This window comes from Pantoea sp. BR_17 (assembly GCF_041955125.1).
Lineage (GTDB): Bacteria > Pseudomonadota > Gammaproteobacteria > Enterobacterales > Enterobacteriaceae > Pantoea > Pantoea stewartii.
This window is the reverse complement of sequence record NZ_JAVAXT010000007.1, coordinates 114,262-168,889: the sequence shown is the minus strand read 5'-3', so window position 1 is coordinate 168,889 and position 54,628 is coordinate 114,262. Positions and strand designations below refer to the sequence as shown.

62 protein-coding genes and 1 pseudogene (2 of these 63 running past the window's edge) are annotated in these 54,628 nt (G+C 53.9%); 42 read left to right on the top strand and 21 right to left on the bottom strand.

The genetic code is table 11. The features are described 5' to 3' along the window. Both dhaL and dhaM read left to right on the top strand, forming a co-directional pair. Positions 1–136 carry the 3' end of a dihydroxyacetone kinase subunit DhaL gene (gene dhaL / locus RAC60_RS12980; RefSeq protein ID WP_006118067.1) on the top strand. 497 nt of this gene lie to the left of the window's left edge, so 136 of the gene's 633 nt are visible here — the last part of the coding sequence; the start codon falls outside the window, past its left edge; it ends in the stop codon at positions 134–136. A 10-nt stretch (positions 137–146) separates the two neighbouring features. Further along, positions 147–1,568, top strand: coding sequence for a dihydroxyacetone kinase phosphoryl donor subunit DhaM (gene dhaM / locus RAC60_RS12975; protein WP_058708257.1), 1,422 nt, complete (start codon positions 147–149; stop codon positions 1,566–1,568). Positions 1,569–2,074: 506 nt separating this feature from the next. On the opposite strand, the gene RAC60_RS12970 is transcribed toward dhaM, so the two are convergent. Beyond that, positions 2,075–2,281 carry a hypothetical protein gene (locus tag RAC60_RS12970; protein ID WP_375093886.1) on the bottom strand — a complete coding sequence of 69 codons (207 nt, stop codon included), beginning with the start codon at positions 2,279–2,281 and terminating at the stop codon, positions 2,075–2,077. 70 nt (positions 2,282–2,351) lie between these two features. Then, positions 2,352–2,453 (bottom strand): annotated as a pseudogene (locus RAC60_RS12965) (RstR family transcriptional regulator); the annotation flags it as partial. Positions 2,454–2,491: 38 nt separating this feature from the next. Between RAC60_RS12965 and RAC60_RS12960 the strand changes: the two are divergent. The 10 genes from RAC60_RS12960 to RAC60_RS12915 all read left to right on the top strand — a co-directional run bounded on the left by RAC60_RS12960 (position 2,492) and on the right by RAC60_RS12915 (position 7,729). After that, positions 2,492–3,097, top strand: coding sequence for a VENN motif pre-toxin domain-containing protein (locus RAC60_RS12960; RefSeq protein WP_324028970.1), 606 nt, complete (start codon positions 2,492–2,494; stop codon positions 3,095–3,097). A gap of 12 nt (positions 3,098–3,109) precedes the next feature. Further along, on the top strand, positions 3,110–3,523 hold the full coding sequence (locus RAC60_RS12955; protein WP_324028968.1) for a hypothetical protein: 414 nt from the start codon (positions 3,110–3,112) through the stop codon (positions 3,521–3,523). After that, positions 3,524–3,652, top strand: coding sequence for a hypothetical protein (locus tag RAC60_RS12950; protein ID WP_269751055.1), 129 nt, complete (start codon positions 3,524–3,526; stop codon positions 3,650–3,652). A 14-nt stretch (positions 3,653–3,666) separates the two neighbouring features. Next, a complete protein-coding gene (locus tag RAC60_RS12945; RefSeq protein ID WP_375093885.1) occupies positions 3,667–3,993 on the top strand; it encodes a zinc ABC transporter substrate-binding protein in 327 nt (108 codons plus the stop codon). A 304-nt stretch (positions 3,994–4,297) separates the two neighbouring features. Beyond that, positions 4,298–4,678, top strand: coding sequence for a hypothetical protein (locus tag RAC60_RS12940; RefSeq protein ID WP_375093884.1), 381 nt, complete (start codon positions 4,298–4,300; stop codon positions 4,676–4,678). A gap of 407 nt (positions 4,679–5,085) precedes the next feature. Then, positions 5,086–5,277: a hypothetical protein gene (locus RAC60_RS12935; RefSeq protein ID WP_324028962.1), complete on the top strand. Its 192-nt coding sequence runs from the start codon at positions 5,086–5,088 to the stop codon at positions 5,275–5,277. A gap of 10 nt (positions 5,278–5,287) precedes the next feature. Further along, positions 5,288–5,635, top strand: coding sequence for an immunity 8 family protein (locus RAC60_RS12930; protein ID WP_255421331.1), 348 nt, complete (start codon positions 5,288–5,290; stop codon positions 5,633–5,635). A 470-nt stretch (positions 5,636–6,105) separates the two neighbouring features. After that, entirely contained in the window at positions 6,106–6,735 is a 630-nt protein-coding gene (locus RAC60_RS12925) for a hypothetical protein (protein WP_324028960.1), read from the top strand. Positions 6,736–6,806: 71 nt separating this feature from the next. Next, positions 6,807–7,169: a hypothetical protein gene (locus RAC60_RS12920; protein ID WP_172913476.1), complete on the top strand. Its 363-nt coding sequence runs from the start codon at positions 6,807–6,809 to the stop codon at positions 7,167–7,169. 227 nt (positions 7,170–7,396) lie between these two features. Beyond that, positions 7,397–7,729, top strand: coding sequence for a DUF6572 domain-containing protein (locus tag RAC60_RS12915; protein ID WP_172913475.1), 333 nt, complete (start codon positions 7,397–7,399; stop codon positions 7,727–7,729). Positions 7,730–8,109: 380 nt separating this feature from the next. On the opposite strand, the gene RAC60_RS12910 is transcribed toward RAC60_RS12915, so the two are convergent. Next, positions 8,110–9,024, bottom strand: coding sequence for a LysR family transcriptional regulator (locus RAC60_RS12910; RefSeq protein WP_324028958.1), 915 nt, complete (start codon positions 9,022–9,024; stop codon positions 8,110–8,112). Between the two features lie 100 nt (positions 9,025–9,124). On the opposite strand from RAC60_RS12910, the gene RAC60_RS12905 reads away from it, so the two are divergent. From RAC60_RS12905 to RAC60_RS12895, 3 genes are all read left to right on the top strand, one after another. Next, a complete protein-coding gene (locus RAC60_RS12905) occupies positions 9,125–9,907 on the top strand; it encodes an NAD(P)H-dependent oxidoreductase (RefSeq protein ID WP_324028957.1) in 783 nt (260 codons plus the stop codon). A gap of 265 nt (positions 9,908–10,172) precedes the next feature. Further along, on the top strand, positions 10,173–10,385 hold the full coding sequence (gene cspA / locus RAC60_RS12900; RefSeq protein WP_006118073.1) for an RNA chaperone/antiterminator CspA: 213 nt from the start codon (positions 10,173–10,175) through the stop codon (positions 10,383–10,385). A gap of 3 nt (positions 10,386–10,388) precedes the next feature. Further along, the gene (locus RAC60_RS12895) at positions 10,389–10,562 is read left to right on the top strand and encodes a cold-shock protein (RefSeq protein ID WP_110268586.1); all 174 of its coding nucleotides are present in this window, start codon (positions 10,389–10,391) and stop codon (positions 10,560–10,562) included. Positions 10,563–10,676: 114 nt separating this feature from the next. Here the strand turns inward: RAC60_RS12895 and RAC60_RS12890 are convergent, their stop codons facing one another. Beyond that, positions 10,677–10,811 (bottom strand): hypothetical protein, encoded by a 135-nt coding sequence (locus tag RAC60_RS12890; protein WP_255421330.1) that lies wholly within the window; start codon positions 10,809–10,811, stop codon positions 10,677–10,679. A gap of 58 nt (positions 10,812–10,869) precedes the next feature. Then, positions 10,870–11,832 carry a chemotaxis protein gene (locus tag RAC60_RS12885; RefSeq protein ID WP_006118075.1) on the bottom strand — a complete coding sequence of 321 codons (963 nt, stop codon included), beginning with the start codon at positions 11,830–11,832 and terminating at the stop codon, positions 10,870–10,872. Between the two features lie 161 nt (positions 11,833–11,993). On the opposite strand from RAC60_RS12885, the gene RAC60_RS12880 reads away from it, so the two are divergent. Further along, the gene (locus RAC60_RS12880) at positions 11,994–12,386 is read left to right on the top strand and encodes a YgiW/YdeI family stress tolerance OB fold protein (RefSeq protein ID WP_006118076.1); all 393 of its coding nucleotides are present in this window, start codon (positions 11,994–11,996) and stop codon (positions 12,384–12,386) included. A 33-nt stretch (positions 12,387–12,419) separates the two neighbouring features. On the opposite strand, the gene dbpA is transcribed toward RAC60_RS12880, so the two are convergent. Both dbpA and RAC60_RS12870 read right to left on the bottom strand, forming a co-directional pair. After that, entirely contained in the window at positions 12,420–13,799 is a 1,380-nt protein-coding gene (gene dbpA, locus RAC60_RS12875) for an ATP-dependent RNA helicase DbpA (protein WP_058701180.1), read from the bottom strand. 734 nt (positions 13,800–14,533) lie between these two features. Then, positions 14,534–15,394 carry a LysR family transcriptional regulator gene (locus RAC60_RS12870; protein WP_324030662.1) on the bottom strand — a complete coding sequence of 287 codons (861 nt, stop codon included), beginning with the start codon at positions 15,392–15,394 and terminating at the stop codon, positions 14,534–14,536. Between the two features lie 86 nt (positions 15,395–15,480). Between RAC60_RS12870 and RAC60_RS12865 the strand changes: the two genes are divergently transcribed. The 5 genes from RAC60_RS12865 to RAC60_RS12845 all read left to right on the top strand — a co-directional run bounded on the left by RAC60_RS12865 (position 15,481) and on the right by RAC60_RS12845 (position 20,947). Further along, positions 15,481–16,644, top strand: a complete 1,164-nt coding sequence (locus RAC60_RS12865) for a cyanate transporter (protein ID WP_375093883.1) — start codon at positions 15,481–15,483, stop codon at positions 16,642–16,644. A 219-nt stretch (positions 16,645–16,863) separates the two neighbouring features. Continuing rightward, positions 16,864–18,519, top strand: coding sequence for an L-lactate permease (gene lldP, locus RAC60_RS12860; protein WP_375093901.1), 1,656 nt, complete (start codon positions 16,864–16,866; stop codon positions 18,517–18,519). After that, positions 18,516–19,286: a transcriptional regulator LldR gene (gene lldR / locus RAC60_RS12855; protein ID WP_033738599.1), complete on the top strand. Its 771-nt coding sequence runs from the start codon at positions 18,516–18,518 to the stop codon at positions 19,284–19,286. The genes lldP and lldR overlap by 4 nt, the downstream gene beginning before the upstream one ends. Continuing rightward, a complete protein-coding gene (gene lldD, locus RAC60_RS12850; protein WP_006118082.1) occupies positions 19,286–20,473 on the top strand; it encodes an FMN-dependent L-lactate dehydrogenase LldD in 1,188 nt (395 codons plus the stop codon). Before lldR ends, lldD begins: the two co-directional genes overlap by 1 nt. A gap of 45 nt (positions 20,474–20,518) precedes the next feature. Further along, on the top strand, positions 20,519–20,947 hold the full coding sequence (locus RAC60_RS12845) for an OsmC family protein (RefSeq protein ID WP_006118083.1): 429 nt from the start codon (positions 20,519–20,521) through the stop codon (positions 20,945–20,947). Positions 20,948–21,251: 304 nt separating this feature from the next. Here the strand turns inward: RAC60_RS12845 and RAC60_RS12840 are convergent, their stop codons facing one another. Further along, on the bottom strand, positions 21,252–21,482 hold the full coding sequence (locus RAC60_RS12840; protein WP_006118085.1) for a hypothetical protein: 231 nt from the start codon (positions 21,480–21,482) through the stop codon (positions 21,252–21,254). Positions 21,483–21,589: 107 nt separating this feature from the next. Further along, positions 21,590–21,760 carry a hypothetical protein gene (locus RAC60_RS12835; RefSeq protein ID WP_006118086.1) on the bottom strand — a complete coding sequence of 57 codons (171 nt, stop codon included), beginning with the start codon at positions 21,758–21,760 and terminating at the stop codon, positions 21,590–21,592. A gap of 401 nt (positions 21,761–22,161) precedes the next feature. Between RAC60_RS12835 and RAC60_RS12830 the strand changes: the two genes are divergently transcribed. The 4 genes from RAC60_RS12830 (at position 22,162) to RAC60_RS12815 (ending at position 25,627) form a co-directional block, all read left to right on the top strand. Beyond that, a complete protein-coding gene (locus tag RAC60_RS12830; protein ID WP_006118087.1) occupies positions 22,162–22,470 on the top strand; it encodes a PTS sugar transporter subunit IIB in 309 nt (102 codons plus the stop codon). 85 nt (positions 22,471–22,555) lie between these two features. Then, positions 22,556–23,866 (top strand): PTS sugar transporter subunit IIC, encoded by a 1,311-nt coding sequence (locus tag RAC60_RS12825; RefSeq protein WP_033738601.1) that lies wholly within the window; start codon positions 22,556–22,558, stop codon positions 23,864–23,866. Between the two features lie 3 nt (positions 23,867–23,869). Then, complete coding sequence (locus RAC60_RS12820) at positions 23,870–24,184, top strand: PTS lactose/cellobiose transporter subunit IIA (protein WP_006118134.1); 315 nt, start codon at positions 23,870–23,872, stop codon at positions 24,182–24,184. A 12-nt stretch (positions 24,185–24,196) separates the two neighbouring features. After that, a complete protein-coding gene (locus RAC60_RS12815; protein ID WP_033738603.1) occupies positions 24,197–25,627 on the top strand; it encodes a glycoside hydrolase family 1 protein in 1,431 nt (476 codons plus the stop codon). 25 nt (positions 25,628–25,652) lie between these two features. Here the strand turns inward: RAC60_RS12815 and RAC60_RS12810 are convergent, their stop codons facing one another. Further along, positions 25,653–26,666: a LacI family DNA-binding transcriptional regulator gene (locus RAC60_RS12810; protein ID WP_033738604.1), complete on the bottom strand. Its 1,014-nt coding sequence runs from the start codon at positions 26,664–26,666 to the stop codon at positions 25,653–25,655. A 90-nt stretch (positions 26,667–26,756) separates the two neighbouring features. Beyond that, positions 26,757–27,404: a CPBP family intramembrane glutamic endopeptidase gene (locus tag RAC60_RS12805; protein ID WP_033738779.1), complete on the bottom strand. Its 648-nt coding sequence runs from the start codon at positions 27,402–27,404 to the stop codon at positions 26,757–26,759. Positions 27,405–27,885: 481 nt separating this feature from the next. Between RAC60_RS12805 and RAC60_RS12800 the strand changes: the two genes are divergently transcribed. Together RAC60_RS12800 and RAC60_RS12795 are read left to right on the top strand one after the other, a co-directional pair. Then, on the top strand, positions 27,886–28,182 hold the full coding sequence (locus RAC60_RS12800) for an I78 family peptidase inhibitor (protein WP_058701165.1): 297 nt from the start codon (positions 27,886–27,888) through the stop codon (positions 28,180–28,182). Positions 28,183–28,390: 208 nt separating this feature from the next. Then, positions 28,391–28,711: a hypothetical protein gene (locus RAC60_RS12795; RefSeq protein ID WP_006118139.1), complete on the top strand. Its 321-nt coding sequence runs from the start codon at positions 28,391–28,393 to the stop codon at positions 28,709–28,711. Positions 28,712–28,723: 12 nt separating this feature from the next. On the opposite strand, the gene RAC60_RS12790 is transcribed toward RAC60_RS12795, so the two are convergent. Beyond that, the gene (locus RAC60_RS12790; protein WP_006118140.1) at positions 28,724–28,975 is read right to left on the bottom strand and encodes a biofilm development regulator YmgB/AriR family protein; all 252 of its coding nucleotides are present in this window, start codon (positions 28,973–28,975) and stop codon (positions 28,724–28,726) included. A gap of 700 nt (positions 28,976–29,675) precedes the next feature. Here RAC60_RS12790 and iraP point away from each other — a divergent pair. The 3 genes from iraP to RAC60_RS12775 all read left to right on the top strand — a co-directional run bounded on the left by iraP (position 29,676) and on the right by RAC60_RS12775 (position 32,104). Beyond that, positions 29,676–29,930: an anti-adapter protein IraP gene (gene iraP, locus RAC60_RS12785; protein ID WP_054634421.1), complete on the top strand. Its 255-nt coding sequence runs from the start codon at positions 29,676–29,678 to the stop codon at positions 29,928–29,930. A 115-nt stretch (positions 29,931–30,045) separates the two neighbouring features. Further along, positions 30,046–30,348: a PsiF family protein gene (locus RAC60_RS12780; RefSeq protein WP_006117589.1), complete on the top strand. Its 303-nt coding sequence runs from the start codon at positions 30,046–30,048 to the stop codon at positions 30,346–30,348. A 223-nt stretch (positions 30,349–30,571) separates the two neighbouring features. Then, on the top strand, positions 30,572–32,104 hold the full coding sequence (locus RAC60_RS12775) for an FAD-dependent oxidoreductase (protein WP_324028953.1): 1,533 nt from the start codon (positions 30,572–30,574) through the stop codon (positions 32,102–32,104). A gap of 47 nt (positions 32,105–32,151) precedes the next feature. On the opposite strand, the gene proC is transcribed toward RAC60_RS12775, so the two are convergent. Then, the gene (proC, locus tag RAC60_RS12770) at positions 32,152–32,964 is read right to left on the bottom strand and encodes a pyrroline-5-carboxylate reductase (RefSeq protein WP_033738612.1); all 813 of its coding nucleotides are present in this window, start codon (positions 32,962–32,964) and stop codon (positions 32,152–32,154) included. Between the two features lie 280 nt (positions 32,965–33,244). Between proC and RAC60_RS12765 the strand changes: the two genes are divergently transcribed. After that, on the top strand, positions 33,245–33,694 hold the full coding sequence (locus tag RAC60_RS12765; protein ID WP_006117586.1) for a YaiI/YqxD family protein: 450 nt from the start codon (positions 33,245–33,247) through the stop codon (positions 33,692–33,694). A gap of 1 nt (position 33,695) precedes the next feature. Here RAC60_RS12765 and RAC60_RS12760 read toward each other — a convergent pair whose 3' ends face one another. Next, the gene (locus RAC60_RS12760; RefSeq protein ID WP_006117585.1) at positions 33,696–34,403 is read right to left on the bottom strand and encodes a DUF2076 domain-containing protein; all 708 of its coding nucleotides are present in this window, start codon (positions 34,401–34,403) and stop codon (positions 33,696–33,698) included. A 282-nt stretch (positions 34,404–34,685) separates the two neighbouring features. Here RAC60_RS12760 and aroL point away from each other — a divergent pair, with 282 nt between their 5' ends. From aroL to ppnP, 3 genes are all read left to right on the top strand, one after another. Then, complete coding sequence (gene aroL, locus RAC60_RS12755) at positions 34,686–35,210, top strand: shikimate kinase AroL (protein ID WP_006117584.1); 525 nt, start codon at positions 34,686–34,688, stop codon at positions 35,208–35,210. Positions 35,211–35,321: 111 nt separating this feature from the next. Next, a complete protein-coding gene (locus RAC60_RS12750) occupies positions 35,322–35,513 on the top strand; it encodes a YaiA family protein (protein ID WP_006117583.1) in 192 nt (63 codons plus the stop codon). A gap of 154 nt (positions 35,514–35,667) precedes the next feature. Further along, complete coding sequence (gene ppnP, locus RAC60_RS12745) at positions 35,668–35,958, top strand: pyrimidine/purine nucleoside phosphorylase (RefSeq protein ID WP_006117582.1); 291 nt, start codon at positions 35,668–35,670, stop codon at positions 35,956–35,958. Positions 35,959–35,991: 33 nt separating this feature from the next. On the opposite strand, the gene rdgC is transcribed toward ppnP, so the two are convergent. After that, positions 35,992–36,903: a recombination-associated protein RdgC gene (gene rdgC / locus RAC60_RS12740; RefSeq protein WP_033738615.1), complete on the bottom strand. Its 912-nt coding sequence runs from the start codon at positions 36,901–36,903 to the stop codon at positions 35,992–35,994. 143 nt (positions 36,904–37,046) lie between these two features. On the opposite strand from rdgC, the gene mak reads away from it, so the two are divergent. Then, positions 37,047–37,952 (top strand): fructokinase, encoded by a 906-nt coding sequence (gene mak / locus RAC60_RS12735; RefSeq protein WP_006117580.1) that lies wholly within the window; start codon positions 37,047–37,049, stop codon positions 37,950–37,952. A gap of 132 nt (positions 37,953–38,084) precedes the next feature. Here mak and RAC60_RS12730 read toward each other — a convergent pair whose 3' ends face one another. From RAC60_RS12730 to sbcD, 3 genes are read right to left on the bottom strand one after another with little or no spacing between them, the layout of a single operon-like run. Further along, entirely contained in the window at positions 38,085–38,450 is a 366-nt protein-coding gene (locus tag RAC60_RS12730; protein ID WP_277281403.1) for a cell envelope integrity protein TolA, read from the bottom strand. 10 nt (positions 38,451–38,460) lie between these two features. After that, on the bottom strand, positions 38,461–42,135 hold the full coding sequence (locus RAC60_RS12725; protein WP_375093882.1) for an AAA family ATPase: 3,675 nt from the start codon (positions 42,133–42,135) through the stop codon (positions 38,461–38,463). After that, complete coding sequence (gene sbcD, locus RAC60_RS12720) at positions 42,132–43,328, bottom strand: exonuclease subunit SbcD (protein ID WP_039338511.1); 1,197 nt, start codon at positions 43,326–43,328, stop codon at positions 42,132–42,134. Before sbcD ends, RAC60_RS12725 begins: the two co-directional genes overlap by 4 nt. 197 nt (positions 43,329–43,525) lie before the next feature. Between sbcD and phoB the strand changes: the two genes are divergently transcribed. From phoB to proY, 6 genes are all read left to right on the top strand, one after another. Continuing rightward, complete coding sequence (phoB, locus tag RAC60_RS12715) at positions 43,526–44,215, top strand: phosphate response regulator transcription factor PhoB (protein WP_014606457.1); 690 nt, start codon at positions 43,526–43,528, stop codon at positions 44,213–44,215. Positions 44,216–44,229: 14 nt separating this feature from the next. Further along, positions 44,230–45,549, top strand: a complete 1,320-nt coding sequence (gene phoR, locus RAC60_RS12710; protein ID WP_033738623.1) for a phosphate regulon sensor histidine kinase PhoR — start codon at positions 44,230–44,232, stop codon at positions 45,547–45,549. A 13-nt stretch (positions 45,550–45,562) separates the two neighbouring features. After that, positions 45,563–46,483 carry a PstS family phosphate ABC transporter substrate-binding protein gene (locus RAC60_RS12705; protein WP_058701179.1) on the top strand — a complete coding sequence of 307 codons (921 nt, stop codon included), beginning with the start codon at positions 45,563–45,565 and terminating at the stop codon, positions 46,481–46,483. A 279-nt stretch (positions 46,484–46,762) separates the two neighbouring features. Then, a complete protein-coding gene (locus tag RAC60_RS12700) occupies positions 46,763–47,866 on the top strand; it encodes a cobalamin-independent methionine synthase II family protein (RefSeq protein WP_039338488.1) in 1,104 nt (367 codons plus the stop codon). 390 nt (positions 47,867–48,256) lie between these two features. Continuing rightward, on the top strand, positions 48,257–49,576 hold the full coding sequence (gene brnQ, locus RAC60_RS12695; RefSeq protein WP_006117572.1) for a branched-chain amino acid transport system II carrier protein: 1,320 nt from the start codon (positions 48,257–48,259) through the stop codon (positions 49,574–49,576). 70 nt (positions 49,577–49,646) lie between these two features. After that, positions 49,647–50,999: a proline-specific permease ProY gene (gene proY, locus RAC60_RS12690; RefSeq protein WP_006117571.1), complete on the top strand. Its 1,353-nt coding sequence runs from the start codon at positions 49,647–49,649 to the stop codon at positions 50,997–50,999. A 167-nt stretch (positions 51,000–51,166) separates the two neighbouring features. Here the strand turns inward: proY and RAC60_RS12685 are convergent, their stop codons facing one another. The 3 genes from RAC60_RS12685 to RAC60_RS12675 all read right to left on the bottom strand — a co-directional run bounded on the left by RAC60_RS12685 (position 51,167) and on the right by RAC60_RS12675 (position 54,052). Next, complete coding sequence (locus tag RAC60_RS12685; RefSeq protein ID WP_375093881.1) at positions 51,167–52,453, bottom strand: histidine-type phosphatase; 1,287 nt, start codon at positions 52,451–52,453, stop codon at positions 51,167–51,169. Then, on the bottom strand, positions 52,453–53,268 hold the full coding sequence (locus tag RAC60_RS12680) for an inositol monophosphatase (protein ID WP_006117569.1): 816 nt from the start codon (positions 53,266–53,268) through the stop codon (positions 52,453–52,455). Before RAC60_RS12680 ends, RAC60_RS12685 begins: the two co-directional genes overlap by 1 nt. 202 nt (positions 53,269–53,470) lie before the next feature. Further along, the gene (locus RAC60_RS12675) at positions 53,471–54,052 is read right to left on the bottom strand and encodes an ACP phosphodiesterase (protein WP_006117568.1); all 582 of its coding nucleotides are present in this window, start codon (positions 54,050–54,052) and stop codon (positions 53,471–53,473) included. A gap of 101 nt (positions 54,053–54,153) precedes the next feature. Between RAC60_RS12675 and queA the strand changes: the two genes are divergently transcribed. Further along, positions 54,154–54,628, top strand: partial view of a tRNA preQ1(34) S-adenosylmethionine ribosyltransferase-isomerase QueA gene (gene queA / locus RAC60_RS12670; protein ID WP_006117567.1) — the beginning only. Its footprint extends 596 nt past the window's final position; only the first 475 of its 1,071 coding nucleotides appear in the window; its start codon is at positions 54,154–54,156; the stop codon falls past the right edge of the window.

Here is a 54,628-nt window from a genome sequence, read left to right as displayed (position 1 = left end):
TCACGCCACCATTACAATGCAGGCTCGCAAAGGCCGCGCCAGTTACCTGGGAGAGCGCAGTATTGGTCATCAGGATCCGGGGGCAACATCGGTGATGTTTATGATGCAGATGCTGGCTGCCGCCGCCAAAGCTTAAGGAGAAGCACATGGTAAATTTGGTGATCGTGTCACACAGTGCGTTGCTGGGTAACGGCGTGGAGATGCTGGCGCGACAAATGTTAACCGGCGATCGCTGCAAGCTGGCGGTCGCTGCCGGCATTGACGATCCTGATCATCCCATTGGCACGGATCCCGTGAAAGTGATGGCGGCGATCGAATCGGTGGCAGATGCGGATCATGTTCTGGTCATGATGGATATGGGAAGTGCGCTGTTAAGTGCAGAAACGGCGCTTGAGCTGCTTGATCCTGCCATTGCGGCCAAAGTGCGTTTGTGTGCCGCACCGCTGGTGGAAGGTACGCTGGCGGCAACCGTCAGTGCGGCGGCGGGTGCCGATATCGAAAAGGTGATGACGGTGGCCATGAAGGCGCTGGAGGCGAAGCAGGCACAACTGGGTATTGCACCTGATAGTGCCGTTGCCAGCGTCGCCACCGTTAACCCACACGAGGACGCACAATCGGTCACGGTGACCGTAAAAAATCACCATGGCCTGCACGTCCGTCCTGCTTCACGGCTTGTGGCCACGCTGGCTGGCTTTGATGCGGAGTTGGTACTGAAAAAAGATAACCAGTGTGTCACGCCAGACAGTCTCAACCAGATTGCTCTGCTGCAGGTGCGCTGTAACGATCAGATTACCTTGTCGGCACGTGGCCCCGAAGCGGGCGCTGCGCTGGAAGCGTTCACCTCTCTGGCAGCGGAAAATTTTGGCGAGCAACCTGAAACGATGTCGCTCAGGACAACGGTACCGGACACGGGACAGGTGCAGGGTAAAGCGGTGTTTTATCCCTTGCCGCTGGCGCAGCCTGACCGGCGTCCATGTGCCGATGAGCAGCAGGAATGCCGACGGCTGAAGCAGGCAATCGCTGACACTCTCTGTGATCTGGATGCGCTGCATAAACGGGCAGAAGCGAATTATGGCGAGGCGGTAGCCGCTATTTTCGCCGGGCATCACACGTTGCTGGATGATGCAGATATGTTTGATGAAGCCTGCGAGAAGATTCGTGCGGCGCGGTGCTGTGCCGAATCCGCCTGGTATGAGGTACTCATGGCGCTGAGTCAGCAATACCGGCAACTGGATGATGCTTACCTGCAGGCGAGATTTATCGATATTCAAGACATCCTGCACCGCACCCTGTGTCACCTTAGCGGTCGTGAGATTACGCTTCCAACACCGGATGTCCCCGCGATTCTGATTGCCGATGACATCTTTCCCTCTGCGGTCGCCAGTCTGGATGTGAAGCAGATAAAAGGCATTTGCCTGCGGGAGGGCAGTGCGCTCTCTCACGCTGCCATTATTGCCCGCGAAGCCGGTGTTGCCTTTCTCTGTCAGCAGGGTGATATGCTGGATATCATTCAGCCAGAGGACAGGCTGATGATAGATGTCGCCGGGCAACAGATCAGAAGTCTTTAGCGCTTTTCATTCGCCCCTGATGAGGTCTTCGGGGGCTTTATTTCCCTTAAAAGACCGCAATTGTACGTTGATTTTAATATCAATTTCTTATTAACAGGGCGGTGGTTGCGGCTCAGTAGGTCAGTCAAAGGGGCAATAGGAGTTTGGCTGCCAATCAGGTGATGAACGCCGTTTTAACTGGTGTACAGATCTGTCAGCCAGTGAGGGACAGGATGATCCAGCCAACGTCGTTGGCATCAGCATTTCATTCTCAATACAGCAACACAACTCAGAACCAACTTTGCAATCTCATTTAGTCAGCGGCTCAATTAATAACTGAGGCCGGAATCGGATTATCAACGCCACCTGAAAAAGTCATGGGCCCTGCCAACGGAGGCTTAGTTAATTACGGCAGTCAGCTGAAAGGGCGTGGCGATTTAGCATTACCTACGGTAAATAAAATCGCTCTGTCAGGCGCGACATGAAAGAGTCCAGTTATGGCTCATGCGGCAGCTTCACTTTTGTCTCTATAACAAGGTCCGGTTAAATCTCAGGCCGGGGCGGATAAAAACCGTCTGGATACGGGAACGCTGGGTTTTACCGATCTGCATAACGCGGCCGACTACAAAACGGAACATCAGGGCATCGGTATGAGCTCGGGTGCCAGCATGGCGGGCCAGTTCGCCGGGAATATGGCTAACACCATGCTGGCAGGCGCTGACGGAAAAGGGCATGCTGAAGGAACTACCCGGTCAGCGGGTTGTTGGTGTAGCTGCATCTTTAGTCTGCGCTAAATAACGTCTTCTACCCTTCTTTAACCGCCTTCCTTGCAAAGTTCCAGCGGCGGTACTGATACTTACTAATCAGGCTCTCCAGCACTTCACGTACTATCGCCTGCACAGCCTCGACGTGCAAACAGAAGAAAATATGGCACAGGCTTCATAATGCAGATTGCTGCGCAGGCAGTCAGCGGCGTATTCTCAGCGCTTGCAGGTGGAAATGCCAGCGGTGCAGTCGCTGCAGGTGCGGCACCGCTACTTGCTCAAATGTTTAAGCAGGCATCCGGTGACAATGATGCCATGCGCATCCTGCTTCGTACACTGGCCTCCGGTCTTATCGCAGGGCTCAGGGCGGTAGCGTGGCTGGCGCAGCGGCGGGGGGATTCACCGCTGCCGCTCTCTGGGCACCAAGATGTGCTAAGCAGGCTGTTTTTCGGTAAAGAAGCCGCTCTCCTTACAGCCGATGAAAAACATCTGATTGCCAATATCGCTACGCTGGCACGTGCTGAAGTGGGCGGGGCTGTGAGCGGTGGCATGGGGGCAGCAAGCGGTGGCTCGGCGGCGCGGACTGAGGTTGAGAATAACTCGCTGAGTCCTGATCAGTCACTGACGTTCGATAAAGAGCTGTCGAACTGTCGAAAATCCGGTGGTGACTGCCAGGCTGTTATCGAGAAGTGGAAACAGATTAGCGATAAACAGAGTACTGAAACTGAGCAGAAGCTGAAAGATAATCCGCTGGAAGCCCAAGTTGTTGATAAGGAAATCGCTTAGGGCGGCTATGATATGGCAGATCGTCCCGGCTGGTTGAGTGGTGTCGGTGCCGATGTCATGACCAGTGAGGAAGCCAAAGCTTACGTCCACCAGTGGAATGGTCAGGATCTGGCGAAGATAGATCAAAGTAGCCCTGCCTGGACAAAGTTTGCGGCGTTTGTATCTGATCCAGAAAATCAGGCAGCACTAGCTTCCTTCGCGAACACGGGGAAAGACGTAATTCAATTAGCAAAAGCTGCGATAACTTCTCAGTTTTATCCTGTTACGATTAAAAGTTTACAGGTAGGGTTGAGGAACCCTGATTATGTCGATAAGCGCAAAAAAGATATGTTAAATGGTGATTTTAAATTCTCTGCTCCTAAAGGGAAAATAGCTGGTTACATTGATAGTCAGGGACGTTCTTATATAACTGAAGGAAACCATTGAATGGTAGCTGCTCAAGATATATATATACAGACGGGTGATGAAAAATATATTGATCAGTTATTAAAAAATGGTGTTTGGACTCAAGTTAAAAGTGCTCCTGCCGGAACAGTATCTATGCCTAAGCGCTGATAAGGTTGATCATAATGACAAAAACAGAAATATACATCCAGATGCTTAATCTTGTCTTACCTTATGTAAGAAGTATTCAGTCAAAAAATGCTTGGGTAAAGGCAAGAGATATCTCCTGCTATTTTGAAACTGAACTTATACATAACTTACCTAAAAGTATTGCGGAGCGAGATATGATAGAGCATGATGTATGGTTCCTGAATAATCAGGCTAAAAGTTATTTTGAAAAATGTAGAGAAGATATATCACCTAATTATAATCAGCACACCGAATATATTAAGTTATTGTTTAAAATGGTGCCTGATAATTTAAAGCCTAAACTACAATGGCAAGGTCCTTGATAGGATCCCGGCCCCCTGAGTCGGGATCGTTTTACGTTTTAACAGTTCTTACGCAAAATGCCCGTTTCCGCGTCTGTACATTGGCAGATCGCCGGTATCATTAATCGCCCCCGGAAACCCTTCCAGCCAAAGTTTCATCTTAAAATAATTGAGGCAGACTGTATTGGTAGTGGATTAAAACCAGATCCAACTCATAGAGGTGCCAGTTATCTGAGCCGCGAGCAATTAATGGAAGGAAAGGTTTTTACCATTAAGGGTGGTGATGGTATAGAAAGGAAATTGCTACAAGCCGAAGGTTCATTTAATGATAAGACAGGTATATTTGAATATACATGTGATAATACAGGCCGGGAAGGTTACGGTTGAGAATAATTACCTGAGCAGCACGGAGAAGAGCCGCCAGACGGATTTGAACCACAAGCAGAGCCTGACGCCGCAGGAGCAGAAAGAGAAAGACATGCTTAACCGCAAGGATGCGGAAACCAGTAAGGCGGTGGTTGATGCTTGTATGAGTGGCAGCGCAGAGGCCTGTAGCGCCGCCCGGCAGGATATGCTGGAGAAGCAGGGGCACCTATCAGAATCTGGGTCACCAGAATCAGAAGGAAGCGCAGGAAGGCTATCAGTAGATACAGCAGTTGCTGAATGGCATCAGTGCGGAGGCGAAGCAGACGCAGGTGCTATTTAACGGCATGGTGGCGGCGTACATACGCACTGGTATGAGTGAAGAGGCGGCCCGGGCTGCGGTGGGCTACCAGCTTGGAGCCATGTATATTGCCTGAGGGATAGCGGGTATTGGTGTTGGTAAAGCTGTTGATGAAGGGCTAACGCCGGGAGTGAAACCCTCGACAACGTCGGCGAAGCCCGGAGCCGGTGGTACTCAGGCAGAAAGTAAGCCATCAAGTGGAGCAGAGAACGCCGCGTCTTCCCCGAAACTAAAAGTCGACCTGGTACAACAGAATCTGACTAATATAGCGAAGCAGGATCCGAGGCTGGAAATAGCTATTAAAGGTGATGGGTCTGGTAAAAAAGATTTTTCAATGGGCTATGGTACTCGTACCGAAGCCGATAGGTTAGGGATGATCTGGGTTGGTGATGGAGCAAGGCAAACCAGTAAAGGCGGATGGATTAGTGCTGATAGTACTAGGGGGGGACAGACCTGCATCTGAAAAACCTAATAGTCCTTATGCAACGACTGGTACTCAATCTAATTTTGAAACATATCCCATTAATTCAAAAGGCGAATCTTTGAAAATCGGAAACGGTCATTTGAATATCACAGATTAGGATGGTGATGGTGAAAGCGATATTAAAAGGTATTGATTGTATGCATAAAGATCCTCGTACCTATGCAGGCGAAGATGATGGAACCATTGCAATTACACTTTCCTTATCTATCGGCTCTGAGCAAGAAAAAGGGAGTGATTATTTTGATGTGTTTATCTGCACCCCGGAATGGCTCTGTAAGCACCACTGGCTGCCAGAGCTGATGCGGCATACGCTTCTGGTACGTAAATACGATCTGGATGAGATCAAAAAGACCATCACCGATTATATCAATCAGTGCGAAGGTAAAGACTGGATGGAGATAGCGCAAAAACTCTCCCGCGTTTTTGCCTGGGAATTTGAAGACTACCAGCCATAAGCGATAAACCCCGTCTTTTATGGGGTCAGTTCAAGCTGTCGGGATCTTTACCCTGATTTCTTCACAACCAGGCAGACAAGATGTGTTTTTGGAGTACCGCCTTACGGCAGGCCTCTAAAACACCCAAGTCAGGGCGATGCCCCGACACCCCAGGGAAGGGATTAGCAGTAAACTATGATTTTTCGTGCGCACGAAAAAAATGCTCCGTAATGTGTTGCTGTAAAAGTTCCAGTCAGGGCAACCACTGACAGAAGGCCAGAAGCAAGAGCGGGCTGGATTACTTAACCAGTATGGTTATGAACTTCAGTCTCTGTACGGATACATCCTGCAACGAGCGGCTGACGCTATTCAGTCTCTGCCTGTAGGCAAGGCGTTTGTTGCCTCAACAGGAGATAGCAAAGCATAAAACGAGGCGCTGAGTTATCTGAAAGGGTATAGCGTGCAATCCGGCCCGGCTGGACTAGGAACCGATGCTTTACTCGCTTTGCCGGGTGCTCCGGGGATTAATTATTGCACCTTCAACGCTGGCAGTTGGTGGGGGCTGTCAAGCCGGTACTGGGGTCGGCCAGGTCATTGATGGTAATTATAGCAACGGGGCATTAAACATAGGTCTCGGTACTGCTGCTATATTTGGTGGTATGGTTGCGCAAAGTGCCATATCTAAGCCGGGCGGAACAATTTTTACTTCTGATGATACGAGATTATCGCGGAAAAGCACTATTGGTAATGCTGAAGCTGATGTTGATAATGTTGGAAATGCTACAACCGGTTCTTTAAGTGGTCAGCCAACTAAGCTACCGCCGAATGCATCAGCAGAAAATATACGTTCACTCCAACGAGAAAACGAGGGAGCTGTGATCCTGTCTCAAAATGGTTATCATGTTGAGCAGAATCCCGTAACTGCAGGGGTTAAAAACCCAGACTATAAAGTTAATGGTGAGGTGTTCGATAATATCGTCCCTAAAACTAACTCGGTTCGCAATATCTATGACCGGGTTTTAGAAAAAGTGAACAGTGGTCAAACAAACAATGTTGTTATCAACTTGGCCGATACAAAAGCAAGCGTTAGTGATTTGCAAAAAAAATTAGTGATTGGCTAATAAAAGGGTTGGATAAGGTTATTGTGATCGACCAGTCAGGAAATCCAATACGAATTAAGTAAGGCGGGTATATGTCAATTGATATAGCGTGTTACACATCAATAAGTATTGATGAGCTGAGGGAAAGATTAAGTGTGGTGAAGGAAAAGTACGACCATCTCTTTGATGGCCCATATCTTCTTTTTGAACCACATATAATCTTAAGTGGCCAGCAGCTTGCGTTGCTTGATGATCGTGTTAAGAAGTACAATCATGAGACTAAGTTATCAATTGCTAAAGAGTTTGGACTAAAAGAGCCAAAATCTTATTTTATGATTGCAGTGAATGACAAATCCTTTCCTGAGTTGAATACTTCTGGAATAGCAGACGTGTTCAGGCAAGAGTTAGGGCAAGGAAATATCATTGTGCTTTTAAATGGTGAAGATCTAATCTAGACCTTGTTGTAAGCACAGCCGTTTTAGCTCCAGGTGCTTTTTGAGGTTTTCGGGGAATGACCTTTCCCCAAAATCAATGCAGTGATAAATCAGAGCTCTTCGCCATTCTGACCCAAAGAAAATGGTTTTATTATAGTAGCGGTAGGCAAACCCGGCTTTGAGAGAGGCACTAAAATTCCGCCAACCCAAGTGATTATTATTAGGCCGGAAAGTAAAAGGGAGTAACTATGTCAATTGAAGAAGTAAATAAGGTCGATTTTATCAATGCATCGGATGAAGATGATGAGCTTGTACTTTTGGGTATTACAGATCATTTATCATGGGAGGATGATATTAATGGGCATTTGCTTTTGCTTCAAGATAAAGTAAATGCTTACTTAAACTTCATTCTTAGTGATCAAATGAGAGAGTTATCTCCCGCTTTATGTGGGAAAAGTAAATTCTGCATTCAGGTTTTTTTTAAATTTTTACCGCCGAAAGAAGTTGATGATTTTGTTTCTAAATTTCAAGTGGCATTAAAAGAGTACAATATTGATTTGATTAGTCACCATGTTGGTTGATTTTTAAAAAAAGATTTTTATAAAATTGCATGCTATAGTTTTTATTTGAAGCTATGGGGTATTAAACCATCTTATAATTTTTTTTGATGCTTAAGTTGAGTTTTTTGATGGAAATGATTAAGAGATTAAAGAGACTTGCTTGCTTTTTAGAATGTTTGTCTGCTTGGCGAATTGATAGCTTTCAGATGTTTTGGATGAAAATATACATAATTATATTTTTTGAATGTTGATTTTGTTATGAATATAATTGTACAGAAGATTTTATATATTTAAGTTGAAATTTTTAGCGACAGAGCAATCTGTTACGTCTTTTATATGCGCCTTTACGAAAGAATGGCAAAGCGGCTTTTTTTAAAGTTCAACACTATATAGGTTCAGCATTATTGCATAACCTCACCATTCCAACGCCCATCCTGAAACCTCCCCACCACCCGCTCCCTTAACCACCTGTGCCCCAAATCCCGGTGCGATCGCGCATGCCACAGCATCACCAGCTCAAAGCCTGGAATCGCCATCGGCGGTAGCACGGTCATTAATCCCGGCATCATCGCCGCCACTCTCTCCGGCATCAACGCCACTAAATCGCTGGTGCTCAGCACGCTGCCCATCAGCAAAAAGTGGGGTACAGAGAGTACCACTTTCCGGCTCAATCCTCTGGCTTCCAGCACCGTATCCGTCACCCCACGAAAGCCGCCGCCGTCTGGCGACACCACCACATGCTCCAGCGCGCAGAGCGCTTCGGCGGTGATAGCAGAATGCAGGGCGGGATGACCCTGACGGCCTGCTACCACATAGCGCTCCTGAAACAGTGGGCGGACATGCAGCCCGTCAGGCACGCCGTCACGCAGATGAAGCACCAGATCGACCGTGCCTTTTTCTAACTGCTGTGCAATCAACGCAGGTTTCATATCCAGAATGGCAAGCCGGGTGCCCGGTGCTTCCTGACGTAAGGTATTCATCAACGGCATCAGCGCGGTCTGCGCACCATAATCCGTGGCGGCAATACGCCAGGTGATGTCTGCCTCGGCGGGCACAAAGGGGCCCGGCTCGGCTACGACTTCATCGATCCTGGCAACCAGTTCTTCAAGCGAAAGACGTAATCCTTCGGCCCGCGCCGTGGGACGCATACCATGGGAAACCGGAATCAGTAGCGGATCGTTAAATAAAGTACGCAGGCGTTCCAGCCGGGCACTGACGGAAGGCTGGGAAAGGTTTAACCGTTCAGCGGCACGGCTGACGCTGTTTTCCTGTAGCAGGACGTTTAACGTGATCAACAAATTCAGATCGGGCTTCATGGTATCAGTCCTGTCTATAGCGACTATCCGTTCCTTTACTTTTACTGATAGCACAATCAGGCGCAGGCTACCTGTCTCTTTTATCAACACGGGATAGTTTATGAATGTGTTAATCGTTGTTGCTCACCCTGAACCCCGCTCGCTTAACGGTGCGCTGGCGCGTTTTTCCGTCAGTCATCTGGAACGGCTGGGCCATCAGGTGCGCGTTTCCGATCTCTATGCCATGAACTGGGAGGCACGCGTATCGCCTGCCGACACACAACATCGCCAACATGTCGAACGGTTTACTCCCTCACTGGAGTCCACTCAGGCTTTTGAAGGCGGTTTTCAAAGCGAAGACATCCAGCAGGAACAGGAAAAACTACGGTGGGCCGATGCGGTGATTTTGCAGTTCCCGTTATGGTGGTTTTCGATGCCCGCCATCTTGAAAGGCTGGATCGATCGTGTTTATGCCTGCGGGTTTGCCTACGGCGTAGGCGAACATTCAGATACGCACTGGGGCGATCGCTACGGTGAAGGTACGCTGGCAGGGAAGCGCGCCATGCTGGTGGTCACGATGGGCGGATGGGCGTCGCATTACGGTCCTCGCGGCATCAATGGGCATATTGATGACATTTTGTTTCCCATTCAGCATGGCATTCTGTTTTACCCCGGCTTTGACGTGCTGCCGCCGTTCACGGTTTACCGTACCGGCCGGATCGATAGCGTACGTTTTGATGCGCTGTGTCAGGAACTGAGTAAGCGGCTCGATAACCTGTTTATTACTTCACCTGTTGGCTATTATCGGCAAAACGGCGGGGATTACGCGATCCCCGAGTTAACCTTGCGTGACGATCTGGCAGCCGGTGAGCAGGGCCACAGAATCCACATTCGCCAAGGCTGAAGGCAGAACAGGGCAGAGGCACGTCGTCTGGCTTATCTGCCCTGTTTGCATCGATTTCAAAATAACCCTTGCATGCAACGCGAGGATGTGACCTAATGAATCGTCGGTTTGATTAACAGACGCTATCAAAGTAAGTATCTACAGCAGTTCTCATCTCTAAGCCTGTCGCGAGACATTCCTTCTTTTTGAGTCTTCTCTTACGTTCTGATTGAAATCTGTTCTCAGGCCATTACGCCGGAAGGCTCAATTATTTAAGGAATTAAACATGTCTAACAAAATCCGCGGTACCGTTAAATGGTTCAACGCTGAGAAAGGCTTCGGTTTCATCTCTCCTCAGGACGGCAGCAAAGATGTATTCGTACACTTCTCTGCAATCCAGGGTACTGATTTCCGTACTTTAGATGAAGGTCAACAAGTTGAATTTACAGTAGAAAATGGTGCTAAAGGCCCAGCTGCTGCAAACGTTGTTGGTCTCTAAGGACTGAAAATTACGCGTTTCAAGTGTCCTCACTGTAATGGCTCGCAGTACCGTACATCACATTTCGATGTGACAAGAGCCAACCCGCATGGAGCAAAATGCATTTTTTGCAAAACGGTCGTTGTTCAGATTAACGCGACAAGGATTGCAACTCAGAGTCAGCCACAGGCGCTCTGAAAAGGCTAAAGAGCGTTATAGCGTTGTGCATTTACCGTAATCAAAAAGGCTGCCAGTGGCAGCCTTTTTTCATTCCCTTTTCGCGAAATGTAGAAGCCGGTTTCCAGGCTGCGCTTATACCATCAGCACAAGAACGCCGGCCCAGAACGCCAGACAGGCTATCACCATTGCAATCCAGCTCAGCTGACGTAAACGCCCGCGGAACAGGGGTTTACGTACGACAGGAAGCGCTTCACTCTGCATTTTCATAGTCTCATGTATTGAACGTTAGGTGACAGCAGGGCAGGGTTGTGCTGCCCGCTACGTTTTAGCTTGCGGCTTCCAGCGCTTTGAAAATGACATCCGACAGTTCGTTTAATTCGAACTTGGCAACATAGCCATCAGCCCCGACTTTGCGAACGTGATCTTCGTTAGCACTGCCCGAAAGTGAGGAGTGGATCACGACGGGAATATGACGCAACGTGGTGTCGCGCTTGATATTGCGCGTGAGCGTAAAGCCGTCCATTTCCGGCATTTCCAGGTCGGTTAACACCAGCGCGATCTTGTCGTGAATGGATTCACCCTGCGACTGAGCCTGCTGGTGGATCGCTTTGATTTTTTCCCACGCTTCCAGGCCGGTGTTACACATGACGGCAGGAATGCCCATGCTCTTCAGGCCCTGCTCCAGCAACTGGCGGGCAACTTTGGAGTCTTCAGCCACAATCGCGACGGAACCGGGCTTCATTTTATACTGACGCTCTTTCGGCGCTTCAGGCTCCACGCCACGAACGGACGGGATGATGTCATAGAGAATCTGTTCGACATCCAGCACCATGGCCAGATTGCTTTTTTGTTCGTCGTCATCCAGGCACGCGATACTGGTGATGTTACGTCCACCGATACCAGCTTCAGCGGTATGAACCTGGCTCCAGTTAAGACGCACGATGTTTTCAACGGATTCGACGGCAAACGCCTGCGTGTTACGCGCGTATTCGGTCACCAGCAGCAGGTTCAGTCCCGTTTCAGGCACGCAACCGGCTACCGCAGGCAGGTCAATAACAGGAATGAACTGTCCGCGAATGCTCGCCATGCCCAGCAACGGCGAACGCATACCCGCAGCTTTCGTAATCGGCGGCATCGGAACAATTTCACGCAGTTTAAATACGTTTATCCCAAACAGCTCTGATTTACCTTTTAACTGGTCAGAGCCAAGGCGAAACAGCAGCAGCTCAAACTTATTCGATAAGGCGAGATTCGCTCTCTCATCGATCTCTTTCTGAAAATTATCCATCGTTGCCTCAGCGTCAGCGCAGCAGGTGAAAAAGGGTGTGATGAAGTTATCGGCAGCCTTCGGAAAAAGGTGAGAGGGGAAAACGCACGTTAAGAGATTATTGTGCCAGGCTTAACAGTGAGAACGCAGCATGGATACTTTTCCCTATAAAGGAGTAAGCGATGAAAAAATTAGTACTGGCGACCTTACTGGCGGTAGCGACCACAGGGGCTTACGCGGAAGAAGGTGGCTTCAAGGCAGGTGATACGCCGCCGCCACAGCATAAACAGGATGCAGGCTACAAAGGGTCAGAAGACACAGGACAGACGCACATCGATCAGATTCGTGACTTTCGGCAGGGCGGTTACGTCACGCTGGAAGGTTATATCGTAAAAAAAGTCGCGGACAATAATTATCAGTTTCGTGACAGCACCGGCACTTTAACCATTATTGCGCCGAAGAAAACGTTCGATGGCAAAACCTATTCCGCTGACGACAAAGTTCGCGTCAGCGGTAAAGTGCACGGGAAAGGTGACAAAACCACGCTGCACGTTATGCGGATCGATGAGCCATAATCGGCAGGGCGAGAATGACTCTCGCCCTTTCTTTTAGTCTTTCAGCAGTACAGCCCGGCAGGTTTTGCCTTTGATTTTGCCCTGCTTAAGTTTGACCAGCGCAGATTTTGCCTGAGCCGCTTCAATCGCTACATAAGCGTGCGTCGGGGTGAGATCAATCTTACCGATCTGATCGGCGCGATAGCCTGCTTCTCCTGTCAGCGCACCCAGAATATCGCCGGGCCGAATCTTGGCCTTACGCCCACCATCAATGCAAATCGTCATCATGGCTGCCGGCAACGGCTTACTACTTTTCCTGAGCGCACTGGCGGCAACCCATGGCAGCTTCTGCTGAAGGAAATCTTCTAACGCATGCGCGCGCGCCATTTCATCGGCCGCGACAAAACTCACGGCAGCGCCTTCTTCGCCCGCCCGCGCGGTACGGCCGATACGATGCAGATGCACTTCGGGATCCCACGCCAGCTGGTAGTTCACCACCAGCGACAGCGACTTGATGTCCAGGCCGCGGGCCGCGACGTCCGTCGCCACCAGCACGCGACCACTGCCGTTAGCAAACCGGATCAGCACGCGTTCGCGATCGCGTTGTTCCAGATCGCCATGCAAGGGCAGGGCGCTGATATCGCGGGCGTTAAGCGCGGCGGCAATATCATCACATTCGCGTTTGGTGTTGCAGAACACCACACAGGACGATGGCTGGCGTTCGCTGAGCAGGCTAATCAGCAGCGACAATTTTTCGCTGTGCGCCGCTTCAATAAATTGTTGTTCGATTGCCGGCAGTTCGCTGACCTCTTCCGTCACGACGCTCAGCGCATCACGTTGAAAGCGCTGGCTCAGTGTTGCAATGCCGTCTGGCCAGGTGGCAGAGAACAGCAGCGTCTGACGCGCGGCGGGCGTGGCGGCGATAATGGTTTCCATATCGTCACGAAAGCCCATTTCCAGCATCCGATCGGCTTCGTCCAGCACCAGCGTGCGCAGACTGTCGAGCTGCAGCGTTTCGCGCTTGAGATGGTCAAGAATACGGCCCGGCGTACCGACCACAATCTGCGGCGGATGCACCAGCGAATCGCGCTGCGCACTCATGGGCTGGCCGCCGCATAAGGTCAGGATTTTGATATTGCGCGTGAAGCGCGCTAACTGCCGCAGAACGTTGCTGACCTGATCGGCCAGTTCTCGCGTCGGACATAAAATCAGCGCCTGAGTCTGAAAACGCGCACTGTCGATATGATGCAACAGGCCAATACCAAATGCGGCCGTTTTGCCGCTGCCGGTTTTTGCCTGCGCACGAACGTCGCGTCCGGCTAAGATAGCGGGCAGCGAAGCGGCCTGGACCGGCGTCATGCGGGTATAGCCCATCTCGCGCAGGTTATCGAGCTGACTATCGGGAAGAGAATTAAGCGAGGAAAAAGCGGTCACGGGTGCGGCCTCTGCGGCTGTAAGTTGGGGCATCATTGCGAGCGCAAGTCTGTCAGAAAGCGTACACAACAGCAATGTTAACCTGCAAACCCTGCGCCGGGCGGCGCTTTTATCTAAGAATAAACTGAAGATGAAAAAGATTAGTTGGGAAATTTTAATCAATTAAAACGTCAGATGTGAAACCGCTTACATGGACTAAGCCATTAAGATTAAGAATGTTTTTTCTAATATTTTCTTTGTAATACACAATTTAAAGTTAATCAGATTATTCCGCATTTGCGACGGAATTAACGCATTAATAATGCAAAAGTATCGCCAGAAGAGAAGATGAAAACGACTTGTAAACGCCTTTATATTGAGGAGGATACATCGATATCACTACTGGCAGAGGATTTTTTCATTGAATAATATCCCGCAGATCTTGCATGAAGACGTACTTAAAATCGTAGGTCGTGCAGTCCTGACATTGCATCTCTATGGGGAAAGCTTATCGGCAGATAAAGTGGCCTCTATGATTGGATGTTATGCCGAAGACGATCCGGTGGCTTCTGATGGCGCCCATCTCTATACGCTTGCGATGGCGTTAATGTCACAGACGAGGGAGGCTCGGGTTTAGCGTCGCCTTCATTCGGCTGTCCGCGCCCCATGCCAGCTCTCTGACAGGGGGCGCGTCCGCATCTGCACGCGGTTTCTGGTTTTACAGAGTCCTTTACCACTGCCTGTCAGTGAAAAACTCACTGCCAGTGCAGATCGGCAAATGTCACCAGTGCCTCTGCCAGCTGGCGCTGAAGCTCCTCATCCGGCTGGCGACAAAACAGCGCCAGCTCAAAAGTGTCAATCACCGGCAAGCCCTGCTGGTCGCCCAGCACACGATGTGCAGGCAGACGACAGCTGGCAGGCAACAGCGTAACGCCCAGGCCCTGGGCACTGGCGGCAGACAGGGCCACAAGGCTGGCACTGCTGTAACCGATGCGCCAGCTGCGGCCCAGCCCATCCAGCGTCTGACAGATCTCCTCGCGATAAAGTCCCTGTTGAGGAAACAGGACCAGCGGCACCGGCGAATGCTCAAAGCAGGGATATGCGGCGCTGTCCAGCCATAACAGCGGCTCGGGTCGGGAAGCCAGCGGGCGTTCACCGTAAGGTTGCTTAATCAGCATGATATCCAGTTCCTCCCGCTGCCAGGCCCGACGTAGTTCTACCTGCATCCCGCTCATCACATCCAGCCGCATATGGGGATGTTCGCGACTGAACTGCGCCAGCAGGGCAGCCGTGGGGGCCGCAAAATCTTCCGGAACGCCAAGCCGCAGCACACCATCGCGCCACTTATCGCTCAACACATCGAGTGCTTCGCCATTCAGGGCAATGATACGGCGGGCATAACCCAGCAGCTTCTCGCCTTCCTCCGTGACGGTTACCTGATGTGATGAGCGGGCCAGCAGTGCTTTTCCCACCCTCTCTTCCAGTCGCCGCACCTGCTGGCTCACTGTTGATTGCGACAGGTGCACGCGATCGGCGGCACGGGTGAAGCTGGCGGTTTCGCAGACCGCAACAAAGCTCAGAAGCTGCTGGGGCGTGAACATAGGCTGGCGATTCATTTTTCCACTGCCTGTCATGATGATATTCCATTTCCAAATAGTAACCACAGCTGTCAGGCTGACAAGGTTTACTTCCAGGATGGCCCATGAAAAAAGAGAATATTGTGATCGTTACCGCCCTGGTGCTGGCGGGACTGAATATGCGTCCACTGATGACCTCCGTCAGTCCGTTGCTGGATCAGTTACGCGAAAGCATTGGACTCTCCGCCTTGGCAGCGTCACTGCTGCCTGCGATTCCCATGATGATGATGGGAGCGATAGCGTTAATCAGCGCACCACTTATGCAGCGTGTTCAACTGCGCGGACTGCTGTGTGGCGGACTGGCGCTGTTAGTGTTGGCGCTCCTCAGCCGCCTTTTTGTGGCGCAAGGCGAATCGCTGGTAGGGAGCACGCTACCGGGCGGCATTGGTATCGGGATAGTGCAAATGGCGATGCCGGGCTTTATCCGCCAACGCTTTCCACAACGCAGTGCGATGATGACCGGGCTGTGGTCTGCGGCCCTGATGGGCGGGGGCGGACTGGGTGCTGCATTAACACCGTGGTTAAGTGCTCACCTGAGCTGGCAGATGGCCCTCAGCAGCTGGGCCGTGCCTGCGCTGCTGGCCATCCTGCTTTGGGCATGGATGCCCGGGGTGACGTCGCCAGCGCGCGCGTCGGTCGTGATGCCTTCACTATGGCGCAACGCGCGCGCCTGGATGCTGGCGCTCAGCTTTGGTTTAGTGAATGGCGGTTATGCCATTTGCGTGGCCTGGTTGCCTGATTTCTACCATCAGCTCGGCTGGAGCGCGCAAGCGGGTGGAAGCCTGTTGGGCGTGATGATTACCTGCCAGGTCGCCGGAGCGATGGTGTTTCCGCTGTTGACGCGCGGCCCGGATCGACGGCCGCTGTTGCTGTTAACGCTGATTTTTCAGCTAAGCGGTATGCTTGGCCTCCTGTTTGCACCGCTTTACCATCCATGGCTGTGGGTGGGAATGGCGGGCGTGGGGCTGGGTGGTGCCTTTCCCCTGGCGCTGGTGCTGGCGCTGGACCATCTGGCGCATCCGCAGGCGGGCGGACGACTGGTGGCGTTCATGCAAGGGATTGGCTTTATTATTGCCGGCAGTATGCCGTTTATCGCCGGTCAGTTGCATGCACTGACCGGGGATTTCTCCACGATCTGGTGGCTCCAGTGCGGCGTTATGATTGGGCTGGTCGGGTTAAATCTGCGTTTTCATCCGCAAAGTTACAAATATGCCTTTCCACAACCGTGATTGGTCCGACCAAAATAGCTAAACCTTTTCAGTGGTTCACATAACGTTAAAATTAAAGCCGTAACTGTTGCCTTGAGTTAACAGCGGGTTAAGTATCTGTAACGGATAAGCCCTAACTGGCAAAATTGGTAGGACCAATAAGCAGAGCGGGCGTGACAGATGCGCCCTGTGTTTATGCCCGTCGCGCATCGCTCTCATCACCTTTCTGGAGATAACGGCATGCAGGTCTGGCAGCAAAATTATGATCCGCTCAATAACATCTGGCTCTCCAGCCTGATTGCGTTACTGCCTGTTCTGTTTTTCTTTTTTGCGTTGATTAAGCTAAAGATGAAAGGCCATCAGGCTGCCACCATCACTGTCATGCTGGCGCTGGGAGTTGCGCTGCTGCTGTATCATATGCCGTGGCAGCAGGCGCTGGCCTCAGCGGCCTACGGCTTCCTGTACGGTCTGTGGCCCATTGCCTGGATTATCGTGGCCGCGGTCTTTGTCTATAAAATCTCGGTCAGGACCGGGCAGTTCGATATCATTCGCGCGTCCATCTTGTCGATCACGCCGGATCAGCGCTTACAAATGCTGATTGTCGGTTTTTCCTTTGGTGCCTTTTTAGAGGGCGCGGCAGGCTTTGGTGCGCCGGTGGCGATCACGGCTGCGTTGCTGGTAGGGCTGGGTTTTAATCCGCTTTATGCCGCAGGGTTATGCCTGATCGTGAATACTGCGCCGGTGGCGTTTGGTGCGATGGGTATTCCCATTATTGTGGCGGGGCAGGTTACCGGTCTGGACAGCTTTGCCATCGGTCAGATGGCCGGACGCCAGCTGCCTTTTTTAACCGTCATCGTGCTGTTCTGGATCATGGCGATCATGGATGGCTGGCGCGGGGTGAAAGAAACCTGGCCGGCGGTGATGGTTGCGGGTGGGTCGTTCGCGATAGCCCAATTCCTGAGTTCAAATTTCCTGGGCCCGGCGTTACCCGATATTATCTCTTCGCTGGCGTCACTCGTTTCCCTGACTCTGTTTCTGCGCGTCTGGCAGCCAGTTCGCATCTTTCGCTTCAGCGATGCCAAAAATCAGACGGCGACGCAACCCGCACGTCAGCAGACGTATACGGCAAAGCAGGTCATTCGCGCCTGGATGCCCTTCCTGTTTCTCACCGCAACGGTAACGCTGTGGAGTATCCCGCCCTTTAAAGCGCTGTTTGCCAAAGGGGGGGCACTGGCCAACTGGGTGATGAGCATTCCCGTCCCTGGCCTGCATGACTGGATTACCCGGATACCGCCGGTTGTGGCACAGCCCAGCGCCTGGCCCGCCATTTTTAAACTGGATCTGCTGTCTGCAACCGGCACTGCCATTCTGATTGCGGCAATTGTGGCGATTATCTTTCTGAAAATGAAACCCAGAGCGGCAGTCGGGACATTTGTCGAAACACTGAAATCCCTGATGTTGCCCATCTACTCCATTGGTATGGTGCTGGCCTTTGCCTTTATCTCGAACTACTCGGGTTTATCAGCCACGCTGGCGCTGGCCTTAGCGCACACGGGCCATGCCTTTACCTTTTTCTCCCCCTTTCTGGGCTGGCTTGGCGTGTTTCTTACCGGTTCGGATACCTCCTCCAACGCGCTGTTTGCCGCGTTGCAGGCCACCACGGCGCAGCAGATTGGCGTTTCCGATATCCTGCTGGTGGCAGCGAATACCACGGGTGGCGTCACCGGTAAAATGATCTCTCCCCAGTCGATCGCTATTGCCTGTGCAGCGGTCGGTCTGGTCGGCAAAGAGTCCGATCTGTTCCGCTTCACCGTAAAGCACAGCCTGATCTTTACCGGCCTGGTTGGGGTGATGACCACGCTGCAGGCTTACGTTTTTCCCTGGATGATCCCATGACACCAAACGATCCCTTACCGATGCGGCTTAAGCACTATATCCGCGATCATCAGCTTGAGCCGGGCATGCGTTTGCCCGCCGAGCGTCAGCTGGCGGCCGCGCTGGGCGTTTCCCGTTCGTCGCTGCGTGAAGCTATTCAGCAACTGATCAGCAGCGGCGTTTTGATGAGTCGGCGCGGTGACGGTACCTGGCTGCGTCAGCCGCAGGAGCCCTGGTCTGAGCAGCGCATCGTCGAGCCCATTCGTCAGCTTCTCGCCAACGATCCGGACTACCGTTACGACATTCTTGAAGCGCGCCATGCGATAGAGGGAAGCACGGCCTGGCATGCGGCGCTACGGGCTACCGAGTCAGATAAAGAGCGTCTGCGGTACGCCTTTGATGCCACGCTGGCGATGAAAGAGAGTGACGATCCCCATCTGGCCGGGCAGGCCGATCTGCGCTTTCATCTGGCCATCGCAGAAGCCTCACATAACATCGTGCTGCTGCAAACCATGCGGGGATTATTCGATTTACTGCACTCGTCCATGCTGCACAGTCGTAAGCTGATGTACATCAGACCCGTGATTTTTGACCGCCTGACCGATCAGCACCGGGCGATGCTCGACGCGATTTTACTGGGCGATGCCGAGGCTGCCCGGTCAGCCGCTATGGATCATCTGGGTTTTGTTCACACCACAATGAAAACACTTGATGAAGACGAAGCCAGGCAGGCGCGAATTACGCGTTTGCCGGGTCATGACCTGCACAATCACAAGGAAAACCGCTGATGATCATCTCTGCCGCCAGTGACTATCGCGCCGCCGCGCAGCGCATTTTACCGCCTTTTCTGTTTCATTATCTGGATGGCGGTGCCTATGCAGAGCATACGCTACGGCGGAATGTTGCCGATCTGTCAGACGTGGCGCTGCGCCAGCGCATTCTCCGGAATATGTCGGCGCTCAGCCTGGAAACCACGCTGTTCAGTGAAACGCTGTCCATGCCCGTCGCGCTGGCACCGGTTGGGCTGTGTGGCATGTACGCGCGTCGTGGGGAAGTGCAGGCCGCGCGCGCTGCGGCGGGCAAAGGGATTCCGTTTACCTTATCGACCGTCTCCGTTTGCCCGATTGAGGAAGTGGCACCGCAAATCAGTCGGCCCATGTGGTTTCAACTGTATGTGCTGCGCGATCGCGGCTTTATGCGTAACGCCCTTGAGCGGGCAAAAGCGGCGGGCTGTACCACATTAGTATTTACCGTTGATATGCCAACGCCGGGCGCACGCTATCGCGATGCGCACTCGGGCATGAGCGGCAAGCACGCGGCCCTGCGCCGCTACTGGCAGGCTGTCACGCACCCACGCTGGGCACTGGATGTTGGGCTACAGGGCCGACCACACGATCTGGGCAATATTTCCACCTATCTGGGCAAACCGACCGGGCTGGAAGACTATATTGGCTGGCTGGCAAAGAATTTCGATCCGTCGATTTCCTGGAAAGATCTGGAATGGATACGTGAGTTCTGGGACGGGCCAATGGTGATTAAAGGCATTCTGGATCCGGAAGATGCCCGCGATGCGGTGCGGTTTGGTGCCGATGGCATTGTGGTCTCAAACCATGGCGGACGCCAGCTGGACGGCGTGTTGTCTTCGGCTCGTGCCTTACCGGCCATCGCGGATGCGGTGAAGGGGGATATGACGATTCTTGCCGACAGCGGCATCCGTAATGGGCTTGATGTGGTGCGCATGATTGCGTTGGGCGCAGATACTGTTCTGCTGGGACGGGCCTTTGTTTACGCGCTGGCCACACATGGCCAACGTGGCGTCGAACATCTGCTGACGCTGATTGAAAACGAAATGAAAGTCGCGATGACCTTAACAGGCGCGAAGTGTATAGCCGATATCAACCAGACGTCGCTGGTGCAGGCGAATGCGTTGCTGGGCGAAGTGGCCCTGCATCCGGCCTCATGCCCGGCAAACTGAGCGACGTTGTCTATACTTACCTTCTTTACCAACAGGAGGAATGATATGACCATTCATAAGAAAGGTTCGGCGCATTGGGAAGGCGATATCAAAGGCAAAGGCACAGTCAGCACAGAAAGTGGTGTACTGAACCAGCAACCTTACGGCTTTAACACCCGTTTCGAAGGGCAGAAAGGCACCAATCCGGAAGAGCTTATCGGCGCAGCACATGCCGCCTGTTTTTCAATGGCACTGTCGCTCATGTTAGGTAACGCAGGCCATAAACCTGAAAGCATTGATACCAGTGCCGATGTGTCGCTGGACAAAAAAGGTGAAGGCTTCGCGATTACGAAAGTGGCGCTGACCAGCACCATCTCGCTGCCGGGCATTGATAACGACACCTTTGATGAAATCATCAATAAAGCTAAAGCCGGCTGTCCGGTTTCGCAGGTGCTTAATGCAGAAATCACACTCGATTACACGCTGAATAACTGATTGCGTACCTGAGTCGCCTTCTGGCGGCTCCCGCAGCAATCTTGCAGCATCCGGATGCGCCTCAGGGCGCATTTTCGCTTTCTTCAGACGAACACTGAAATGGCAAAAAAGACGGAAAAGGGGTGCGGGTTTTGCTGAGCATGGGTGGCGAACTGCTGCTGATCCACAGGGCCGCAATGCTATGGGGCTGAAATCCTGGCTGTCGCGCCACAAACTCGGCGTGTTGCTGATGGTGGTACTGCTGCTGGAGGTAATCTGTTTCCTTCTTACCGCCTCGTGGCTGCCATGGAATGCATGACAGCAATCAGGCGTAAATCTCTTCACTCCGCTTCACACGTACATCCGTGCGCGCAATACGGTACGCCTTGCCGGGATCGCCCGCGACAAACTCAAACGTAGGTGAGTAGTAAAACGGCAGCCAGCCACCGTATCCGCTTTCCCATTCCCAGCGAACCGGACAGGGCCACAGAATGCCTTCATACAAAATGTAATAAACCCAACGCCCGGTAGGACGGCGGGGACGACTACTTTTCATGGGATTCACAACTGTGTTGGTGTAGAACAGCTTATATTTTGAACGTTAAGCGGCAACCTTGCAATGTCATCGGCTACTTTTTGTGCCATTCGCCCTGTACCGCTTTCTTAACGATGCACTTCGCCACATATCAGCACGACGTTAGGACGCACTTTATGGATACGATTTGCCATGACTTCACAGGCGGTTTTCGTCGGATAAATGCGTTCTGATACCGGTAAAGCTTCACAGGCATCGTGTCCACACGCGCTGACCAATAACACAAAACCAATTAACATAACCGACTCCTTATCCCGGTCCGCGTACTGCGAGAAGGGTGAGTGTTCCTTTATATATCGCCAGTATAGCTAATTGCCGCCGGACGCCCGTGTTACGGCAGTCGGTATCGGATTGCTCTGAGCAATTATACGCGTTACCCGCTTATCAGGCAGTGAATTCTTACCCATCACTGCGATGGACAGCGCCGACGATATGGCTGAGTGAACCGCCGTTTTATTGCCTCAGCATGACGAGAAACGGGCTTCCTGATAAGGCTTATTCAGGTGTTTATTCGCCCCGAACCTCTTTAATGCTCGCGTTTTGATACTTCTCACACTTCTGATACGCAAATCTGAAACCGGTTGCAGAAAATTTTCACCCTGTGTATTCGTTAATCATTCACCACAAAGAGGAATACACCATGACGAAGATTTTACTGTGCTGTGCTGCGGGCATGTCCACCAGTATGGTGGTGCAGAAAATGGAAAAGGCGGCGCAACAGCAAGGGCTGGACGTCGAGATAAAAGCTGTGGGGATTGAAGAGTTTAGAGACGATATCGCCGATTACGACTGCTGCCTGCTCGGGCCACAAATCAAATACAAGCTGGCCGATTTTCAACCGATCGCCCAGCAATACAGCAAGCCGGTTGCGGTCATCAACAGTATGGATTACGGCATGATGAATGGTGAAAAAATATTAAGCGACGCACTAAAGCTTATTCATACCTGACACCAGGGAGGTCCGGGATATATCACGCGAAACCCGCACTGCGTCAGGCAGGTTATTCTCTTTTGCCTCAGCAAGGAGTCAGGCAATGAGCCACTTCAGTGAATCTCTATTCGGCGTCATCGAAAACCGTATTAGCCCACTGGCGGGCCGTCTTTCCAGCCAGCGTCATGTCATCGCTATCCGGGACGGATTTATTGCCTCCATGCCGTTTCTGATCGTGGGCTCGTTTATGCTGTTGTTTGCTCATCCGCCTTTTTCGGCAGACAGCAGTTGGGCGTTCGCACAGTGGTGGCTGGGCATGGTAAAGGCGCATGAAGAACAAATCATGATGCCGTACAACATGACGATGGGCATTATGGCGCTCTATATCGCCAGTGCCATCGCCTATAACCTCGCAAACAGTTATAAGATGAATGGCTTTATGGCGGCCAGTCTGTCGCTAATGGCGTTTCTGGTGGTGGCGGCACCGCAGAGCGGCAAAACGTTGCCGGTTGGTTCGCTGGGCGGGGAGGGCATTTTTACCGCCATTCTGGTCGCGCTCTTTGCGACGGAGCTGATGCACGTTCTGCAGAAATACAACATCGGTTTCAAACTGCCCGAGCAGGTGCCGCCGAAGATCCGTCAGTCGTTCGATCTGCTCATCCCGATTATCACGATTTTTATTACGCTGTTTCCCCTGAGCCTGTGGGTACAGGCGCAGTTCGGCATGTTGCTGCCTCAGGCTATCATGGCCATTTTCTCGCCGATCATCTCTGCCTCTGATTCACTGCCTGCCGTGCTGGTGGCGGTACTGCTGTGCCATCTGCTGTGGTTTGCAGGCATTCATGGGGCGGTGATTGTCGGGGGCATATTGCAGGCTTTCTGGCTGACCAATCTCGGTCTGAATCAGCAGGCGCTGAACGCGGGAGAACCCATCAGCCACGTGTTTATTGAACCCTTCTGGCAGTTTTTTATTGTTATCGGTGGCTCCGGTTCGACGATGGGGTTGGTGTTGCTTTACTTGCGCAGTCAGTCAGCACATCTGCGATCGATTGGAAAACTGAGTGTGGTGCCCAGCATGTTCAACATCAACGAACCGGTAATTTTTGGTTCACCGGTCGTGATGAACCCCATTCTGTTTATCCCTTTTATTCTTGCCCCGTTAGTCAACGCCGTCATTGCCTGGATCGCCACCAAAACGAACCTGATTAATCACGTGATCTCACTGGCTCCGTGGACGACGCCCGCCCCCATTGGGGCCGCCTGGTCAACCGGCTGGGACTGGCGCGTCATTGTGTTGATTGCCGTGCTGGTCACTATTGCCACGCTGATCTACTACCCGTTTTTCAAAATGTACGAGCGTCAACTGCTGCAGCAAGAGCAACCCTCTGCCGCAGCGCAACCGGTTAAGGAGTAACCCATGGAAATTGATGAAAGCACGGTAATCGAACTGATTATCCAGGCAGGCGAAGCTCGCTCCTGTTCAATGGAGGCGTTGCGGGCGGCGCGGCAGCAAAACTGGGCGCAGGCGGACAGTATGCTCAGTGCCGCAACCGCGGCGGCCAAAGCAGCCCATCAAACGCAGACGCAACTCATTGGCGCTGATGAGGGCAGCGGAAAGATTCCGGTCAGTCTGATTATGGTCCATGCTCAGGACCACCTGATGAACGCAATGCTCTGTCGCGAACTGGCTGAGGAGATCATTCAACTGCGCCGGGAGTTAGCCGCACGTTAAACAGGAGGTTATATGCAACATTCGACATTGCCCGCGTTTCCCAGGGACTTTCTCTGGGGCGCGTCCACCTCAGCTTATCAGGTTGAAGGGGCCTGGAATGAAGAGGGCAAAGGGCCTTCCGTCATTGACCAGGCAACCTTCCATCAGGATCTTACCGATTTTACCGTTTGCAGCGATCACTATCATCGTTTCAGAGAGGACATCGCGCTGCTGGCGGAGATGGGATTAAAAACCTACCGCTTTTCCATTGCCTGGAGCCGTCTTTATCCCGAGGGCGATGGTGCGTTGAACCCGGCGGGCGTGGCTTTTTATCAGCAGGTGATCGATGAACTCTGTCGGTACGGCATTACGCCGCTGGTCACCCTTTATCATTTTGATTTGCCCTGGGCGTTGCAGCAGGCGGGCGGCTGGTCTTCACGGCGTACAGTGGCGGCCTTTGAGCGTTTTGCCATCACCTGCTTTGAGCACTATGGTCGTCAGGTTAAGTACTGGCTGACCATCAACGAACAGAACATGATGATCCTCAAGGGCGATGTGATTGGTACGTTGCCACCCGGCACCGCCGATCCGCAGAAAACGCTGTATCAGCAGAATCACCATATGATGCTGGCACAGGCAAAAGCGATGATCGCCTGCCATGAACGGTTGCCGGATGCCAAAATTGGCCCGGCACCCAATATCTCCTGCGTCTATGCCGCCAGTGCGCGGCCGGAAGATGTGCTGGCAGCCGACAATTTCTCTGCAATTCGCAACTGGCTCTATCTGGATCTGGCGGTCCATGGTCGCTATAACGCCGTGGTCTGGGCTTTCCTGAAACAGCGCGGCTGGTTACCGACGATCGAAGACGATGACATGGCCATCATCGCCGCAGGCAAGCCGGATTTTATCGCCTTTAATTATTATGCGTCCGCGACGGTGGGGGCCGAAGGCGAGGGTGAGCAAAGCGAAAATAAACCTCGGCCCGATCAGCAAATGGCGGGCATTGATCGGTCGGTTTATGTGGGATGTGATAATCCGCATCTGCGGCAAAATCAGTTCGGCTGGTATATCGATCCGGTGGGTTTTCGCATTACGGCGCGCCAGATTTATGCCCGCTATGCTTTGCCGCTTATCGTGACCGAAAACGGGTTGGGTGCCTTTGATCGGCTGGAGGCCGATAATAAGGTACATGATGATTACCGTATTGCGTATCTGCGTGAACACATTGCGCAACTGCAGCTGGCACTTGCCGATGGTGTGAAACTGTTTGGCTATTGTCCCTGGTCGGCAATAGATCTGGTAAGTACGCATCAGGGCATCAACAAGCGTTACGGCTTTATTTACGTCAACCGCGATGAAAAAGATTTAAAGGATCTGGCACGTTACCGTAAGAAGAGTTTTTTCTGGTACCAGAAACTGATTCGCAGTAATGGGGCAACGCTGAACGATTCAGTCGATTACTGATGGTGCGCGGCAGGGATGCCGCGCCTTACTGTTTATAAGGCCCGTCAGTGACCGAGGCCCGTTCGATCAGGTGACCGCTAAACGGCGGCAAGGCCGTGACCGCTTCCCCTTCCAGCATCGCCACCAGCTGCGCCAGCGTGTGCTGAATCATCTCTGCGACCGGCACATGTACCGTGGTGAGCGGCGGCAGAAAAAATTCCGCCATACGAATATCATCAAAGCCCAGCAGGGAGACATCCTCCGGCAGCCTTTTGCCCGCAGCGTTTAGCGCCAGCGCGGCCCCAATAGCCATATCGTCATTACTGGCCATCAGTGCACTAAATGGCATGTCCGATTCAAGCAGCGTTTTTGCCGCCGCCATGCCGCTGGCGGGCGTCCATGCACCCTGCACGATCAGCGCACGGTCCGCTAAGCCATGCTCGTCAAGCGCCTGCTGATAACCGGCCAGGCGGGCCGCAGCGGTCGGCGAGCCTGCCAGACCCGTAATGAAAGCGATGTCGTAATGGCCGCGCGTAATCAAATAGCGGGTGGCCTGAAAGGTATTCTGCTGATGGGTGGCCCAGACGCAGTGTGCCGGATGACGCTGCAGCTGACGATTCACCACCATAACGGGAATGGCGTGCTGCTCAATAATGGCATCCAGCGCCGCGGTATCCAGAAAACGGGGATAGATAATGATGGCGTCACAGCGCAGGTCGAGCAGAAACTCAATGGCGGCACGTTCATCGTCAGCGCTGGTTTTACCATCCGCCAGAATAAGCTGCCGGCCATAGTTATTCGTCAACGTAGCAGCCTGAAACAGCAATTCGCTGAAGTAAGGCCCATTGAATAAAGAATGGGTAACGATAAGCCCGATATTCTGGGATTTCTGCGTCGCCAGGCTACGCGCCAGCAGGTTAGGGCGATAACCGGTTTCCGCCACAGCCTGAAAGACCTTCTGTTGCGTACTCTTACTGACGTAGCGATTTCCCGCCAGCACGCGCGAGACGGTGGCTTTAGAGACGCCGGCCTTGCGGGCCACATCCAGCATGGTAATCATGGGCTTTCTGACCATCCTTCCCTGTTAGTAAAAGATACACGCTGATTTTACGCAGGTTAGTGATGACCCGGTAACAAAAGGTCAGCGGGATCAGGCGAAATACCAGGCAGGCAGAATCGCAATCAGATTATTCAGCGTATGCAGAAAGACCGGCAGGGCCAGCGTATTGCTGCGCAGACGGGCGTAGCAAAGCAGCATAGAAAACAGCGTCAGCGCCACCACCGTTTCCCAGTGGACATATTGCGTATGCATGAGCGCGAACAGTAACGAGGTCAGTAATACACAGGCAAAACGGCTGTTAGGTGCCCACAACAGAAATCCCTGTAATAAAAAGCCGCGAAACAACACTTCCTCAAACACAGGAGCCAGTAAGACGGCGGTCAACAGCAGGATAAGCATCGAACTGGGCCCCTGCTGAGTTTGTGCGACCAGCCAGCCTTCCGGCTGCAAATACTGCGTTTGTGCCACCATTAAAATAAACAGCGCGCCAATAAACAGTAAAGTCTGACCGGAACGCAAAAAGCCCAGAGGAATATCGGTACGACGCTGGCAATAAAAGCGATACAGCGGATAGATAACGGCAAATTCAAACAGGCAAAGCACAGGCACCAGTAAACCGTCATTACGCAGAATACCGTAATTAGGAAACAGGGTAATCAACATGGTAACGAGGTAATAAACAACAAAGCTGCCGACATAAAACAGTGTCAACGTCACTCTGTCGGAATTGGTGTTCATAGGCGACCCAGCCAGCGAAGATAAGCGCATAGTAGCAATGCCTCAAATCGCTGTCGAGAGAGCCGATCACACAATGTTAGCTGTTTATTACCTTACGTAAATGAGTCTGGGTTAATCAATTAAAAATCAGTGCCTTGCCTACGATACACTCTGTCGCCTGTCAGGTCGCCCAGCCTGTCAGGCGTGAAACCGCACCCGCGAACGGGTCGCTTATCGCACCCGAACCGCAATCAGTGTCATCACGACGGCAAAGCAGATAAAAATAACAAGTTCCATAGTAGCCTCCTAAGATAATTCTTAGTAAGGTTAGCGCCTTGTATTTGAAATTCTGAACGGTAAGTGCCTTTACACTGGTTATCTGGCAATAAGGCAGCATTTAATGCTTAATAATGTGTGAATCGCTTGATTTTAACGATTCAACCCGGTGGTGGGGCTTGTTACGCTTCAGGTCAGGGTTTAACACGATAACAGGAGAACATACGTGAATCATTACGGAAAAGTGATGGTGGCAACCGGCTTCTTACTGCTGACGGCCTGTCAGTCCACCACGCAGCCTGATACGGCAGCCGTCCCGCCCGGCAAGGAAGCGGACAGCTGCGGTGCCTCTCATTACCAAAACTTTGTCGGCAAACCGCTGTCCGCCCTTGAGCAACAGCGTTTCAGTCAGAAGGTGCGCGCTATTCCGTGGAATTCTGCCGTCACGATGGATTTTAATTTCGCCCGCCTGAACTTTCTGGCAGACAAAAGCGGTACTATCACCCAGGTCTATTGTGGTTAAGCGTTAAATAAACCGCGCATTGTCATTGAGGTGTCATGGGAACAGGGGAAGATAAGGCCGGTATTCTGCTGTCTTCAGCCTGTGGTCGTCTGGTCGCACTGAGCCAGCAGGATCGGGATTTCCTCGTCACATCAATTTGCAATGCTCGTCTTGTTTATTCCCGCTCTGGCGGGAATTTTTTTCTGGCTCAGTCTGGAAGGAGCAACGCATGTACTCTCGTCCACGCCTCTCACTGTCATTACTGTTGCTGATCAGTCCGGTCGCACTGGCTTCCAGCCCGACGGCATGGCAGGAAAACCAGCAGGTCATGCGGCAGGCCTGTATTAATGCCAGTACGCTAAGTAAGGTAAAAATCGTGGGGCAGCCCATCGACTATGATGACAGCGTGGGTTACAGCGCCTTGTTACTTGAGGGGCATTACCCACAGAAGCAAATGAAAAACCGGCGTGGGCGTGAACTCTGCCTGTTTCAACGCAGCAGCGGCCGTGCCAGTGTAAGTGAAGCCCGTCAGCTCCGTTGGGTGAAATAGCATAAAGGCGGCCTACTCACGTGGCCGCGCTTCCATCAACTGGGCCAGTAAACCCCGGTAACGCTGCAGGCGCTGCTCATCCCCTTCAAACTCCAGTTTATTAATGACGCGTGCGATTATTGCCTTATTCGTTGTCGGCTGGCCTGCTTCCATCAGTTCACGCAGGATAACAGCCAGCAGATCGGACTCCGGCAGCACGTTCCAGTCCGGGCTGTTGAAGTAATCAGTGATAGCACGACTGGCACTATTAGATTGGACGCTCATTCCCCGTCTCCGCAAACAGACCCTTTGCCCGGTGCGCAACGGCGCAGCAGGCAGAAGCTACTGAATGATGGGCTCCCGGAAAGAACGGCAAGGGTTTTATCGGGAGCGTTTCGTTGGTCAGAACAGCCAACGTCCCGCCCGTACCTGGCGGTTTTTTAAACATAGGTGGGCCAGAGAGAATTGTCAGTAACAGCCTGAAATATTTTTCAGATGTGATGAGTGAAAATCGAATAGTGCCAATATGCAATAAGGCATTTTTTCAGATTATCTTGATGAAAGACAAGCTGTTGCACTGAATCAGGTGCGTTTTTGGCGCAGCCAAAGGGCTGAGTAGCCCGTCATTATCGGGCCGGGAGGCATCCTGTTGTCCAGGTGGAAGGTTAAGGAACAGGGGGACCGACTGCCCGCAATCGCGGGGAGATTTTTCTCACGTTAACGGGAATGAAAACGGCCGTTATCGCTTGTAAGAAAAGAATCTCTGCTAAAAAAAGCCAGCCGGGAATCTTTATTTTATTTCGACTGAGTGAGTCAGCGTGTTATTTCATTGCGATAACAACGTTTCGTTTTCCGGCAAAATAAATGCAATAAAACCGTAGCGACAAAATGGCCTGAGTCGGGCGCAAAGCGGGCTGAAAAATCACTTTGTTTTTTAATCTGACGAATGCTAATTTTTATTTGTCTTACACGAAGGGGCCCCGGCATGAAAAACCTGATTGCTGAGTTGCTAATCACCCTGGCAGAAAAAGAAGAGGCGTCAAAAGAGCAGGTTGCACAGATCGAAGCGCTGGAAATCGTGGTTACCGCGATGCTGCGTTTGCTTCCACCCGAGCAGCATCACGCTATCGTCAGCAGTATTGAAACCGCCATGATGAATGCCGGTGTAGATCATAATGATAAAAATACGGTCCTGCTAAAACGTTATGTCACGCGCTTACTTAATCGTCCGCGTATCTGAAAGTGCCACCGACAATTCAGATTTGCGATCTCTGCCTTATTCCCTGATAAACGTATTCCGTATAGCGTGTAACGTGCCAGAATTAATCTGTTTTCATCAAGAGGGAGTGAATACAATGAAACGCGGTTTAATGACGCTAGTGTTAGCAGGCTTACTGGTGGGCGGCAGCGCCAGTGCGGCTGAAAAAACGCCACAACAGCAAAAAATGGCCATGTGTAATGAACATGCCACGTCACAAGCGTTGAAAGGCGATGTGCGAAAGAAATTTATGAGCGATTGCCTGAAAAAGGACAGTAAGGTCGCCGACATGTCGCCGCAGCAGGTAAAAATGAAAACCTGTAATCTGCAGGCCGGTGATAAAAAGCTGACGGGGGAAGCACGCAAAACCTTCATGAGTCAGTGTCTGAAGAAAAGTTAACGTTCGGTCGGCCATTTCGGTGGCCGCTTTAGTTTTCTCCTGCCTGCGCTGTCACATCCTCACGTATTTTTAATTTCCGCTTAAACAAACAGTTAGCAAAAAATCCTGACGTTAAAACCGGAGTCTGGCCGATCCTTTGCCACACTTACTGTTTACAGGCATTTGCGCAGAAGCCCTGTTGATCTGCGTGTTCAGCCGTGACAGTCGGAGAAGGAGCTATGTCGTGAACTATCAATTTGTGGTCGCTCTGAAGGATTTACCGCACCGCCAGCCGGTTAAAAAAAAGCTCGGGGAAACAGAGCTGCTGTTAATTCGTGATGGCGACAACGTACACGCTTACCAGGCGAAGTGTCCCCATGCCGGCGCACCCCTTGAGCAGGGTGCCATTTGTGAAAACCGGCTGATCTGTCCCTGGCATAAAGCCACTTTTGAACTGGACAGTGGCAAAATGTGTGAGCCGCTCGCGCTGGCCGATCTCAAACAGTATCCCGTGCGCATTGAAAACGAGGCGGTTCTGGTGAATCCCAAAGCCATGTCGCCTGCGACTGCGATAGGCAGTGGAGCCGCTGCGCCGGTCTTTGTCGTGCTGGGTGGTGGCGCAGCCGGGAGTGCGGCGCTATGGCGGTTACGTCACGAGGGGTTTAAAGGGCGGCTGATCCTGATTGAGCAGGAGCCTGATGCACCCTATGATCGCACGGCGTTAACCAAATTTGTCCCCTCGGGCAAAATGGACATCGATGAGGTGCCCTCACTGCTGGGTGAGGACATCATGGCGCACGTTGAACGCCTGCAAAAGCGCGTGGAGCGGATTGATAACCATCAGCACCGGATAATATTTGCTGACGGTACGACGCTGCAATTCGATAAGCTTCTGATTGCCACAGGTGGCGCGCCCGTCAAACCTGCGCTGGCCGGGCGCGATCTTGCTGGCGTTCATATCCTGCGCAGTAAACAGCACACCGCAGACTTACTGCAGGCGGTCGATGACACTCAACAGATTGTCATTATCGGCAACAGCTTTATCGGCATGGAACTGGCCTCCTCACTGCGTAATCGCGACATTGATGTCACCGTCATTGCGCGTCATCCGCTGCCGTTTGCGAAACAGTTTGGCGAAGCCGTTGGTCGCTATTTTTATCAGCTCCATCAGGCGAACGGCGTAAAGTTTATCGAAGGCGAGATCGATGCCCTGCTGGGCGAAGACCATGTTAACGCGGTACGACTAAAAACGGGCAAGCATATTGCCGCCGATGTGGTGCTGTTTGCGACCGGCGTTAAACCCGCCACACACTTTATTCATGATTTGCCGCTGCTGGAGGATGGCAGTCTGCAAACGGACGAACAACTCCGGGTGGCCGAGAATGTCTGGGTGGCAGGCGATATCGCCACGTATCCTTCTCCCCAGGGGCCGTTGCGAATCGAGCACTTTCGTGTTGCCGAACAACAGGGACAGACAGCGGCCATCAATATGCTGGGCAATATCCGTCACTTTGATCGGGTGCCGTTTTTCTGGACCGCGCACTATGGTACGCGCTATGAATATCTTGGCCATGCGGCGGGCTGGGATGACTACCAGTCGGCGGGCTCGCTGGAAGAAAAGGAATTCATGGCGTTTTATGGCAAAGAAGGGCAACTGGCGGCGATTTTCTCCTGTGGCCTTTACACTCTGACCGCCGCGCTGGTTGACAACATGCAGCAACCCATGACGGTGAAGCAGGCGCTGGCGCTTTATCATGACTACCGTTCCGCCGGCTAGTGGGGAGGCGCCTGGCAACGCGCACTGCCGTTGCCAGACGCCGCGGGTTAACTGCGGCTCAGCTTCTCTGATTTCGCCATGCACTGCTGCATCGCCTCAATCACGGCGGAGCGAAAACCTTTTTCTTCCAGAACTTTGACCGCTTCTATCGTGGTGCCGCCCGGCGAGCAGACCATATCTTTTAACTCGCCCGGGTGTTTGCCGGTCTCCAGTACCATCTGTGCCGAACCTTTTACGGCCTGTGCCGCAAACTGGTAGGCCTGCGCCCGCGGCATGCCACCTGCCACCGCAGCATCGGCCATGGCTTCAATGAACATAAACACGTAAGCCGGTGCCGAACCACTCACGCCCACCACGGAATGAATCAGGTATTCATCCACTACCGCCGCCTGGCCAAAGCTTTTAAACATTGCAACGACCTCATCGAGTTCGCTCTGTTCAACCAGCGCATTGGGCGTGACCGAGGTCATCCCTTCTCCCACCAGAGACGGGGTATTCGGCATGGCCCGAATGATTTTTCGATCGTGTCCCAGTACGGAGGCCAGATTGTCCAGGGTAACGCCTGCTGCAATGGAGACAACCAGCGTCTCTTTTTTCATGCAGGTGGCGAGATCATTCAGAACTCTGAGGATGACATTCGGTTTTACCGCACCAAACAGGACATCAACATGCTGCGCCAGCGCTTCTGCGCTCTCAGCCGCATGGATACCGTATTGTTCGGCCATTTCCTGATTAGTGCTGGCTTTACGGTCATAAATCCAGATCGCTGACGGTGCAACTTGCCCGCTGTTTATCAGGCCGCCAATGATGGCTTTGGCCATGTTGCCTCCGCCAATAAATCCGATTTTCTTTTCCTGCATCACCGTCTCCTTCGCTGTTTACACATATCAACGATGTAGCTTACTGCAGACAGGATTAATAACAAGTTAGCCCTGTGCTGAACGGCCTGCTGTCCCCCCGCTGACCGGAGGCGTTTAACCGTGCCAGGGCATGGCGCGGTGCGCTGCGCATTAAGGCGCATGGGCGGTGCAGCCAGGTCGACTAAAGCAGGTTCTGAGTTAAAGAGGGCTGTGTTTTTCACTCAACCCGATCAGCAAAACAGGTTACCATCGTCACTCTTTTGCAGAACAAGGAATAACGATGGCTATCTGGGTTGATGCTGATGCCTGTCCTAACGTGATTAAGGACGTGCTGTACCGGGCAGCGGACAGAACGCAAACCGTGGTGACCTTTGTGGCTAACCAGTCCCTGCGGGTGCCACCTTCGCCCTGGCTGCGAACACTGCAGGTGCCTGCGGGATTTGATGTGGCGGACAATGAGATTGTTAAGCGCGTAAACGTCGGCGATCTGGTGATTACGGCCGATATTCCGTTGGCCGCGGAAGTGATTGAGAAGGGCGCGGCAGCCTTGAATCCACGCGGGGAACGCTATTCACCAGCAACCATTCGCGAACGACTGACCATGCGCGATTTTATGGACACCATGCGCGCCAGCGGTGTTCAGACAGGCGGCCCCGCCGCATTAAGCCCACGGGACCGCCAGCAGTTTGCCAATGAATTAGACAGCTGGCTCCGACAACGCCAGCGCTAAATCAGACGAAGTTGTCGTCGTCGTCGAAGTCATTGCCGCCAAAATCATTCAGGTCGCCGTTGTCGGCGTAGGAATCACTCCAGCCGTTACTTTGATCCAGGAAAGACTGATTATCCGCCCCGTTCTGGTCAAGGAACGACTGATCGTTGCCACCGTTGAAGGTATTCAGACTGTCGTCCACCTGCGGCAACGGCTGCTCGTTGATGATGTTAACGATCTCCTGCGGCTGAGAATGATGGAACATGCTGGTCAGCATATCGGCCATGACCACACCACCTGCCACCCCAACGGCGGTTTGCAGGGCACCGCCCAGGAAGCCGCTGCCACGTGGCGCCGGGGCGCTGGCATAAGGTTGCTGCGGTTGCGGTGCCTGTTGCGGCGCACTGTTCCACTGCGGCTGAGCTGGCTGCGGTTGGGCGCTGCCGCCGCCAAACAGGCTGGATAAAAATCCACCGCTGCTCTTCGGCTGCTGCTGCGCCTGTTGTTGCGCCAGCTGGTTTTCCAGTTCCTTAATACGTTCATTAAGTTTTTTAAGGGCCGCTTCCTGAATCAGAATGGCCTGCGCCATGTAGTAGGGCGCGCCTGGTTGTTCCTGCAGGTGTTGTTTGATGAGTTGTTCGGCAGCAGCATCGCGCGCCGCTGTCTGGCTTTCCGCTTGTTTCAAACGGCTGAAAAGATTTTCAATCAGTTGTTGTTCTTCGCGTTGCATGATTACTCTCCCGTTGCGACTGTAAACAGTATATGGGGGCGATGAGCAGCAATGTAAATTCGTGGCGGTAAGCAAATGTTGCAGAGACAAAAATACGGTGTTCATGCACAAAATGTGCATGGTTAATTCATTGTTTATAAAAAGCTTAATGCAATGGGTTGTCTGACTGTGCGTAAAATACGCTCAATGGGTAGAGGCCGCCATCATTTCCCGCTATGATGCGCGTATTATTTAAGCCAGACCTGCAGCTGTTATGGGCTGTACGGCGGAGGAAGTGCCCAGATGTCCTTGTCCATTTTTTTGATTGGTGCGCGCGGCTGCGGAAAAACCACCATCGGTGAAGCCCTGTCTCATGCGCTGGGTTATGCCTTCCGCGATACCGATCACCACCTGCAATTCACGACCCAGCGAACCGTGGCTGAAATTGTCGCGGCGGAAGGCTGGGAAAGCTTTCGTGCGCGGGAGACCGAGTCGCTGAAAGCCGTGACGGCGCCCTCAACCATCATCGCGACCGGTGGTGGCATGGTGCTGGCAGAGGTCAACCGCCGCTATATGCGCGAACATGGTCAGGTTATCTGGTTAAGTGCGCCTTCTGAGGTGCTTGCCCGACGTCTGGAAAGCCAGCCTGAAGCTGCGCAGCGCCCGACGCTGACCGGACGGCCCATTGCAGAAGAGATGACAGAGGTCCTGCGCGCCCGTGCCCACCTGTATCGTATGGCCGCTCACCATGAAGTGGACGCGATGCAGCCGCCGGAACGCGTTGTTGAGCAAATTCTGCAGTCGTTATCGCTGGCACGCGCCAGCTAACCGTCAGATTTATCTCCTTCCCGCCGCGATTTACGCCTTTTTGACTATACTTATTCCATGACGGGCAACCGCCTGTCGTGTGGAATGTCATTCAGCCAAGAGGGACAAATGATGCCGTCAAGACCTCCTTACCCCAGAGAAGCGCGCGTTGTGACCGTGGAAAAAGGCCCCGAAGGTAAAAAAGTCACGTCCTGGCAACTGCGAGCCGATCATCCGAAGCCGGATTCACTCATCAGTGAGCACGATTCAGAGCAGGAAGCGCATGATGCGAAACAACGTTACGAAGATGTAGAAAAAGAGTAAGCCGTCGCGCTGGCAAGGATGCCGTCGATGCGCGCCCGTCTTATCCCCGCCCCTTGTCACCGCCAGCGATCACATTCGCTCATTATTTCGCGTGACAGATCAGCAAGTTCGCTTCTACACTGCCAGTCACCCTAATGTGCTGTGAGGAAGATTTATGCTCAACGTAAGTGAGTATTTTGACGGAAAAGTTAAATCCATCGGTTTTGACAGTGCGAGCACCGGTCGTGCCAGCGTTGGTGTGATGGCAGAAGGCGAATACACCTTTGGCACTGCCCAGCCGGAAGAGATGACCGTGGTCAGTGGATCAATGAAAGTGTTGCTGCCGGGGGAAACAGAGTGGAAATGGTTCGAGGCGGGATCGGTATTTAACGTGCCGGGTCACAGCGAGTTTCATCTGCAGGTAGGCGAGCCCAGCTCTTATCTTTGCCGCTATCTGAAAGACTGAAAAAAACGGCCGCATCTTTTGCGGCCGCCTGTTTTACCGCTGAGCCTCACCACCCAACGCTTCAATCAGATTACTGGTCAGGGCGGCCAGTTCGCTGGTCATCAGGATAAAGTCGGCATCGAAGCGCTGAGCAAAATCCTCCCGATCGATATCGTCGTTCTGATCACGCAGCGTATCGCTGAATTTCAGGCGCTTCACGGAACCATCATCCGACAGGACGAACTGAATCCGTTCCTGCCAGTCGAGCGCCAGTTTTGTCACCAGCTTGCCGGCCTCGATATGGTTGGCGATTTCGTCGCATACCAGGTCCTGTTTTTTACAGCGAATCACGCCGCCGTCTTCCAGAATCGCTTTCAGCTCGGCTTCATCCATCAGGGCAAAGCCTGCGGGCAGATCGCCGGAACGTACCCACTCGGTCAGCGTCAGTTCAATCGGGCTTTCCAGCGTCAGAGGTACGACCGGCAGTGAACCCAGGCTTTTACGCAGCAGGGCCAGCGTATCTTCGGCTTTTTTCGCGCTGGCGCAGTCCACCATGATCAGATTATTAACGGTATCGATCCACATAAACGTCTGGCTGAAACGGCTGAAGGCACGCGGCAATAGGCTGTGCAGCACTTCATCTTTGAGCGAATCTTTTTCGGTTTTTTTCAGCTTACGGCTCTGTTCTGCCTCAAGCTTGTCAATTTTGGCTTCCAGCGCCTGCTTCACCACCGGTGAAGGCAAAATTTTCTCTTCTTTGCGCGCGCAGATGACAATCTGACCGTTATTCACATGGGTCAGCGCGTCGCTGCGATTTCCCATCGGTGACACCCAACCGGTCTTGCTCATGTCCTGGCTGCCACAAGGCGAGAAGGTGAATGCCTCAAGCTGTTTTTCCATGTCGTCTGCGGACAACGGAATGTCACGATTCAGACGATAAACCATCATATTTTTAAACCACAACATCAGGATTCCTTACCGTGGCGCGATCGGGCGCACAAATCTCACTAAGTGTGCGCATGATAGCGAAACATCGATGCGGTTTCATTGCCTTTAAGGGCATCGCCTTTTAGTGTAAGAATCCCCTAACGAATAATGAGGAATAAACCGTGCGCATCGGCATTGATTTGGGCGGCACCAAAACAGAAGTGATTGCGTTGTCCAGCGAGGGAAGCGAGCTGTTTCGCCATCGGGTTTCCACGCCCCGAAACGACTATGCCGCTACGGTACAGGCTATTGTCGATCTGGTGCGTCTGGCGGAAGAAAAGACCGGACAGACGGGCACGGTAGGCCTCGGTATTCCCGGCACGCTTTCGCCCTACACGCAGCGGGTAAAAAACGCGAACTCAACCTGGCTTAACGGACAGCCGCTGGACAAGGATCTGGCGCACGCGCTGAATCGTGACGTCCGCATTGCCAACGACGCGAACTGTCTGGCCGTATCCGAAGCCGTTGACGGCGCGGGTGCCGGTAAGCCGCTGGTCTTTGGAGTGATTATTGGCACCGGTTCGGGGGCGGGCGTGGCGATAAACGGTGAATCCCGTATCGGTGGCAATGGTAATGCGGGCGAATGGGGCCACAATCCGCTGCCGTGGATGGACGAAGATGAACTGCGCTATCGCGCTGAAGTGCCCTGTTATTGCGGACTACAGGGCTGTATTGAAACCTTTGTCTCGGGCACCGGCTTTGCCACTGATTATCAGCGTTTGAGCGGCGTTACACGCAAAGGTGCCGAGATTGTTCACCTGCTGGCACAGCAGGATCCGGTGGCGGAACTGGCCATGAGCCGCTACGAAATGCGCCTGGCCAAATCGCTGGCCCAGGTGGTTAACCTGATCGATCCGGATGTGATTGTTCTGGGCGGCGGTATGAGCAACGTGGATCGTCTGTACCAGACCGTCCCCACACTGATGAAAAAATGGGTATTTGGCGGCGAATGTGAAACGCCGGTACTGAAAGCCGTACACGGGGATTCGAGCGGTGTTCGCGGAGCCGCCTGGCTCTGGCCTGAGTAATCCGTTGTGGACGGTGAACCGCCAGTTTTCAGGCTTGATCACCGTCAGGCTGCACCGCCGGTTCAGGACTTTCCGAAAGGGCGCATCTGCATTCACGTTCAGCCCGCGATGGCGCGTGCTGCCGCGTTATGGTTACGGGGCAAAAGCAAATACCCATTGCCGGGGCGCGCCCTGAGGCGGAAGGGGCATATCACGCGCGCTACTCACGCTCTGCCAGGCGCTCAGGCATAACGATTCATTTCCTTCTGTGCGCATGACGTTATAGCGGCCGTCCGCGCGGCGTTGTGCCGTCACCAGGCAGCGCTGGCCTGTGTAACGTTGCGCGTGATGAAAATTGCGCATCACCACGGCATTCACCTGCGCGATATAGTGGTCGACGGCCTGGCACTGAGTCTGCGTCATGTTCGGCGCGCAGTGCCTGGCATCAGCGCCGTGCGGCTGGCTGCAGCCTGCTAAAAGCAGCAGGGCAACCGCGAAAATACCGGTCCATCTCAACATGGTTAACCTCTTACTGGCCGGGGATGTCAAGGGTGCTGTAACCCAGGCCATTCATTTTGCGTACCTTAATCTGAACGGGAATGCGCTCTTTCATGGCTTCAACATGGCTGATGACGCCAATAGTTTTGCCACTGGCGTTAAGCGCATCCAGGGCATCCAGAGCGGTGTCCAGCGTTTCGGCATCCAGCGTACCAAAGCCCTCATCCAGAAATAACGACTCAATGCGGGTTTTATGGCTGACGAGGTCAGACAGTGCCAGCGCCAGCGCCAGGCTCACCAGGAAACTTTCTCCGCCGGACAGCGTGCGCGTATCGCGGGCGCTGTCGGCCTGCCAGGTATCCACCACATCCAGTTCCAGCACATCGCTGGCACGTCGCTGTAAAAGGTAGCGACCGTGCAGGCGATCTAACTGACGGTTGGCCAGGGCCACCAGGTGATCGAGCGTAAGCCCCTGGGCAAAGCGCCGGAATTTATCGCCCGTTGCCGAGCCAATAAGATCGTTAAGCAGGGTCCATTGCGCTAACGCCGTCTCATCCTGCGCAATACGCGCCAGCAGCGTTTGCTGTTGGTTTCGCAGGCTGGCATCGCTGTCTAACTGCTGCTGTACCTGGCCCTGCTGGTTTGCATTTTCACGCAGGGACAGCTGTAAGCGCGCCAGTTCTGCCGCCAGCACGTTCGGTGAATCCGGCATCAAAGCCGGTTTTTGCTGCTGATGTGCCGCCAGCCGCTGCTGCAGTTCTGCCAGGCGTGCCTGCTGGTGCAGACGGTGCTGGTCAATCTGCTGAAGCTGCTGACGCAGTTGCTGCGCCGCCTGTTCATCCAGCAATGCCGCGCGCAGGTGCGTTTCATCAGCGAATTCGGCCGCCGCCAGCGCGGCGCTGAAGCGTTGTTCTGCTTCCGTGACGCGCCCGGACAGGCTCTGCAGTTGGCTTTCCAGCAGCGTCAACTGGCCATTAAGACGGCTGACCTCTGCCTGTGACTGATGCAGTGCGTTGCGCTGCTGGGTAAGTTGCGCCTCGTGCTGATCGACGAGCGCCTGCATCTGCTGGCGCGCCTGAGCCACATCGCGATCGCCAAACAGGGCCTGACGCTGCTGCTGTTTTTCACGCGCCTGCTGCTGTAACGCGGTTAGCTGCTGCCGCTGCTGATCCAGACGTTGCTGCTCAAGCTGTAACTGCTGTTGCAGCGCGTCAGCCTGTGTTTCCGCCCGTGCAAGTTGCGGCTGCAGGTTAGCAAGCAACCGCTCACTCTCTTGCCAGCGCTGCCAGCGCTCTTGTTGGGTTGCCAGCCAGCTGTCGCGCGCCGTACGTTCAGGTAAAGATAACGCCACGTCGCTGAACTGCTGTGCCAGCGCGGCTTCAAGCTGCTGACCGTTTTCTGCGGCCTGACGCTGCTGTTGCTGTAACGCCTGAAGCGCCTGGTGCTGGCTTTCCAGTTGCTGCTGAGTCAACAGTAGCGTTTGCTTATGCTGTTGTAATGTCTGGTGCTGCCGCAGGTGGTGATCTTTGGCCGCCAGCACCGCGCGCTCGGCTTGCTCCAGTGCGTCAAGCCGGGCCGTAAGCGTCTGCTCGTGGCGATTTTGCGCCTGCTGCCACGCGATTCTTGCATCCGTATCTGTCAGCGGGAAGGTGAGCGCCAGCTCACTGCTCAGTTCCTGCCATTGTTGAGAAAGGGCATCAAGTTGTTGGGTCAGACCCGTGATTTCTTCGCGCAGAGATTGCTGTTGAGCCTGTAGCTGCTTTATTTGCTCCTTCTTTGCCGTCCCGGTTTCACTCAACGCGTCTACCTGTTTTTGCAGCTCGGCTTTACGTTGTTGGTTAGCACTAACTTCCAGAGCACGATAGGTTTCGACCGCAGGATGCTCGCAGGCGCCGCACAACGGGCAGGGCTGCCCGGCTTCAAGCCGGGCGCGGTACTGTTCCAGGTCAGCAATCTGGCTTTCGAGCTGGCAAATTTTCTCTACGTCGCTGAGCTGCTGTTTTTCCCGTCGCCAGGCTTCTCTTAACGTCAGCAGTGCGCTTTCACCCTGCTGCTGAGCCGTCTCAAGTTCATGCAGGCGTTTTTCGTACTGCGTGCGCTGCTGATGCAGGGGTTGCCACTGCGCGGCCACTATCGTCAGCGCATGGCGCGCCTCGCGCTGTTGCTGATGCTGGCTCAGTGCCTGACGTAAGGCTTCAGGTGGATGCGCGTTCTGAAGGGAAGTTAGTGCTTGCTCAGCCTGAGACAAGGACTGCTGCGCCTGCTGTGCGGCCTGATCCAGTGGCGTGAGTTGCTGTGCCAGCTGCTCAATATCCCCCTGGCGCTGATGAATGTGGCGCTGTTGCTGCTGTATCTGCTGATCCAGCTCAGCCTGTGCCGCTTCATAGCGTGTCAGTTGGGCAAAACGCTCTTTCCAGATCGGAAGGTGTTCACCCCATTGCGGCATGTCAGCTAACTGCTCACGTAGGGCATGCTGTTGGGCAATCGTCTCTTGCAGGTGGCGCACCTGGCGGGCTTCGCTGTGTAACGCGGCTTCGCGCTGAGCGCAGTGTTGTTGTTGCCGTTCGGCATCCTGCTGTAGCTGCTGAATGTGCTCGTATAAGGCAGAGAGAGACTGATCAAGCGGAATGACCTGCCCGGTCAACAGCGTTTCCTGCTGCTGCTGTTGCTGTCGGCACTGTTCGTGCGCCGTGTCCGTTTCCGCATAGCGTTGCTGCAACACATGATGCGCCTGTGTGGCCGTGTGCATCTGTTGGCTGAGCTGCTGCTGACGTTCCCGCATCGCGTTGCGTTCGGCCAGCAGACTGTCACGTTGCTGCAACGGACCGCGCAGTTTCTCCGCCGGTTCACTGCGTGCCAGACGTTGACGATCCGGCTCTGCAGCCTGACTGGCGTGCTCTGCCGCTGCGAGGGCCGCGATTGCCTGCTCTGTATCCGCAATAGCCTGCTGATGCTGTTGCTGCCACTGTTGCTGCGCCTGCGCCACGGCAAGCGCGGCAGTCAGCTGGTGTTCAGCGTCGCTGAGGGCCTTTTTTTGCTGGTGCAGTGCAGTACGGGTTGCCTCATCAAGCAGCGCCATGCCGCCTGCCCGACTGCGTAACAGTTCCAGCGCCGTTTTGGCCGCTTTGTGGCGTTCGAACACGGCCATGGACAGACGACCATAAATTTCGGTTCCGGTCAGTTCTTCCAGCAGTTCTGCCCGCTCATTGGCTTTGGCGTTAAGAAACGCCGCAAACTGGCCTTGCGACAGCATCATTGAGCGGGTAAAGCGCGCAAAATCCAGCCCGCTCAGCGTTTCCGTAAGTTTGAGCTTATCGCTCACTTTATCTGCCACAATCTGATTATCGGCGCAGCGTGCCAGCTCAACGCGGGGAGCCTGCAGTTTACCGTCAGCGGTGCCGCGCGCGCGGTTCTGGCTCCAGAATGCCCGCCAGGCTTCGCCTTTAATTTCAAACTCGACCTCCGCCAGGCACTCGGCACAGTCGCGTGTCATCAGGGGGTTATGCCCCTGAGAGATGCCGCCCAGGCGCGGCGTCTGGTGATACAGTGCCAGACAGATGGCGTCCAGCAGCGTAGTTTTACCGGCGCCCGTCGCGCCGGTAATCGCAAACAGCCCGTTGCTGGCAAACGGCTCGGTGCGAAAATCAATAAACCACTCACCTTTGAGCGCGTTAAGATTTTTGAAGCGCAGCGTCAGAATTTTCATGGCTGTTCCTCCAGATCCGCCAGCGTCTGTTTAAACCGCAGGGTGGTCTGGGCAATCTGATCCGCGTCCAGCGCGTCATCCAGCGCCAGTCGTCGGGCAAACACTTCTTCCACATTCAGTTCGCTCAGGGTTTCTTTATCCAGCTGTGCCAGACTGTGCTGGCGCTGTTCACGGCTGCGGCGCAGCAGCAAAACGTCTACGGGCAGGGAAGCTGTCAGCGCTTCTACCTGACGCTGCAAATCACTTAAATATTCCTGCGTGGTCACTTCAATATCCAGCCAGACAGGTTTGGTCCCGTCGGGCGCAGAAAACTGGCTGAGCTGCCGGGTGATTTGCGCCAGCGAGCCTTTCAGGACCTGCATTGGCTGGAACAGGGGAATGGTCAGGGGCGTGACCGTCAGGCCTGACGGGCTGAAATCCAGCAGGAACACACTTTTTTCGCTGCCCAGTTCATCGAAGCTGAGCGGAATCGGCGAACCGCTGTAGCGAATATGATCGCTGTCGGCCACGCGCTGCGCACGATGAATATGCCCCAGCGCAATATAATCCGCAGGCGGAAAGGCCGAGGCCGGAAAGGCATCCAGTGTACCAATGTAGATATCGCGCACTGAGTCGCTTTTGCTGACGCCGAGAGCAGTGAGGTGGCCGGTCGCGACGATGGGAAGCGCCAGATTCAGCGCCTGCGCGGCAGCAAAACTGCGCTGATAATGGGCGGTAATGGCCTCCAGCAGGCTGCGCTGTTTATCGCGTCCTGACTGGCCGGCCTGGCTGCGCATAATATCGCGTGGCCGCAGATAAGGAATGGCGCACAGCAGCGCGCCCGGTTCGCCCCGACGCGTCGTTAACACCAGCACATCGTCCCCGTCCTGCGGCGTGGTAATCACGCGGGTATTCAGGCAGGCGAGCAGTTCACGCGACTCGTTCAGCGTCGCCACCGAATCGTGATTTCCGGCCAGCACCACCAGCTGACAGCCGCTGGGTTGTAACGCCACCACAAAGCGGTTGAACATTTCACGTGCATAGCTGGGCGGTGTGCCGGTATCGAATAAATCACCTGCCACAATCAGCGCATCCACCTGATGCTCTTCAATTCGGGCCAGCAGCCAGTCCAGAAAGGCCTGATGCTCAGCGGCCCGGCTTTTGTTGTAAAAGAACTGCCCCAGGTGCCAGTCCGCGGTATGGATAATGCGCATAACACTCCCTGCCATAACAAATCGCCCGGCGATTATACTGGCTCCATCACTAAAGCCACAAAACATGTCGTCATGTTGTCATAAATGGTTGTTGCAGGCCGGTTTTTATGGCTAACTTTTTCATAAAAGTGTCACAAAACTGACGCATAATGGCGCCGCAAATATCAGTGAAAGCCGTCCTACCTGCAGGAGTCATAATGGCTAAGCGCATTTTAGTTGTGGAAGATGAAGCTCCAATCCGTGAGATGTTATGTTTCGTTCTGGAACAAAATGATTATCAGCCGATTGAGGCAGAAGATTATGACAGCGCCGTCAGTAAGCTGATTGAACCCTGGCCTGACCTTATCCTGCTGGACTGGATGTTACCTGGCGGCAGCGGCATTCAGTTTATCAAACACCTTAAACGTGAAGCGATGACGCGTGATATTCCGGTCATGATGCTGACCGCACGTGGCGAAGAGGAAGATCGCGTGCGTGGCCTGGAAGTCGGGGCCGACGACTACATTACCAAACCGTTTTCACCGAAAGAGCTGATGGCCCGTATCAAAGCTGTGATGCGTCGCATTTCGCCGATGGCGGTCGAAGATGTAATTGAAATGCAGGGCCTGAGCCTGGATCCCTCCTCGCACCGGGTGATGTCGGAAACCACGCCGCTGGAGATGGGGCCGACAGAGTACAAGCTGCTCCACTTCTTTATGACCCATCCTGAACGTGTTTACAGCCGTGAACAGCTACTGAATCACGTCTGGGGCACCAACGTCTATGTTGAAGATCGTACAGTTGACGTGCATATTCGCCGTCTGCGCAAAGCGCTGGAACTGACCGGTCACGATCGCATGGTACAAACCGTCCGCGGAACAGGTTATCGTTTCTCTGCCCGCTTTTAAACGGAGCTTTAACCGTGCTGGAACGCCTCTCCTGGAAGCGATTATTGTCCGAACTGGTGCTGGCGTGTTTGCCTGCGCTGGTACTCGGCCTGTTGTTCGGCTATCTGCCGTGGCTGTTGTTACTCAGCGTAGTCGGTATTTTACTGTGGCATTTTTATAACCTGATGCGGCTGTCGCACTGGCTGTGGCTGGATCGCACGATGACCCCGCCTTCCGGTCAGGCAAGCTGGGAACCGCTGTTTTACGGTCTGTATCAAATGCAGCTGCGCAACCGACGTCGGCGGCGTGAGCTGGGTCATCTGATCAAACGGTTTCGCAGTGGTGCAGAGTCGCTGCCGGATGCCGTTATCCTGACAACGGAAGAGGGCACCATCTTCTGGTGCAATGGCCTGGCACAGCAGCACCTCGGGCTGCGCTGGCCCGAAGATAACGGGCAAAATATCCTTAATCTGCTGCGCTATCCTGAATTTTCACGTTATCTGCGCCAGCGCGATTTCGACAAACCGCTGACGCTGGTGCTGAATAACCAGCATCACATGGAATTTCGTGTTATGCCCTACAGCGAAGGCCAGTGGTTGATGGTGGCCCGCGACGTGACGCAAATGCACCAGCTGGAAGGTGCACGACGCAACTTCTTCGCCAACGTCAGTCACGAACTTCGCACGCCGCTGACGGTGCTTCAGGGTTATCTGGAGATGATGAATGACTCAGTCATGAATCAACGTTCGCGTGACAAAGCGTTGCACACCATGTCAGAACAAACCCGCCGAATGGACAGCCTGGTGAAGCAGCTTCTGACGCTGTCGCGTATTGAGGCGGCCCCGGTCATCAATATGAAAGAAAAAGTCGATGTGCCGGTCATGTTGAAACTGCTGCAACATGAAGCGGAAACGCTGAGCGGCGGGCGACATCAAATCCATTTTCACACCGATCCGCATCTGAAAGTGTTTGGCAATGACGAGCAATTGCGCAGTGCCATCTCCAACCTGGTCTACAACGCGGTCAACCATACGCCAGACGGCACACGAATTGATATCAGTTGGTTACGCAGCAAGCAGGGCGCGGTATTTAAGGTCTGCGATAACGGTCCCGGTATTCCCGCTGAGCATATTCCGCGCCTGACCGAACGCTTTTATCGTGTAGACAAAGCGCGTTCACGTGCGACCGGCGGCAGCGGGCTGGGGCTGGCTATCGTCAAACATGCGTTGAGTCACCATAATGCCCGGCTGGAGATCACCAGCATCCCGCATCAGGAAACCTGTTTTACATTTACCCTGGCGCCAAGGTTGATTGTCAGTAACGGGATGCAGGAGAATGCCGTTCATCAATCGTGAACGGACCGGAACGATGCGCGCTTTTCTTTTGGTGTTCTTTTCGCTGTTGCCAGCCCTCGGGCAGGCGCAGCCCGTCATGCTGTCCGGAAATCTCAGTAGCGCCGGCTCCGACACGCTCGGCTACCTGATGACGTTATGGGGAGATGACTTTAGCCGTCAGGCGCCTGGCGTGAACGTTCAGGTTCAGGCTTCGGGGTCGTCTACCGCGCCCACTGCGTTGACCGCCGGGGCCGTTCAACTGGGCGCGATGAGTCGTCCGATGCAGGCTGATGAGCGCCAGGCCTTTGAGGCGCGCTATGGCTATCCGCCGCTGGCCGTGCCGGTGGCAATGGATGCGCTGGTCGTGGTGGTCAATCAACGTAACCCCCTGCGTGAAATCGATCCGCGTCAGCTCGATGCGGTTTTTTCCATCACCCGGCTTTGCGGCGCGCATCAGGTTCCACAACGCTGGGGTGACCTGGGACTGCGCCAGACAGAATGGCAGCAGCGTCCCATCCAGCGCTATGGCCGTAACTCCGCCTCGGGAACATGGGGCTTTTTCAAACAGCAGGCGCTGTGTCAGGGCGATTTCCGCAATGACGTGGCCGAGTTTCCCGGCTCTGCCGCCGTGGTACAGGCCGTAGCCGGTAATCCCCGCAGCATCGGCTATGCCAGTTTTGGTTTCCATCTGAGCGGCGTCAGGTTGCTGCCCGTGGTGACCAAAAACGGCGACGCGGTGGCACCGGATCCAGAGACTATCCGTACCGGCCGCTATCCATGGTCGCGTCCGCTTTATCTCTATGTGAATAAAGCGCCTGGTAAACCTTTACCGCCACTGGTCGATGCCTTTTTACGACAGGTGCTTTCCAGTCAGGGGCAACAGCGCGTCAGCGAGGCCGGGTATTTGCCGCTCTCTGCGGCGCAGATTGCTCAGGCTCGCGCTTCGCTCGAATAACGCCCACCTGCCCGTCAACAGACGCCGGTAGCGTCACCGTGAAACAGCCTGCCTCCGGACCCGTAAGCCCCATCAGGCTGTCTGTGCTGCGGCCGCTGACAGAAAAGCCGACGGCGACGATGCAACATGAATTTTTTTCAGGCGACGTGAATTTTATTCGTTTGCCGCTGAGAGAACAGCATGTCACTCTGCATTTAGACGTTTAGCCATCCAGAAGGCTAAAATAACATTATGTAACTATTCCCGGCCGAAATTATCTGGCCGTGACAAGGAGTGATCATGCAAAGACAAACCGCCCCGTTTCGTGCCGACACCGTTGGCAGCTTTCTTCGTCCTGCCGCGATCAAACAGGCTCGCGAGAAATACCAGGCGGGGGAAATCAGCGCTGACGAGTTGCGTGAGGTTGAAAACGAAGCCATCCGTGATGTGGTGGCAAAACAGCGTGAAAACGGCCTCAAAGTGGTCACGGATGGGGAATTCCGTCGCGGCTGGTGGCATTTTGACTTTTTCTACGGCCTGAAAGGCGTGGAACATTTTGAAGCCGATCAGGGCATTCAGTTCAACGGCGTACAGACCAAAGCGCACGGTGTCAAAGTGACCGGCAAACTGGGGTTTGACGGGCATCCGATGCTGGATCATTTCCGCTTTTTGCAAGGCATCGCAGGGGATGCCGTGGCGAAAATGACGATTCCCAGTCCCAGCGTGCTGCATTTCCGTGGCGGACGTAAAGTGATCGACGCGGAGGTGTATCCCGATCTTGATGTGTACTTTGACGATCTGGCACAGACTTACAAAGACGCAATCGCCGCCTTTTATGCGGCAGGCTGTCGCTATCTGCAACTGGATGATACGGTGTGGGCGTACCTGTGCTCGGACGATCAAAAGCGTGAGATCCGCGAGCGCGGTGACGATCCCGAGCAGTTGGCCCGAACCTACGCCCGCGTGCTGAATAAAGCGCTGGAGGATAAACCGGCCGATCTGACCGTCGGTCTGCATGTCTGCCGCGGCAATTTCCGTTCGACCTGGATTTCAGAAGGCGGCTATGAACCTGTGGCCGAAATCCTGTTTGGCACTGTTAATGTTGATGCGTTTTTCCTGGAATATGATAACCACCGTTCCGGCGGTTTCGAACCGCTGCGTTTTATCCGGCCGGGTCATCAGCAGGCGGTGCTTGGTTTAATTACCACCAAAGTCGGCGAACTCGAAGACGTGGATCAGGTAAAAGCACGTTTACAGGAGGCGACGCAGTATCTCAGTCTTGACCAGATCTGCCTTAGTCCACAGTGTGGCTTTGCCTCAACGGAAGAGGGGAACAGCCTGACCGAAGCGGAACAGTGGCAGAAGATTCGTCTGGTTGTGGATGTGGCGAATCAGGTCTGGTAAGCGTCAAAAGTGCGCAGTGTGGCGCAATGTATGCGCCACTTGTGCATAAAAAGACGTCAGTATGCTGGTATTTCCCATGGCCTGTTTATTATTAAGGCACATCATCTGATGTGCTTGCTGCTAATATTGATGTGATCCACTAATTTTGACTTAAATCACGAAATAAGCCTCTGGTTTTCCGATCTCGTATTGCCTTTCTTCGCTATAAACGTTTTACTTACGGCCGTTGTCGATTTATCCCTCTGTGAACAGAAAAAAAGCAGCTCAAATCACCTGCGCTAAACCGGACGCTGCGCATAATGCGCTGCTGTCGTCTGATCAGCCGTTGTCATAGCGCAGCGAGGGGGCAACGCAAACTTATCTTTCATCGCAACATCAGTGACAGGCCGTATGACACATCGTTTAACCGTTAAAGACATTCTCGCGCTGGGCTTTATGACGTTTGCCCTGTTTGTTGGTGCGGGTAACATTATCTTTCCTCCTATGGTCGGTATTCAGTCAGGCGAACATGTCTGGGTGGCCGCTTTAGGGTTTCTGCTTACCGCTGTGGGATTACCCGTCATCACCGTCATTGCGCTGGCGCGCGTCGGCGGCGGGATTGACGCGCTGAGTACACCGATTGGTAAAATTGCCGGGGTGGTTCTGGCCACTGTCTGCTATCTGGCGGTGGGGCCACTCTTTGCCACGCCGCGCACCGCCACGGTGTCGTTTGAAGTCGGGATCGCGCCGATCACCGGCGACGGTGCATTGCCGTTGTTCATCTACAGCCTGATCTACTTTGTGCTGGTGATGGGCATTTCGCTCTATCCCGGCAAACTGCTGGATACGGTCGGGCATATTCTGGCACCGCTGAAAATTGCCGCCCTGACGCTGCTCGGCGTTGCCGCCCTGCTGTGGCCCGCAGGCGGCACCATTCCGGCCACCGCCGACTACCAGCGCGCTGCGTTTTCCAGCGGTTTCGTGAACGGCTATCTCACGATGGATACGCTGGGTGCCCTGGTATTCGGGATTGTGATTGTGAATGCGGCCCGTTCACGCGGTATTGATAACGCGGCACTGTTAACCCGTTATACGGTACTGGCGGGGATTATCGCGGGTGTAGGGCTGACGCTGGTCTACCTGAGCCTGTTTAAACTGGGCGCAGGAAGCGGGGCGCTGGTCGATCAAAATGCTAACGGCGCCGCGATTCTGCATGCCTACGTACAGCACACCTTTGGCGATATGGGCAGCTTCTTCCTTGCCGCGCTGATTTTTATTGCCTGTATGGTGACAGCCGTGGGCCTGACCTGTGCCTGCGCCGAGTTTTTTGCCCAGTATCTGCCGTTGTCATACAAAACGCTGGTGTTTGTGCTGGGGCTGTTCTCCATGGTGGTTTCCAACCTGGGGCTGAGTCATCTGATCCAGATCTCGATTCCGGTGCTGACCGCCATTTATCCGCCGTGCATCGTACTGGTTGTGCTGAGTTTTACCCAGAATATCTGGAACAAAAGCAGCCGAATCATTGCTCCGACTATGCTTGTCAGCCTGCTGTTTGGTATCCTTGACGCAATCAAAACCACCGGGTTTAAAGAGGCGTTACCCGCATTCAGCCAGCATCTGCCATTAGCCGACCAGGGGCTTGCCTGGTTGCCGCCCTCACTGGTGATGTTGCTGCTTGTGGCGTTGGTTGATCGGTTAAAAGGGCCGGAACAGGTGACAGTTCACTCGTAACGGCTAAGATTGATTCTTCTTTAACCACGGGCTTGCCCGTGGTTTTTTCATTTCACAGGTACAGGTTGTTATGCAAGAAACCAACAAGCTCAAACGCGGACTGAGCACGCGCCACATCCGTTTTATGGCGCTGGGATCGGCGATTGGCACCGGGCTGTTTTATGGCTCGGCGGACGCCATCAGGATGGCAGGACCGAGCGTTCTGCTCGCCTATATTATCGGCGGCGCGGTGGCGTACATTATCATGCGCGCGCTGGGAGAAATGTCCGTTAATAATCCCCAGGCCAGCTCGTTTTCTCGTTACGCGCAGGATTATCTTGGACCAATGGCTGGGTATATCACCGGCTGGACGTACTGCTTTGAAATTCTGATTGTGGCCATCGCCGACGTCACGGCATTTGGTATTTATATGGGTGTCTGGTTCCCGGAGGTGCCGCACTGGATCTGGGTACTGAGCGTCGTGCTGATCATCGGTGCGGTCAATCTGATGAGCGTGAAGGTGTTCGGCGAAGTGGAGTTCTGGTTCTCCTTCTTCAAAGTCGCCACCATTATTGTGATGATTCTGGCCGGATTTGGCATGATCATCTGGGGCATCGGTAACGGTGGCCAGCCGACCGGCATTCACAACCTGTGGACCAACGGCGGCTTTTTTGCCCACGGGATCGTTGGCATGCTGCTGTCACTTCAGATGGTGATGTTTGCTTACGGCGGGATAGAAATTATTGGCATCACGGCCGGTGAAGCTAAGGATCCGGCGACCTCTATCCCACGCGCCATTAATTCCGTGCCGATGCGTATTCTGGTGTTTTACGTTGGTACGCTGTTTGTCATCATGTCCCTCTATCCATGGAATCAGGTGGGCACCAACGGTAGCCCGTTTGTGCTGACCTTCCAGCATCTGGGTATTGCCGCTGCCGCTTCTATCCTCAACTTTGTGGTACTGACGGCCTCCCTGTCCGCGATTAACAGCGATGTGTTCGGTGTCGGGCGTATGCTGCACGGTATGGCGCAGCAGGGCCATGCGCCTAAAGTGTTTATGAAGGTGTCAGCACGCGGGATTCCGTGGGTCACGGTAGTAGTTATGATGTTTGCCATGCTGATTGCGGTCTGGCTCAACTACCTGATGCCCGAGAAAGTGTTCCTGGTCATTGCCTCTCTGGCCACCTTTGCCACCGTCTGGGTCTGGATTATGATTCTGCTGTCCCAGATTGCGTTTCGCCGCAAAATTGGTAAAGCGGCAGCCCGTCAGCTGACATTTGCCCTCCCGGGCGGAAGCTGGACAGCCGGTTTCGGCGTAGCCTTTTTATGCTTTATCATCGGCCTGATCGGCTACTTCCCGGATACGCGCATCTCACTTTACGTGGGCATGGTGTGGATTGTGCTGTTGCTGCTGGGTTATAAGCTGGTGCGCAAGCCGTCCTGATTCCCGGCCGCGAAGGCGACTGACACGACGAAATAAAATCGGCGAAAGGATTCGCCGAAAACGTCACATAGCAAATGAAACAAACAGAGGGATGATTGACGAAACGATGCTAATGCAAAAGCGTACGTCGTTAAATAAGTTGCCGAAAAATAAGAGAAAGCCCACCGTTAACCCGACACGGGCGCTAATGCGTTCTGCGCGGGTAATATAAGGGGTTCCGGAACGATCGCGCTGCGGTCCAGCTGTTGACCCAACGCGGCAATCGCATCCTGTAACGGGCACAGTGTACCCACGTCGGTGATATGGCAGCCGGCTTGCTGCCACTCCTGACGCAACAAAGGATGACGGTCATTAATGGGTTGTAACTGACGTAGCCCGTCCAGACTTTGTGCCTGAAAATAGACGCGCAGGTAGCGCTGATTGCTTTGCGTATCCCGCCAGCGCTCCATCACCAGGCTGCTTCCCGGCGGAATATTACCGCGCGTATAACCCGGCAGTTGCCATTCAAATCCCATCAGGCGGCGAACCATCGCGATATTCGTGTCATGGGCCACCAGCAGTACCCATCGTACATCGGGATCGTTCCCCTGAATGGCGTCGAGCATCCGCTGTAACAGAAGCGAGCCACGACGTTGCGCCATATAGAGCACATCATTGCTGAGATCATAACTGGCCGTCAGCAGGGGGAGCAGGGCGGTGATCTGTTGAGCGGAAGTGATGTGGCCCCACGCCAGCCTCGCGAACGGTAAGTTTTCGCTGTAGCCCAGGCGCAACGTCTCGACCATTGCGGCCAGCGTGCTTAAGCCTTCAACATAGACGCTGCCGCTTTTGGTCTGCTTTAACTGCCAGGGGCGATCAAAAAACGGGCACGCGCGGTTAGCCGGACAGACCGCCTGTTTAAGCGCCTGAATGGCGGGCTGGAGCTGCTGCTGTCGCTGTGCTAAATCGCCCGCCACACGCCGCTTTTCTTCCATCTCACGCTGCGGATCGATGCGGGCAAAGGGCAGTTTTTCCGTCTGAAAAAGCGGATCGACGTCGCCCGTGACGGTATGCACCGCCACGCCGCAGCCGGGAAATGCGCCATCCACCAACGCTTCGGCAGTGGCGCGCGTTCGCTGAAGAGGGCTGGCGCGTACGTAGAGTGCTGTCGCGTCCGGACAACCCGCGGGAAGTAATCCCAACTGGCGATAGTGATCGCCTTCCCAGCGCGCTTTATTCACCACCGCACTGTAGCCATGGCCCGTCAGCTCGCCGTCCGCTGTACTCCACCGGGGCCAGGGCTGTCCGGTTGCTGCCTCGGTCTCCTGGCGGTTGCCCGGCGTCGGCGGGCGCACCCCGTGTCGGCTGAGTTCGACCACTTTCTCTAACTGGTATTCTGGCGCCGCGTAAAGCGACCCCGCCACGAACCATAACGCACAGAGCGCGACTACGCGCAGGTGGCTACAGGCAGACATTATTCATCCTCCAGTTCCTGGGGCGCGAGAAGGGCTTTAATCTGTGGATAGATTACGGCATTCGCCAGCAAAACGGGATTGCCGTTTTTCAGGCCATCATTGCGCATGTAATCATTGGTGACGCCGCCCGCTTCCCGCATTAACACGATGCCCGGCAGGCTGTCCCAGGGATGCATATGGGCTTCATAATAGCCAATCAGGCGACCGGCAGCGGCCCAGGCGCTGGTTAAGGCACCGGAGCCGATGCGAATGAACATCCCGCCTTGTTTGAGTAGCGCATCGATAAGCTGCGTAACCTTTTCTCCCGGCACCCGGCTGGAATTACTGATGCCCAACAGCCCTTCGTTGAGGTGACGGGCCTGATGAACCTCAAGCCGGGTCTCATTAAGCCATGCTCCCTGGCCTTTGCGGGCGTGAAACAGCTCCTGATGATTGGGATCGCAAACCACGCCCACCACCGGTTCACCTTCGCAGACGATGGCCAGCGAAACGCACCAGTTATGCAGACCATTGACGAAGCAGGCGGTGCCATCAATCGGATCGATGACCCATAAAATGCGGGCCTCGCCTGTTTCTCCACCGCTCTCTTCACCTAATACCGCATCCTCGGGATAGCGTTCTGCAATCAGTGATTTAATTAATTCTTCAACGTTACGGTCAGCTTCACTGACCACGTCCTGAAGGTCCCTTTTATGTTCCACCACCAGTTTTTGACGCTGTTGATACCATGACAAGGCGCGGCTTGCGGCGGCACGGGCGATTTCGCAGGCGTAGCGATAGCGCGCGTCAATTTCAGAATGCGAAGCGGATGACATGTTTCCCTCTTATGATTTTAAAACACATCGAATACAGGAAGCGCCTGAACAGGCGGTCTGACAGTGAGAGTAGCGCAAAGCATAGTTAAGCAAGGCTTATTAAGCCGTAGTGCGCCAGTAATGGCAATATCGTCGGTGTACTGTTTGCGTGCTTTTTCAGCGTTATCAGGTAAGCCGCGTCTTACCTGATAAAGAGGGTGAATCACAGCTGCCGGCTGGCGGCCAACTGCATCAGGCGGGGATAAAACTGAAAGAAACAGGCTTCAAAGGCCGGATAATGGGCGGTGAAGTCCTGGTAAGAGTCGCTGAGTGCCGCCAGCCTTGGCCGACGTCGGGCCATGCCATTCAGCACGCGTTCAAGGCGCAGGGGATCGGCGTAGTGTTCGAACCAGCGTTCTCGCCACATCACCGCATTCAGTTCTTTAAATTCCTCGGGCGTGGCGGCCAGTTGCGGGACGATTTCGCGCTCGGCACGGGCCGTAAACGCTTGCAGCGTTTGTGACGGATGAACGCGATCCCAGTGGCGCGCCAGAAAATGGTCCCAGATGACATCCAGCGTGATGGGGGCGACGCGATAGGTCTCTGCCCGGAAAAGCTGGCGTGCCGCGCGCACTTCCGGCAGGGCATCGGTCATTACGTCCAGGCGACGATGCATCAGAATGCCGTCGGCCACCGGTTCAGGCCAGTGTTGGTGCGGCGCGCCGCGAACGAAATCGGCCATCAGATTGCCCAGCAAAGAGCTGTTGGCAAGATGGGCTAAGTGAAGATGCGCAAGAAAATTCATGCGGCATTATAAGCGCAACTCCGTTTACGCAGCCAGTTGTTCAGAATTGTTCGGTTTTCCGCTAAACTGTGCCGCCTGTTTTTCTGAGTAAGAAGTCTGTCATGCGTGTCGCCGATTTTGCTTTTGATTTGCCTGAATCTCTTATCGCCCATTATCCCCAGGCGCAACGAAGTGGTTGCCGCCTGCTGTCGCTGGATGGCCCAACCGGCGCGCTCACTCACGGCGTGTTTACGGATGTGCTGGATAAGCTCCAGCCCGGAGATCTGCTGGTGTTTAACAACACGCGCGTTATCCCGGCCAGGGTGTTCGGACGCAAGGCAAGCGGCGGCAAAATTGAGATGCTGGTCGAGCGCATGCTTGATGACAAGCGCGTGCTGGCGCATGTTCGCGCATCGAAAGCGCCGAAGCCTGGCGCAGCGCTGCTGCTGGGTGACGACGAGAGCGTGAAAGCCACTATGGTGGCGCGGCACGATGCGTTGTTCGAGATCGCCTTTGATGATGACCGCGACGTACTGGACATTCTTAACCGCGTCGGCCATATGCCGCTGCCGCCGTACATTGACCGCCCGGATGAAG

What these genes read in the sequence shown, in the direction of transcription:
- lldR (WP_033738599.1), top strand. Translation starts at nt 18,516, where the DNA reads ATGACACCAAACGATCCCTTACCGATGCGGCTTAAGCACTATATCCGC.
- RAC60_RS12950 (WP_269751055.1), top strand. Translation starts at nt 3,524, where the DNA reads ATGGTAGCTGCTCAAGATATATATATACAGACGGGTGATGAAAAATAT.
- RAC60_RS12940 (WP_375093884.1), top strand. Translation starts at nt 4,298, where the DNA reads ATGATAAGACAGGTATATTTGAATATACATGTGATAATACAGGCCGGG.
- RAC60_RS12865 (WP_375093883.1), top strand. Translation starts at nt 15,481, where the DNA reads ATGAAAAAAGAGAATATTGTGATCGTTACCGCCCTGGTGCTGGCGGGA.
- RAC60_RS12810 (WP_033738604.1), bottom strand. Translation starts at nt 26,666, where the DNA reads ATGATTACCATGCTGGATGTGGCCCGCAAGGCCGGCGTCTCTAAAGCC.
- RAC60_RS12820 (WP_006118134.1), top strand. Translation starts at nt 23,870, where the DNA reads ATGGAAATTGATGAAAGCACGGTAATCGAACTGATTATCCAGGCAGGC.
- aroL (WP_006117584.1), top strand. Translation starts at nt 34,686, where the DNA reads ATGTCCTTGTCCATTTTTTTGATTGGTGCGCGCGGCTGCGGAAAAACC.
- brnQ (WP_006117572.1), top strand. Translation starts at nt 48,257, where the DNA reads ATGACACATCGTTTAACCGTTAAAGACATTCTCGCGCTGGGCTTTATG.
- RAC60_RS12840 (WP_006118085.1), bottom strand. Translation starts at nt 21,482, where the DNA reads ATGAAAAGTAGTCGTCCCCGCCGTCCTACCGGGCGTTGGGTTTATTAC.
- RAC60_RS12925 (WP_324028960.1), top strand. Translation starts at nt 6,106, where the DNA reads ATGCTTTACTCGCTTTGCCGGGTGCTCCGGGGATTAATTATTGCACCT.
- lldD (WP_006118082.1), top strand. Translation starts at nt 19,286, where the DNA reads ATGATCATCTCTGCCGCCAGTGACTATCGCGCCGCCGCGCAGCGCATT.
- lldP (WP_375093901.1), top strand. Translation starts at nt 16,864, where the DNA reads ATGCAGGTCTGGCAGCAAAATTATGATCCGCTCAATAACATCTGGCTC.
- rdgC (WP_033738615.1), bottom strand. Translation starts at nt 36,903, where the DNA reads ATGTTGTGGTTTAAAAATATGATGGTTTATCGTCTGAATCGTGACATT.
- RAC60_RS12845 (WP_006118083.1), top strand. Translation starts at nt 20,519, where the DNA reads ATGACCATTCATAAGAAAGGTTCGGCGCATTGGGAAGGCGATATCAAA.
- RAC60_RS12680 (WP_006117569.1), bottom strand. Translation starts at nt 53,268, where the DNA reads ATGTCATCCGCTTCGCATTCTGAAATTGACGCGCGCTATCGCTACGCC.
- RAC60_RS12765 (WP_006117586.1), top strand. Translation starts at nt 33,245, where the DNA reads ATGGCTATCTGGGTTGATGCTGATGCCTGTCCTAACGTGATTAAGGAC.
- RAC60_RS12915 (WP_172913475.1), top strand. Translation starts at nt 7,397, where the DNA reads ATGTCAATTGAAGAAGTAAATAAGGTCGATTTTATCAATGCATCGGAT.
- RAC60_RS12705 (WP_058701179.1), top strand. Translation starts at nt 45,563, where the DNA reads ATGCGCGCTTTTCTTTTGGTGTTCTTTTCGCTGTTGCCAGCCCTCGGG.
- RAC60_RS12750 (WP_006117583.1), top strand. Translation starts at nt 35,322, where the DNA reads ATGCCGTCAAGACCTCCTTACCCCAGAGAAGCGCGCGTTGTGACCGTG.
- RAC60_RS12700 (WP_039338488.1), top strand. Translation starts at nt 46,763, where the DNA reads ATGCAAAGACAAACCGCCCCGTTTCGTGCCGACACCGTTGGCAGCTTT.
- RAC60_RS12760 (WP_006117585.1), bottom strand. Translation starts at nt 34,403, where the DNA reads ATGCAACGCGAAGAACAACAACTGATTGAAAATCTTTTCAGCCGTTTG.
- sbcD (WP_039338511.1), bottom strand. Translation starts at nt 43,328, where the DNA reads ATGCGCATTATCCATACCGCGGACTGGCACCTGGGGCAGTTCTTTTAC.
- RAC60_RS12935 (WP_324028962.1), top strand. Translation starts at nt 5,086, where the DNA reads ATGGAGCAAGGCAAACCAGTAAAGGCGGATGGATTAGTGCTGATAGTA.
- RAC60_RS12730 (WP_277281403.1), bottom strand. Translation starts at nt 38,450, where the DNA reads ATGTTGAGATGGACCGGTATTTTCGCGGTTGCCCTGCTGCTTTTAGCA.
- RAC60_RS12870 (WP_324030662.1), bottom strand. Translation starts at nt 15,394, where the DNA reads ATGAATCGCCAGCCTATGTTCACGCCCCAGCAGCTTCTGAGCTTTGTT.
- ppnP (WP_006117582.1), top strand. Translation starts at nt 35,668, where the DNA reads ATGCTCAACGTAAGTGAGTATTTTGACGGAAAAGTTAAATCCATCGGT.
- RAC60_RS12805 (WP_033738779.1), bottom strand. Translation starts at nt 27,404, where the DNA reads ATGAACACCAATTCCGACAGAGTGACGTTGACACTGTTTTATGTCGGC.
- RAC60_RS12815 (WP_033738603.1), top strand. Translation starts at nt 24,197, where the DNA reads ATGCAACATTCGACATTGCCCGCGTTTCCCAGGGACTTTCTCTGGGGC.
- RAC60_RS12910 (WP_324028958.1), bottom strand. Translation starts at nt 9,024, where the DNA reads ATGAAGCCCGATCTGAATTTGTTGATCACGTTAAACGTCCTGCTACAG.
- RAC60_RS12880 (WP_006118076.1), top strand. Translation starts at nt 11,994, where the DNA reads ATGAAAAAATTAGTACTGGCGACCTTACTGGCGGTAGCGACCACAGGG.
- RAC60_RS12780 (WP_006117589.1), top strand. Translation starts at nt 30,046, where the DNA reads ATGAAACGCGGTTTAATGACGCTAGTGTTAGCAGGCTTACTGGTGGGC.
- RAC60_RS12955 (WP_324028968.1), top strand. Translation starts at nt 3,110, where the DNA reads ATGGCAGATCGTCCCGGCTGGTTGAGTGGTGTCGGTGCCGATGTCATG.
- RAC60_RS12970 (WP_375093886.1), bottom strand. Translation starts at nt 2,281, where the DNA reads ATGCCCTTTTCCGTCAGCGCCTGCCAGCATGGTGTTAGCCATATTCCC.
- proY (WP_006117571.1), top strand. Translation starts at nt 49,647, where the DNA reads ATGCAAGAAACCAACAAGCTCAAACGCGGACTGAGCACGCGCCACATC.
- proC (WP_033738612.1), bottom strand. Translation starts at nt 32,964, where the DNA reads ATGCAGGAAAAGAAAATCGGATTTATTGGCGGAGGCAACATGGCCAAA.
- RAC60_RS12830 (WP_006118087.1), top strand. Translation starts at nt 22,162, where the DNA reads ATGACGAAGATTTTACTGTGCTGTGCTGCGGGCATGTCCACCAGTATG.
- RAC60_RS12920 (WP_172913476.1), top strand. Translation starts at nt 6,807, where the DNA reads ATGTCAATTGATATAGCGTGTTACACATCAATAAGTATTGATGAGCTG.
- phoB (WP_014606457.1), top strand. Translation starts at nt 43,526, where the DNA reads ATGGCTAAGCGCATTTTAGTTGTGGAAGATGAAGCTCCAATCCGTGAG.
- RAC60_RS12890 (WP_255421330.1), bottom strand. Translation starts at nt 10,811, where the DNA reads ATGAAAATGCAGAGTGAAGCGCTTCCTGTCGTACGTAAACCCCTGTTC.
- RAC60_RS12905 (WP_324028957.1), top strand. Translation starts at nt 9,125, where the DNA reads ATGAATGTGTTAATCGTTGTTGCTCACCCTGAACCCCGCTCGCTTAAC.
- RAC60_RS12790 (WP_006118140.1), bottom strand. Translation starts at nt 28,975, where the DNA reads ATGAGCGTCCAATCTAATAGTGCCAGTCGTGCTATCACTGATTACTTC.
- RAC60_RS12885 (WP_006118075.1), bottom strand. Translation starts at nt 11,832, where the DNA reads ATGGATAATTTTCAGAAAGAGATCGATGAGAGAGCGAATCTCGCCTTA.
- dhaM (WP_058708257.1), top strand. Translation starts at nt 147, where the DNA reads ATGGTAAATTTGGTGATCGTGTCACACAGTGCGTTGCTGGGTAACGGC.
- RAC60_RS12685 (WP_375093881.1), bottom strand. Translation starts at nt 52,453, where the DNA reads ATGTCTGCCTGTAGCCACCTGCGCGTAGTCGCGCTCTGTGCGTTATGG.
- RAC60_RS12835 (WP_006118086.1), bottom strand. Translation starts at nt 21,760, where the DNA reads ATGTTAATTGGTTTTGTGTTATTGGTCAGCGCGTGTGGACACGATGCC.
- RAC60_RS12675 (WP_006117568.1), bottom strand. Translation starts at nt 54,052, where the DNA reads ATGAATTTTCTTGCGCATCTTCACTTAGCCCATCTTGCCAACAGCTCT.
- RAC60_RS12825 (WP_033738601.1), top strand. Translation starts at nt 22,556, where the DNA reads ATGAGCCACTTCAGTGAATCTCTATTCGGCGTCATCGAAAACCGTATT.
- iraP (WP_054634421.1), top strand. Translation starts at nt 29,676, where the DNA reads ATGAAAAACCTGATTGCTGAGTTGCTAATCACCCTGGCAGAAAAAGAA.
- RAC60_RS12945 (WP_375093885.1), top strand. Translation starts at nt 3,667, where the DNA reads ATGACAAAAACAGAAATATACATCCAGATGCTTAATCTTGTCTTACCT.
- RAC60_RS12795 (WP_006118139.1), top strand. Translation starts at nt 28,391, where the DNA reads ATGTACTCTCGTCCACGCCTCTCACTGTCATTACTGTTGCTGATCAGT.
- RAC60_RS12960 (WP_324028970.1), top strand. Translation starts at nt 2,492, where the DNA reads ATGCAGATTGCTGCGCAGGCAGTCAGCGGCGTATTCTCAGCGCTTGCA.
- RAC60_RS12725 (WP_375093882.1), bottom strand. Translation starts at nt 42,135, where the DNA reads ATGAAAATTCTGACGCTGCGCTTCAAAAATCTTAACGCGCTCAAAGGT.
- cspA (WP_006118073.1), top strand. Translation starts at nt 10,173, where the DNA reads ATGTCTAACAAAATCCGCGGTACCGTTAAATGGTTCAACGCTGAGAAA.